This window comes from Pseudomonas sp. GM60 (assembly GCF_000282415.1).
Taxonomy (GTDB): Bacteria; Pseudomonadota; Gammaproteobacteria; order Pseudomonadales; family Pseudomonadaceae; genus Aquipseudomonas; species Aquipseudomonas migulae.
Genome location: NZ_AKJI01000036.1, coordinates 1 through 56,841 on the forward strand (window position 1 = coordinate 1; position 56,841 = coordinate 56,841).

Genomic DNA, 56,841 nt, shown 5'->3' on the forward strand with positions numbered 1-56,841 from the left:
CTTGCCGGCGATGGTCGTTAACGATTAAGCGTTTCTACAGAATAAACGCGGCGCCTGTGAGTCCATCGCCAGCAAGCCGGCTCCTACAGTGCAGCGGTGTACGCAAGACCGAGCCTCACCCAATCCCGTAAACGAGCCATTGTTGCTTCGCGCACTTCACTCCAGCAGCGAGACCAGGCGCGGTTCTAAAGCAATCTCGAATACCTCCAGCAACGCCAGCGTTACCGGCAGTTTGAAGCGTCTGCGCCCCGCACTGCCGGGATTGAGATAAAGCACTTCACCGCGCCATTCGATGCGCGGCTTGTGCGAATGGCCGGTGATCACCAGTTTGACCGTCGCATCAAGCACGGCCGGGACATCGGCGAGGTCATGCACCAGCAACGCCTCCCACCCGTTCAGGTCGAAACGCAGGCAATCTGCAATATCCATTGCCCAGGGAGCAGCAAGATCATTGTTCCCGCGCACGACGTGCAGTGGGGCGATTGCCCCAAGCTGCTCAAGGATTTCGGAGCTGCCGATGTCGCCCGCATGAATGATCCGTTCACACCCCTCCAAAGCCGCAAGGGCCTCAGGGCGGAGCAGTCCATGGGTATCGGAAATCACGCCAACCTTCATACAAAGCTCCCGACCAGGCTCTAGCAGTGGAGCATCGCAGACTAAACCAACGGCTGATGACTGGTCACACAATGAATACCGCCACCCCCAGCGGAAATTGCGTCGATGTTCAGCTGCACCACCTCTCGATCCGGATAGAGCCCGGACAACAGATCAAAGGCTTTGGCATCTGCCGCCTTGTCACCAAACTCCGGCGCAATCACCGCGTCGTTGATCACGAAGTAGTTGATATAGCCCGCTGCAAAGTCCGGGTTGCTGCGGTTGAACCTGCTCTTTCGTGGATTGAGCGGCGGCGACACCGTATGCACCTGCAGCTTGCGGCCATCTGCATCCGTGGCATTTTTCAGAATGTCCAGATGAGCCCGCGTGACCTTGTAATCGTATGACTCGGGGTCGTTGTCGAGGTTGGCGATCACCACGCCAGGCTTGACGAAACGGGCGTAGAAATCGACATGGGCATCGGTGATGTCCTTACCCTTGATGCCCGGCAGCCAGATGATTTTGCGCAGGCCGAGTCGATCCTTCAGTTCCTGCTCGACCTCGGCCTTGCTCCAGTCCGGATTGCGATTTTTATTGATCCAGCTGCTCTCGGTCATGATCCCGGTGCCGTGACCATCCACTTCGATACCGCCGCCCTCGCCCACCAGTTCGCTGCGCAGGTAACGCGCATCCGTGGCGTCGGCCACCTGTGCCGCCAGTTGCGCATCTTCGCTGTGCTGCTGTTTGTTGCCCCAGCCATTGAAGTTGAAATCCACGGCGCCAAGTACGCCCTTGTCATCAATGACGAAGTTGGCGCCGATGTCGCGCATCCAGATGTCGTCGAGTTCGGTGACGACATAGGTGATGTTGCTCTTGCCGCAATGCTCTTCGGCCAGGCTTCGCTCGTGTTCGCGACAGAAAACGGTGACCGGTTCATGGCGGGCGATGGTGCGCGCAATCAGGCCAATGGCCGCTTGCACGTCGGCGGTGAAATCCTCCCAGATCGCCTCTTGTGCACCAAAAGCAATGAAGGCTTGCTCGTGGCGATCGCCCTCATCCGGCATGCGCCAACCGACTTGGGTGGCTGCGTGCGCGGACAAAGGCGTCAGGCCGAAACCGATGGAGGCAACCGCCCCCATCCCCGCCACGACCGAAACCTGCTTGATGAACTCGCGACGCGTCGACATGTATTGATCCTTGGAAAGTGAACTCATTTCGCGGTGGCCGTCTTGAACTTGGTCCAGGTGCGCATCCGCGCGCGCATATCGGATTGGGGGATGTCCTTGCCCGGAATCAGCCGTGCATAGGTGGCTTCATCAAGATAGATGTCCGGGTTGTTGCGCATTGTCGCATCGACGCTCGGCCGCGCCTTGGCGTTGGAGGTCGGGTAGCCGGTGAAGTTACTGATGTCGGCCATGTTCTGTGGTTGCATGACGAAGTTGATGAACGCATAAGCGTACTCCGGATGTTTCGCATCGACCGGAATGGCCATGGTGTCCATCCACACGGTGGTGCCTTCACGGGGGATGCGGTACTCGAATCGGGTGCTTTTGCCGGCGCTGTCTGACGTCCGTTGCGCCTGAGTCATGTCGCCGCTGTAACCGAGCGACACGCACAGGTTGCCATTAACCAGATCGGTCACTGGCTGCGACTGGAACTTGCGAATGTGTGGCCGCAACTTCATCAGCAATTCACTCGCCGCCGCGAGGTCTTCGGGCTTGGCGCTGCGCGGTTCCCGACCGAGGTAATTGAGCACCACGGCGAGCACTTCGTCCGGTGAGTCGATCATCGAAATACCGCAGTCGGCAAATTTGCTGGCCAGCTCCGGCTTGAACAACATATCGAGGCTGTTGACCGGCGCATCGGGCAAGCGCTGTTTGATCTGCTCATCATTGTAGGTCAGGCCGATGGTGCCCCACGTGTAAGGCACGGTGGCCTGACTCGAGGTTTCATACTGCCGGCGCAGCTTCTGCAAACCGGGTTCGATGTCATCCAGCGCGGTGAGTTTGCTGCGGTCCAGCGGCAGCAGGCTGCCGGCGCGCATCAAGCGTTCGGCCACCGTGTCGCCGGGGAAGATCAGGTCATAACCGCTGCCACCGGCGAGCATCTTGGCTTCCAGCGTTTCGCTGCCATCCATGACGTCATAGATCACTTTGATCCCGGTTTCAGCGGTGAATTTCGCCAGCGTGTCCTCGGCGAAATAATCGGCCCAGTTGTACAGCCTGAGGGTTTTCTCTTCGGCGTGCAGCGACGACGAGGCCAGTGCCAACCCCAAGGTGCCGAGCAACAACGTGTGCGCAATGCCCATATCAAATTCCTTGAGTGTTCCAGCGAGCATGAAGGTGACGACCGTCCTGACTCAACAGCGCCCCGTACATCTCAGGGCGACGGTCGCGGTAGATGCCCCAGCTCAGGCGCTCTTCGCGCATGGCGCTCAAGTCCAGGCTGTGCACCAGCACGCCGGTGCTGTCACGGTCGGCCTCGGCGAGCAGTTTGCCCTTGTGATTGCAGATGAACGACGAGCCATAGAAGCCCATTTGCAAGGTCGGATCGGTGGTCGCCGCTTCTCGACCGACGCGATTGGCGGCCACCACCGGCAGGATGTTCGCGGCCGCATGGCCACGCATGGTCATCTGCCAGTGGTCACGGGAATCCAGCTCGGCGCAGCCAGGTTCAGAACCGATGGCGGTGGGAAACAGCAAGACTTCAGCGCCCATCAACGCCAGGCAACGCGCGGTCTCGGGGAACCACTGATCCCAGCAGATCCCCACGCCGAGGCGCCCGAACGCCGTGTCCCAGACCCGGAAACCGGTATCGCCGGGGCTGAAGTACTCCTTCTCCTGATAGCCAATGGCGTTGGGGATGTGAGTCTTGCGATACACGCCCAGCAAGCGCCCGTCGGCATCGGCCACGCTCAGAGAGTTGAAATAGGCATTGCCGGCCTTCTCGAACCAGCTCAGCGGCAGCACCACGCCCAACTCCTTGGCCAAGGCGGCAAAGCGTTTGAGTACACGGCTGTATTGATATTCTTCGGCCAGTGCCAAGTGTTTGTGGCTTTGCTCGATGCAGAAATACGGCGTGGCAAACAGCTCCTGCAACAGGATGACCTGAGCGCCCTTCGCCGCGGCCTCGCGAACCAACTGCTCGGCAAGGTCGAGGTTGTGCGGCAGGTCCCAGGTGCAGGGCATTTGGGTGGTGGCAATCGTCAATAGGGTCATGGCATCAACCCTTCACTGGCCAGGCAGGCTGCTGTTGGGTGATGCAATGCACCCCGCCGCCGCCATGGGCCAGATGGTTGATCCGCACCTGCACCACTTCACGTCCAGGGAACGCCTGAGCCAACACTTCGGCCGCTACGTGGTCGGCATCGATGCCGTAGGCCGGCATGATGATCGCGTCGTTGGCGATGTAGAAGTTGGTGTAGGAGGCACAGAACACTTCCGCTTCAGTGTCCACTGCGTCAGTGGCTTCATAGAGTTCGATCAGCTCGAACTTCCGGCCTTGGGCATCGGTGGCCAGTTCCAGCGCGCGGCGGTTTTCGCGGGCCACTTCTGCATACACCGACTGCTTGTCGTGAGTCGCGTCCACCAGCAACACGCCGGGGCGTGCGAATGCGCAGACACCATCGACATGGCCGTCAGTCATGTCGCCGGTCACGTAGTCCGGATCGCCTGGCAGCCAGATGGTTTTCTTCACGCCCAGCAGACGCGTGAAAATCTCCTCCATCTCAGCCTTGGTCATCCCGGGGTTGCGATTGGGATTGAGCAATACCGACTCGGTGGTGATCAGCGTGCCCTCGCCGTCGACATGGATCGCCCCGCCTTCGTTACTCAGCGGTGTGCCGAAGCACGGCAAGCCCAGGTGATTGAGTGCACGGCGCGCCAGGCCTTCATCGAGATCGTGCGCCGACTTGCCGCCCCACGCGTTGAAGCGCCAGCTCACACCGGCCAGCCCTTGTTGCGGGTGGCAAATGAAGCTTGGGCCGGAGTCGCGGCACCAACTGTCGTTCACCGCCAACTCGATCAGCTCGATGTTTGGCCCACAAAGCGCTTTGGCACTCGCGACAGCCGACGGATCAACGACCATTTTCACCGGTTCGAAACGGGCGATGGCATTGGCTACCCCGGCGAAGTCCTTTTGCACTTGTGCCAGGGTGACGCGCCAACCCGACTCCCAGAGTGCCTGATTGTGTGGCCAGACCATCCAGGTCGCTGCGTGCTTTACCCATTCTGCCGGCATCAACCAGCCGCTGTTCTGAAGTTCGTTCTGCTGCATGACAATCGCCCTTGAGTTAAGTCATTGTGTTCAATGAAAATGACCTTTGCGGTCTTGGCATGCATGCTACGGCTGTAAAAACGGGCGAACAAACGATGGATTTTGCAGAAAAGTGATTAGAGGAACTTATCAATATGCTCAAGCACTGGCCCCCGCTCAGCACCCTTCGCGGCTTTGAGGCTGCTGCCCGCCTGGGCAGTTTTCACAAGGCCGCCGACGAGCTGCACCTGACCCAATCGGCGATCAGCCAGCAGATTCGAACGCTTGAGGCGTACCTTGAACAGCCGCTGTTTTTTCGCAGTGGACGCAGCGTCAGCCTGACCGATGCCGGCCACGATTTGCTCAGCACCACGCAGGCGTTACTGCAGCAATTGTCGGTCGGTATTCGTCGTCTCGGGCAATACCAGAAACCCAATCAACTGGTGCTCAACACCACGCCGACGTTCGCTCGTCATTGGCTGCTGCCACGTCTGGGGGATTTTCGCCGGCAGCATCCGGAAGTCGATCTGTGGATTTTCAGCACCGATGAAGTCCCGGACATGACCACCCAGACCATCGACCTCGCGGTGCGCGATGACATCAGCTCCCAGGCCGAATGCAGCTTCAAGGTGCTGCACGCCGACCGCCTCTATCCGGCGTGTCACCCCGATGTATTGGCCGTGCCCATCGAACAGCGCACCACCCTGCACGGCGAGCGGGAAATGGACTGGAGCCATTGGGACGTCGAGGCCGGCATCGATGTGGGGCAGAAGGATCAGGGGTTGAATTTTTCCGACCCCGGATTGCTGCTGGACGCGGCGTGCGCGGGGTTAGGGATTGCGCTGGTCAGCCAGCTACTGAGTCGGCAGGCGCGTGACAACGGACTGCTGCAACCGTTGGTGGAGGAAACCATTCGTGGGCCGAATTGGGCGTTGTTAACGCACCGGGACAGTGAGAACAATCCGTTGGCGCGCAGTTTTATCGAATGGTTGCTGAACAACCTGACGTGACGCGGTCTTTTCGACATCCTGCAAAGCGCTTTCGCAGGCCTCAAGGTAAGCTCCTCGTTCCTCTTTGGAAACGTGACCCAGGGACGTACAAATGACCATTGAAAGCTACGACCAACTCGCGATCTTCTCGGCCGTGGCGCAGGAGCGCAGTTTCACCCGCGCCGCTGCCAGGCTGGGCATGTCACAGCCCGCATTGAGCCGGGCCATGCGCCAACTGGAGGAGCGACTGGGCGTCAGATTACTGTCTCGAACCACGCGCAGCGTATCCCCCACGGAAGCGGGCGAACATCTGCTGAAAGTGATCGCCCCAAGGTTCGAAGAGATCGACATCGAGCTGGCATTGCTCAGCGAATTCCGCGACAAGCCCGCAGGCAAGCTGCGTATTACGGCCGGCGAGCATTCCGCGATTACGGTCCTGCAACCGGTACTCGCGAAGCTGCTGCCCGACAATCCCGATCTCAATATCGAAATCATCGTCGACTACGGCCTGACTGACATTGTGGCGGAAGGCTTCGACGCTGGTGTTCGGCTGGGTGAACAGGTCGCCAAAGACATGATCGCCATGCGCATCGGTCCCGACATGCGCATGGCGGTTGTCGGCTCCCCAGCGTATTTCGCTCGATATTCGCAGCCAACCCTCCCAAGCGACCTCATGCAGCACAACTGCATTACGCTACGCATGCCCACCTACGGCGGCCTCTTTCTCTGGGAGTTCGAGAAGGATGGGCAAGAACTGAACGTACGCGTCGAAGGCCAAATGGTGTTCAACAACATCGCCATGCGCATGGAGGCCGCCCTTCAGGGGTTGGGGCTGGCTTATATGCCAGAAGACCTGGTGCAGGAGCATATTGCGCAAGGCCGGTTGATTCGCGTGCTCGCGGATTGGTGCGAGCCGTTCTCGGGGTACCACCTCTACTACCCGAGCCGACGCCAGAGCTCGCCCGCCTTCGCACTGCTGCGCGAAGCCCTGCGCTATTTGGACTGATTTGCCTGGGCAGCATTCAGCGCCGCGTCGGCACGTTTGGCCGCATCCGCATGACCATGCTCAGCCAGCAGTCGGACCAATTGACGCAATTGCGAAACGCCCAGGCCGACCCGCAGGCTCGCGGCCATGTGCGAACGTAGCTGCGACTCCACACCAGGAGTGACGGCCAATGCAGCGACCGTGGCCAACTCACGACTTTGCCAGTCCAGGTTGTCGCGCTCGAAAATATCACCGAACAAATGCGCCTGCAGGTACTGGTTGATGACAGGGGCGAAGTCGAACAGCGGGCCCTGAACAGGCGCACCGGCAATACGGGTCTGATTGGCCTTGCCCACCGACAGCAGTTCACCTCCGGTGGGAATGACACGACCGGGCCCACGCCCCGGATCGTCCTGGATGCCGTTTTTCTTGCGCGCTTCCACAACCCTCATCAGCTCGCCAAGTGCGTTGAGGCTGCGTGGAAAACCGGTGTAGGCGTAGAGCTGCACCAGTATTTCCTTCGCCTCGCTAACGGTCAGGCCGGCGTCCAGCCCCTGATTCAATGCAGCATTCAGCCCCGGCATATTGCTGCTGGCCATGTGGGCAGCAATCAGCGGGATGGCTTGCTGCCTCGCGGACAGCACCTCGGAAGCGAGATTTTCGGTGGACATTGATGTCGGCGTCACGGGTTCGTAGGCGCGGTATTGATCGTCGGTGACTTTCTCCAGCCAATCCACACTTTTGCCATTCACAGCACCGGTCACCGCCAGGTGGGTCATGGCACTTGACGGTGCGGCACCGTGCCAATGCTTGACGCCCGGCGGGCAGACGATCACGTCCCCGGGGAGGATTTCCTGCACGGGCTTACCCCACTCCTGGGTCAAGCCCACACCGGAAACCACCACCAATCGCTGGCCTGCGGGATGGGTGTGCCAGGCCGAACGCGCCCCCGGCTCGAAGGTCACGTAGGCGCTGGACGCATTGATTTCATTCGTGACGGGGAACAAGGGATCGACGCGCACTTGCCCGGTAAAGTAATCCGCCGGTCCCGCTGTGGAAGATTGGGAGCCTGCGCGACTGATCTGCTGAACGGACCGAGACTCACCGGAATTTTCAGCCCCCGCTGCGCTGGCAAAGGGCGCTGCGACGCAAACCGCGATCCCCAAAAGAGTGTTTTTCATAATGACCGATCCCTCAAGTCAGAGCGTTCTGGCGTAAAACGCGTTCAACTGCGCAATGGCGACGTCCACATACTCAGGCACCCAATAGGTTTCGATATGTGTTGCGCCATCAATCGTGAACAGCTTCTTGTCCTGAGTACCGGTGGCCTTGGCAAAGGCTTGCTCCGACATATACAGGCTGTCCGCCTTGCTGCCCGCGATCATCAGCAACGGCTTGTCGATCAGTTCGATCTGATCCGTCGCATCGAAGCTCATCAGGTCCAGCAGGCTGCTCAGGGTGTATCTGAAGGTCGAGTTGGAGTGAGCATGAGTCTTGCCGTAGTACTCAAAGCCCTGCCGATACAAATCAAATGGCAGCTTGGCGATCTGCTCGTCGGTGAGTTTGGCATCGCCGGTGTAGAGGATTTCTCCGCCCGCCGCTTCCTGGGCACGGGCAGCCGAAGCCTGCCGTAAACGCTCCTGAACGGTGGACAGCTGCGAATCCCTGTAGCCATTGCGCCGTACCAGTCCGGAATTGAACATGCTCACCGTTGCGATGGACTGGAAGCGCTTGTCGGTTTGCGCCGCCTTCAATGAATAGCCGCCACCGCCGCAGATACCGAGCAAGCCCAAACGCGAGTCGTCGGCGCCCGGATAGCCGGCGATAAAGTCCGCCATGCCATGGATGTCTTCGACGCGGTTCGTTGGTTTGTCGACGTTGCGCGGCTGACCGCCACTGCCTCCCTGATACGCCGCATCCGCAGTGATCGTGATATAGCCCTGATCTGCCAGGCGCTGGGCATACAGGCCTGCAACCTGCTCCTTCACCCCGCCATTGGGATGCGCCACGACAACAACCGGGTACTTCTTCGCCGAGTCATAGTTCGCGGGGGTGTAAACGTTGGCGGCAATGTCCAGGCCATTGAGTTTGTAGGTGACAGGATGGATGTTGACCTTGCCGGGCTCGTTCTTCGTCAGCGCGCCACCGTAGGTCAATGTGAATGGATTCTGCTTGTAGTCCCCTGCCTCGACTTCTGCTCCGGACATCCCGATCATGGCGGCCAGGAATGTGGCCTTTATCGTGGTTCGCGTCATATGAATATTCCTGCCAATTCCTGTTTCCAAGGTGCACGGCAGCCATGGCCGTGCGCGTAATCAATCAAGATTTTTTTCTGCGAGAAAGGTCGAAACCAGGTCCGCGATCTCGATGTTGTTCATGTCCGAAAACGGGAAGTGGCTATTGCCCTTGATCCCGATCTCCGGCAAGTGGACCAGCCTGACGTCACCGCCATGGCGATTCACCGCATCACGCCACAGGCGCGCCATCTCAAGTCGCGCGCGCCAGCTGTCCTGAGCAGGCAAACGAACCGGTTTGTCGGGGATGTTGTCGCCGTAGAAGATGAGGATGGGGATACGGGTCAACGCTTCGAACTGTTCCTTCGAGACGATCTGTGCCGAGACTGTGTCGAATGCGCTGGGGATCGGCGCGGGACCTTCCCCCTCGGGAAACACGAAGCTGCTGCCCGGTTCAAATGCGACGATAGCCCGCACATGGCGGCTCTTGATCGCCGTCAGCCAACCGGGCCCGCCACCTTGCGAGTGGGTAAACAGAATGGCCGGTCCCGCCTTTTCCAGCAGCGCGGAAACGCCATCGGATACGACCTCAATGTCATAAGGGCCGGTGTTGGGTGTCATCGAGCGGAAGAACTGCTCCAGCGCCTGCGGCCCACGAGGGAATTGGCTGCCCTCGAAAGCGTCGGGCCACAGGCCAATGCGGAACTGGTTGAACCACATCTGCTCGTCCGCCACCGGCTTGATCGTCGTTTCAACCAGACTGCGTCCGGCATCGCCACGGCGCGGCTGGTCGATCAACCAGGTGGAGAAGCCGCGACGCAAGAAGATGTTCTGAAACCCTTCGCGTCCGTCAGCCGTCGTTTCCCAGGATTTCGCAGACTGCCCCGCGCCATGCCACATGACAATCGGCAACGGGCGAGCGTCAACCGGGACCTGGTAGAACGCATACACATGGTCGCCATGGTAGCTTTGGCCATCAGACAGGGCAGGCTTGTACGGGTCAAAGATGCCCGGCTGAGTCTCAACCCTCCCGCCGGCAATCACGCTGCCCTGCTCCTTGATGACCAGCGGACTGCGCTCGTCCGCTTCGGCAACCGCAGAGGTGCACAGGGCAAAACACAGGGTGCCTGCCTTTGCCAGGGCTGAAACACGATAGAGAATAACGGGATGGGTCATGGGGTGCTCTCGGCGAGAAACGCAGAGAAGCAACTTACCCTCAGACTATTGATTGATAAACAGTACTAATCGGATAGCACTAATACCAAAATCACATAAATGTGATGAGAATGCCCAACACTTTCCCTGTAGGAGCGAGCCTGCTCGCGATGGAGGCCAACGATAACGCGCGCTTTCTGAGTAAACGCGTTGCGCCTGAGTTCATCGCGAGCAATCGAGCGTCGACCGGCTGCTCCTACAATTTTGCTCAGCCCTTGGCTGCCATCGCGGTCACTTCCACACGCATGCCTTCAACTGCCAGCGAGGCCACGCCAACAGCCGCACGCACCGGCCACGGTTTGGCGAAGAAGCGCTTGTACACCTCGTTGAACGCGGCGCGGTCGGCCATGTCGGTGAGGTAGATGGTCAGGTGCATGACGCGGTCCATGGAACTGCCGGCGCGCTCCAGCGCAACCTTCAATGCCTGCAACGTGCATTCGCTCTGCAGGGTGATGTCGCCCAGTTCCAGGCTGCCGTCGGCGCGGGTCGGGATCTGCGTGGAGACCAGGATGCCGTTGAAGCCGGCCACGTCGGAGGAGATGGAATCCGCGTCGGGATCAGGGGTGAAGGTGATGTCTTGGTTCGCCATGGGGTTCTCTTGTTCGGGGAAGTAAAAAGTGTGGGGAGTTTACAGCTTCACCGGGTGACTTGCGCCTCCCCTGCGGCGGGTGAATTGCTGTTCAGTCACCACGCTGCCCCACTGACTGCCTTGCTGTTCGTGGGTCAGCTCAAAACCTGCGGCTTCATAAAGTCGACGCGCGGCGTCCAGGCCCTTGAACGTTGCCAGCTCGATCGCCTCGAAGCCGAACCGGTCGCAGAACTCCACGGCCTCGCGCAGCAACTGGCGCCCCACCCCGCCACCACGGCAACCGTCATCAAGGATGAACCAGCGCAGGTGGGCCTGGTTATTGCCCAGATCCTGCCCGTCGATGGCGATCGAGCCGACGATGCGATCATTCACTGTCGCCACCCAGAGGTTGTTGCAAGGCTGGTCCAGACGCCCCACGAACTCAGCGATGCCGCTGGCGACCTTGCTCTCGAAGAACTGCCCGAACCCTGAGTGCCTGGCGTAGAAAGCGGCATGCATTTCAGTCACGCGCCCAACGACACCGGGACGGTAACCGACGCTGATCTCGACGGGGTTGCCCGGCGCTTTACCTTCGCCGGTACGGTGTGCATTCAGGGCATGGGCATACGCCGCCAGCCCTTGGGCGACCGCTTGTTGTTGTGATGGATTCAAGTGTTCCAGCGCCGTTTGGACCTGCGTTCGCCCATAAGCATGGATCGCAGTCACCGTGCGCCGGCCCTGCTTCGTCAATTGCAGACGCTTGACGCGACCATCGCTGTCGGCACTTTCCACCAGCTCGCCGGCCTTGATGAGCTTGGCCACCATGCGGCTGACACTGGACTTGTCCAGATCGAGCAATTGCACGAGTTGAGCGGCGGTCAGCGCCAGGTGTGCCTCGATCTCCAGCAGCGCGTGTACGGCTGAAGGTGAGTAGTCGGTCGCCGCCAGCGTGGCGCGCATGAAGCCCAACTCACGCACCATCGTGCGCGACGCAGAGCGGATTTCTTCAACCAGAGCGGGATGAGTGGTCACTTCAGGCCTCCCCTGAAAAATAGTTGCACCGTACAACCATATTTCAGCATGGAGGTTCAACAGGTGCTGAGTCAAACGCTCTGCATCAGTTATTTATACTCAAATGCCAGCTTAATAATATTTTACCGATAACAGGGTCATCCCTAGTCTTGAGCCCAAGAAATGGCAGGCCGTTCGCGACCTAAATCCAACTCGAAGGGTATAGAGATGACCACTGAAAAAATAAAAACAGATACGCTGATTGTTGGTGCCGGTCAGGCTGGCGTGGCCATGAGTGAACACCTGAGCAAACTCGGCGTGCCGCACCTGGTGCTGGAGCGCAACCGTATCGCCGAACGCTGGCGCACCGGGCGCTGGGATTCGCTGGTGGCGAATGGTCCGGCGTGGCACGACCGTTTTCCCGGCCTTGATTTTGACGACCTCAGCCCCGACGAATTTGCACCGAAAGAACGCGTGGCCGATTACTTCGAAGCCTACGCGAAGAAATTCAACGCGCCGATCCGCACCGGCGTGGACGTGCTGAAAGTTGAACGCAACGTTGGCCGCCCGGGTTTCACCATCGAAACTTCTGAAGGCGTGATCGAGGCCAACCGTGTGGTCGCCGCTACCGGGCCTTTCCAGCGGCCGGTGATTCCGCCGATTGCACCGCAGGATCAGCCCTTCCTGCAAATCCACTCCGCCGATTATCGCAACCCGCAGCAACTGCCTGAAGGCGCAGTGCTGGTGGTTGGCGCGGGCTCGTCCGGCGTGCAGATCGCCGATGAATTGCAACGGGCCGGCAAGCAGGTTTATCTCTCCGTCGGTGCCCACGACCGCCCGCCTCGCGCCTATCGCAACCGTGATTTCTGCTGGTGGCTGGGGGTGCTTGGCGAATGGGATCAAGCGGCGATGAAGCCCGGTCGCGAACACGTGACCATCGCGGTCAGCGGCGCACATGGCGGCCGTACGGTGGACTTCCGCGGCCTCGCTCATCGCGGCATGACGCTGGTCGGCCTGACCCAAGCGTTCAACGGCGGCGTGGCGACCTTCCAGCCGAACCTGGCCGAGAACCTGGCGCGCGGCGACGAAAATTATCTGGCGCTGCTCAACGCCGCCGACGCCTACATCGAACGCAATGGCCTGGACCTGCCCCAAGAACCGGAAGCGCGCATCACTTTCCCGGATCCGGAGTGCGTGACCCATCCGATTCTTGAGCTGGACCTGGCCAAGGCCGGCGTGACCTCGATCATCTGGGCCACCGGTTTTGCCACGGACTACAGCTGGCTGAAGGTGGATGCCTTCGACGACAAAGGCAAGCCGCAGCATCAACGCGGCGTGTCGAGCGAACCGGGAGTGTACTTCCTCGGTTTGCCTTGGCAGTCCCGTCGCGGCTCTTCGTTCATCTGGGGCGTTTGGCATGACGCCAAGTACGTGGCGGATCACATCGCCATTCAGCGCTCGTACCTCGACTACCACGATGCGGTGCAACGCGAGGCGGAAGTTGTTTCGCTCGTCCCTAAAAAAACTGTCAGCGCTTAAGCCATTTTCCAGGAGCTTCACATGTCCACGCCAACCCATACCCGTATTCGCATGTTCAACACCAAGGAAACCTACCCGAACCAGAGCCTGGACAATGACCTGTGCCAGGCGGTCCGCGCCGGCAATACGGTTTATGTCCGTGGCCAGGTCGGGACTGATTTCGAAGGCAATCTGGTAGGCCTTGGCGACCCGCGTGCGCAAACCGAGCAAGCCATGCGCAACGTCAAGCAGTTGCTGGAAGAGGCTGGCAGCGACCTCAGTCACATCGTCAAAACCACGACTTACCTGATCGATCCACGGTATCGCGAGCCGGTGTATCAGGAAGTCGGGAAGTGGTTGAAAGGCGTGTTTCCGATTTCGACCGGGCTGGTGGTATCGGCGCTGGGGCAGCCGCAGTGGTTGATGGAGATTGATGTGATTGCGGTGATTCCCGAGTAAGGAACCAGACCGAGTCGCGGCCATCGCGAGCAGGCTCGCTCCCACAGGGGATCTTCAGTGGTCACGGAATTGTGTACGACACAAATCCAATTGTGGGAGCGAGCCTGCTCGCGATGAGGCCCGCCCAGACACCTCATTTACCAAGGAGCAAACCCCATGACCTTCTCCATCGCCGCCCGTTGCCCCGAAACCGGTCAGTTCGGCATCGCCATCAGTTCCTCCAGCATCGCCGTCGGCGCCCGCTGTCCGTGGCTGCTGCCGGGCGTCGGCGCCGTCTCCACGCAAAACATCACCCTGCCCTCCCTCGGCCCGGACGTCCTCGCCCTGATGGAGCAAGGCCTCGCCCCTTTCGATGCGCTGGACAAGGTCCTCACGCGCAACGGCTACAGCCAATATCGGCAGATCACCGCCATCGACCACCTCGGCCAGACCGCCCATTTCAGCGGTGCGCAAACCCTGGGCAACCACAACGCCGTGTCCGGCGAACAATGTGTGGCCGCTGGCAACATGCTCGCGAACCGGGGCGTGATCGAGGCGATGGTCGAGGCCTTCGAACACGGCGAAGGTCAACTCGCCGACCGCCTGCTCGCCGCAATGAAAGCCGCCATCGCCGCTGGTGGCGAAGCCGGGCCGGTGCATTCGGCAGCGATGGTGGTGGTCGGCGAACTGACCTGGCCAATCATCAACCTGCGAGTCGACTGGGCAGATGAAGACCCTATCGGCGGGTTGGAAAAACTCTGGGATGCCTACCGCCCACAAGTCCAGGACTACATCGACCGCGCCCTCGCCCCGGACAAATCCCCCGGCTACGGCGTCGCCGGAGACGACCGATGAGCAGCAGCCGCGACGTGCTGCAAACCCTGGTGGCGTTCGATACCACGAGCCGCGAATCAAACCTGCAGCTCATCGAGTTTGTCCGCGACTATCTCGCGAGTCTCGATGTGCCTTGTGAACTGATCTACAACGAGCAGCGCAGCAAGGCCAATCTGTTTGCCACGATCGGCCCGGCGGACAAGCCGGGCATCGTGCTGTCGGGGCATACCGATGTGGTGCCCGTCGATGGCCAGCCGTGGACCGTTGCGCCATTCGAACTGACCGAGCGCGATGGCAAGTTGTACGGTCGCGGTACGGCGGACATGAAGGGCTACATTGCTTGCGTGCTTGCCCTCGTTCCATCCCTGGTAAACGCTTCGCTGAGACTGCCGGTTCACATTGCGCTTTCGTACGATGAAGAGGTCGGCTGCCTTGGTGTGCGTTCTTTACTGGCGGAGCTGGAACTACGCCCGGTCAAACCGATGCTGTGCATCATTGGCGAGCCGACTGAGCTGAAACCGGTGCTCGGGCACAAAGGCAAACTGGCGATGCGCTGCGATATTCATGGCGAAGCGTGCCATTCGGCGTATGCGCCGCTTGGGGTCAATGCCATTGAGTACGCCGCCGAATTGATCGGTGAGTTGGGACGAATCGGTAACCGCCTGAAAGCGCCCGAGCATCACGATGCGCGTTTCGATCCGCCATTTTCCACCGTACAAACCGGTGTGATTTCCGGTGGCAAAGCGTTGAACATTGTCCCGGCCGATTGCCGGTTCGACTTCGAAATCCGCGCGTTGCCCTCGCATGATCCGAGTGAAGTTGCCCAGGAATTGAAAGCCTACGCCGAGCAGCAAGTACTGCCGCGAATGCGTGCGGTCAGTGAACAGAGCGAGATTCGCTTCAGTGAGTTGTCGGCGTATCCCGGATTAGCAACCGATGCCCACAGCGAAGCAGCTGAGTTGATCGCTGCATTTTCCGGCTCCAGGGAATTTGGAACAGTGGCCTTTGGCACCGAGGGCGGCCTGTTTGATGCAGCAGGAGTCCCCACCGTTGTCTGCGGCCCCGGGAGCATGGATCAGGGCCATAAACCGGATGAGTTCGTCAGCCTCGAACAATTGAACCGTTGCGATGAAATGCTGCAACGAATGCTCGCGTTCATCAGCCAATAACGTCGCCCTTGTAGGAGCCAGCTTGCTGGCGATGGCGCCCCCAAAATCGCCATCGTCGGAACGCCGCCCGCAGCAAGCCGGCTCCTACAAGGTCATATGGCAAACTCACGACTCTGAACACCCCAAATAACCCTGTGGGAGTGAGCCTGCTCGCGATGGCGGCCTGACAGTCAACATTGATTTGTCTGCCAATCCGCCATCGCGAGCAGGCTCACTCCTACAGGTTTTTCGGCTGCCTGGCGACCTACTTTTTTTAACGTCTGTACCAACAAAACTACTAATTTATCTATCCCACCCCACCGCACATCATCAACTCCAACAAGAAAAGCGTCGCCCCACGCGGCGCTCACCGAAGTACGTCCACGTACTCAAAATTGCCTTGGAGTCCGTCATGGTTACCGCAGCAACAACCCCCGCCCCACTCATCGAAAAACACACCATCGGCTACGTGCCACCCGAAGATCGCCACGGCAAAACCCGTGACTTGTTCACCCTCTGGTTCGGCGGCAACATCGCCCCGCTGCCCATCGTCACCGGTGCCCTCGGCGTGCAGATGTTTCACCTCAACCTGGTGTGGGGGATTGTCGCCATCCTCGTCGGCCACCTGGTCGGCGGCGTGCTGATGGCACTGCACTCGGCGCAAGGCCCGCAGATGGGCATCCCGCAAATGATCCAGAGCCGCGCCCAGTTCGGCTCCCTCGGCGCGCTGCTGGTGGTGCTGATCGCCGGCATCATGTACATCGGCTTCTTCGCCTCCAATATCGTCCTCGCCGGCAAGTCCCTGCATGGCGTGGTCGACAGCGTGCCGGTGCCGGTCGGCATCGTCATCGGCGCCCTCGGTTCCGGCATCATCGGCATCATTGGCTATCGCTTCATCCATGTGCTCAACCGCATCGGCACCTGGGTGCTCGGCGCGGGTATCGTGCTCGGCTTCGGCTACATCTTCACCCACGTGCAGACCGCCGATTTCCTCACACGCGGCAGCTTCAATATTTCCGGCTGGCTCGCCACCGTGTCCCTTGCCGCACTCTGGCAGATCGCTTTCGCGCCCTACGTCTCCGACTACTCGCGCTACCTGCCGGCCAACGTGCCCGTCGCCGCAACCTTCTGGACGACGTATCTGGGCACCGTGCTCGGCTCCAGCCTCTCGTTCATCTTCGGCGCCGTCGCCGTCCTCGCCACGCCCGTCGGCATGGACACCATGGACGCCGTCAAACTCGCCACCGGCTCCATCGGCCCGTTGATGCTCGTGCTGTTCCTGCTCAGCGTCATCAGCCACAACGCCCTCAACCTCTATGGCGCGGTGCTGTCGTTGATCACCCTGGTGCAAACCTTCGCCTACCGCTGGATCCCCACCGCCAAAAGCCGCGCCATCCTGTCGATCATCCTCCTCGCCGCCTGCTGCTTTGCCGCCGTCGGCGCCTCCGCCAACTTCATCGGCCACTTCGTCGACATGGTGCTGGTGTTGCTCGTGGTGTTGGTGCCATGGACCGCGATCAACCTGATCGACTTCTACGCCATCCACAAAGGCCAGTACGACATCAATTCGATCTTCAAGGTCGATGGCGGCATCTACGGCCGATACAACCCGCAGGCACTGTTGGCGTATGCGATCGGGATCGTGGTGCAGATTCCGTTCATGAACACGCCGCTGTACGTCGGGCCGATTTCGGAGCACATCAATGGGGCTGACCTGTCCTGGCTGGTGGGCCTGATCATCACCTCGCCGCTCTACTACTGGCTGGCCAATCGCGACACCGCGTACAAGCGCCGACTGTCCACCGGAAAACTGGCCAATAGCCTCTAACTCCCTCACATTTCAACCGCAATAAAAAACCGCATTAATGCGGTTTTTTATTGCTTGATCATATTATGCAGCTCCAAGATATTGACTATCACGCATAATAAAAACGCCAATAAAACCGTTATTGAAAATTTGACATGTCTCAGCAACTTTACACTCTAATAAAAAATTGATCTGGCTGATTGCAAAATTGTAACGCTGGCGTTGCACCGCGCCAGTGCCGCTTCAAAAAAACGATATAGCCACCTGCCTGATTTTGGTGCAAAAACACATATTCTACTCATATGACCAAACGAAATAAGTTAGATATCTATCTGTTTTTATTGTCATTTTTTATTATAAATTCACATATTGTCTTTTGGCACTCTCCTTGTAACCCCCACTCTCTATATTGCTGGCGCAAACTGTTCGAAATTCCTGTTAAAAAAAATGACAGTGCCAGGAAGATGTTTGTCTACACTCTTGGTTCTGCGATTGCTGGCCCGAAAAACAAGTTGAACCAAACTGCCGCTTAGTTAGCCAAATAGAGCAACTGTCGGCCTGTGTGGCATGCCGACGGCCATCCGAAATCCGGGTATATGGGGAACTTACCAATGCGTATCAGCATATTTGGTCTGGGGTATGTGGGCGCTGTATGCGCGGGCTGTCTCTCTGCTCGCGGTCATGACGTAATCGGCGTGGATGTCTCGCAAGTCAAGATTGACCTGATCAACCAGGGCAAATCGCCTATCGTCGAGCCCGGCCTGGAACCGCTGCTCGAACAGGGGGTGAATTCGGGGCGGCTGCGCGGCAGCAGTGATGTAAAGGCGGCCGTGATGGACACGCAGATGTCATTCCTCTGCGTCGGTACACCCTGCAAGAAGAATGGCGATCTGGATCTGGTCTACATAGAGTCGGTCTGCCGCGAGATCGGCGAAGCCCTGCACACCAAGGACAGTTGGCATACGGTGGTGGTGCGCAGCACCGTGCTGCCGGGCACCGTGAAAAATGTGGTGATCCCGATACTGGAAGACTGTTCCGGCAAGAAGGCCGGGGTCGACTTCGGTGTGGCGATCAACCCGGAGTTCCTGCGTGAAAGCACGGCGATCAAGGACTACAACTGTCCGCCCATGACAGTGATCGGTGAACTCGACCAACGCAGCGGTGACCTGCTCGCCTCGCTCTTTCAAGAGCTGGACGCACCGCTCCTGCGCCGCAGTATCGAAGTGGCCGAGATGATCAAGTACACCTGCAATGTCTGGCACGCGACCAAAGTCACCTTCGCCAATGAGATCGGCAATATCGCGAAGGCCGCCGGCGTGGACGGTCGCGATGTGATGGACGTGGTCTGCCAGGACACCAAGCTCAACCTGTCGCGTTATTACATGCGCCCAGGTTTCGCATTCGGCGGTTCCTGCCTGCCCAAGGATGTGCGTGCGCTGAACTACCGCGCCGGGCAACTGGATGTCGAGCACCCGCTGCTGGCGTCGATCATGCGCAGCAATGCGGCGCAGGTTCAGCGAGCCTTCGACATCATCACCAGTTACGGCAAGCGGCGTATCGCCCTGCTCGGTCTGAGCTTCAAGGCCGGCACCGATGACCTGCGCGAAAGCCCGCTGGTGGAGTTGGCCGAGATGTTGATCGGCAAGGGCTACGACCTGCATATCTTCGACCGCAACGTTGAATACGCGCGCATCTATGGCGCCAACAAGGACTACATCGAATCGAAGATTCCGCACCTGGCTTCGCTGCTACGCGCAGACCTTGTGAAGGTGATCGACGAGGCGGAGGTGATTGTGCTTGGCAACGGTGACGAGTCCTTCAGAGCCCTCGCGCTAGAGGTGCCCGAAGGCAAGCAGGTGGTTGACCTGGTGGGTTTCATGCCACACACCAGTGACGATCAGCTCGAAGGCATCTGCTGGTAAGAGAGTCACCGAACTGCAACCCGGGCAATACGGGTTTATCGAACAGGAGTCACAAGTATGGCTGGTGCCAGGGATTACTTGCGCGAAGCGGCGGGCTGGCTGTTTTACGTCACCGCGTTGCTGGGGCTTGCACTGCTGCTGCCGCGCTCAGTGTTCGATCCCCAATCCAGGGACTTCCTCCTGTTGCTGGGGGCGGTCGGCATCTGGCGCTACTCGATGGGGGCTGTCCATTACATACGAGGGTTACTGTTCCTTTATGTGGTGTTCCCCTACTACAGACGCAAAGTCACCCGGCTCGGCAGCATTGCCGACCCGTCGCACGTGTTTTTGCTGGTCACCAGTTTTCGGATCGAGGCGCTGACCACGGCGCAGGTGTACCGCTCGGTGATCGAAGAAGCCATCGGTTGTGGTTACCCGACCACGGTGGTCTGTTCCATCGTCGAGCTCGCCGATGAATTGCTGATCAAGGCACTCTGGGACAGCTATACCCCGCCGGAGCAGGTCAAGCTGAGCATCGTGCGGATTCCCGGCACCGGCAAGCGCGACGGCCTGGCCCATGGTTTCCGGGCGATCTCCCGGCACGTGCCGGACGCCGATGCAGTGGTGGCCGTGGTCGATGGCGACACCGTGCTCTCCGCCGGGCTGGTACGTCAGACCGTGCCCTGGTTCAAGCTGTTTCCGAACGTCGGCGGGCTGACCACCAATGAGTTCTGCGAGGTGCGCGGCAGCTATCTGATGAGCGAATGGCACAAGCTGCGGTTCGCCCAGCGGCACATCAATATGTGCTCGATGGCACTGGGCAAGCGCGTGCTGACAATGACCGGGCGGATGTCGGTGTTCCGCGCCCAGGTGGTGACCGATCCCGGATTCATTCAAGACGTTGAGCGCGATTATCTGCAGCACTGGCGCCTGGGGCGTTTCCGCTTTTTGACCGGCGATGACAAGTCCAGTTGGTACAGCCTGATGCGGCTGGGCTACGACACCTTTTATGTGCCCGACGCGGCGATCAACACCGTCGAGCATCCACCGGAAAAGAACTTCATCAAGGCCAGCCGCAAGCTGATGTTCCGCTGGTATGGCAATAACCTGCGGCAGAACTCACGGGCCCTGCACCTGGGCGTGCGGCGGCTGGGCTGGTTCACCTCGCTGGTGCTGCTCGACCAGCGCGTATCGATGTGGGCCAGCCTGCTCGGGCCGTCGGTGGCGATCATTGCCAGCCTCAAATACAGCATCGCCTACTTGCTGATTTATGTGCTCTGGATCGGCGTGACGCGCCTGATCCTGAGTCTTCTGTTGCTGGCGTCGGGGCACCCGGTCGGCCCGGCTTATCCCCTGATTCTCTATTACAACCAGCTGGTCGGCGCCATGGTGAAGATCTATGTGTTCTTTCGTCTCGACCAGCAATCGTGGACGCGCCAGAAAACCAAACTCGACCGTGGACTGGCGAGCTATCAGCGCTGGTTCAATACCTGGTCGTCGCGGGCCATGACGTTTTCGGCGGGCAGCGTGTTTTGCGCGCTGCTGATGTGGATTGTGTAGTGCAGGTGTCAGGGCCGTGGCAGGCCGTGCCGGATCGGACTCAATCGATGGGAAGGAACGCGTTATGAACACAGCTTTTGTTGCTGTTGATGACAATGTCGTGCACGAGTCGGAGGTGCAGCGCCAGCATGCGCGGCTCACGCTACCGGCGAGGATCAAGTTTCACGGGCCGGACCGGGAGCCGTTCGATTGCGAACTGATCGACTTGTCAGCCGGAGGATTCAGCCTGAGTCAGCCGGGTACAACGCTGATCGTGGGCCGGCAACACAAAGGCAAACTGGTGTTCCAGGTCGATGCGCTGGGGTTTGCCATCGACGTGGAGTTTGTCGTGCGCTCGATTAACGACGAGGGGCAGCGCATAGGTTGCGAGTTTCAAAACCTGCGCCCTCGTGCGATTTCCGCCTTGCGTTACGTGATCACCTCTTACCTCTCAGGCGGGGTGATCAGCCTGGGTGACATGCTCTCGACCCAGCAGCGCGACAACTTCACCAAGCCGCGAAAGCACGAAAGCGGCCACGGCATGGGCATTCTCGCTCGCGTGCGGGCCACCGCGGTAAGCCTGCTGATGTTCCTCCTGGGGCTGTTTGCCTTTGGTTATGTGGTGCACCAGTTGTATGGCATTTATTTCGTCACCCATGCCGAATCGGCGCGGGTCAATGTGCCCGGCCAGTTGATCGGCCTGCCGCGCGACGGCAGCGTCAATTCGTTGGTCAAAGTCGGGTCGGTGGTGGCCAAGGGCGCCCCGCTGGCGACCTTTTCCGCCTCGCTGCTGGATGTGATGAAAGGCAACCTGCCGCCCGGACAGGCGACCCCGGAAAACCTTGAGCGCCTGTTCAGCCGAACCCTGCAAGGTTCGTTGACCAGCCCTTGCGATTGCCGGGTGGTGTCGCAGTTGGTGCCGGACGGCCAGGTCGTCGGTAAGGGCACCACGGTGTACGAGTTGATGCCGATCGACGGTGTGGCGACCATCGAGGCGCGCTTCCCCTACAAGAATTTTGCCAAGATCCAGCCTGGCAAAGCGGTGAGCTTCCAACTGATCGGCGAAGAACAGCCACGCGCGGGCAAAATCACTGCGGTGGCGCTGGACAACGGCGGCCTGGCCTCGGACCTGCGGGTCACCATTGAGCCTGACAGCCCGTTGCAAACCGATCAGGCCGGGCGGCCGGTGGAGGTCAGTATCGAAGACCTGCAAGGCAATGTCTGGGTGCAGAGTGCCTCGGCGGCCAATGCCTGGGTGAAAAACACCTGGGCGAATAAAGTCATGGCGGCCGGAAAATGAACGGCGCATGGCGATCGGGGCTGCGGTTTTCCGCGCTGGCCGCGGCCCTGACAATGATTCATGGGTGCGGCACCCTCCCCGATCAAGGCTTGGCGCGCGAGGCCATGGCGCGCGGCGATTATGAAACGGCTCGCAAGAACTTCGCGCCGCTGGCCGAGGACGGCTATGCCGACGCCCAGGCCGGAATGGGCGACTTGACGGCCTCGGCGGGCGACCCCGCGAGCCTGAAAGAGGCTGAGGGATTGTACCGGCAGGCCGCGCCGGAATCGGTCAAGGCGCAGTCACGTCTGGGCCGCGTGTTGCTGCGTCAGGGACCGACGGATCCCAAGCAAGTGCAAGAGGCCCGGCAATTGCTGGAAGGTGCGCTGGACAAAGGCGAGTTCAGTGCAGTGGTGCCGCTGACCTTGTTGTACCTGGGCTACCCGCAACTGACACCGGGGGTGGATCCGCAGCAGAAGGTCAACGGTTGGCGCGCCCAGGGCATTGTCGAGGCCGACCTGGCGCAGATTCTGATTTACCGCAATCAGGGCACTTATAACGCTCATCTGCCGCAGATCGAGCAGATGTGCCGGGCGCGACTGGCATTACTCGATGCCTGTTATGTGGAGCTGGCCACCATCAATCGGATGCGCGCCCAGTCCAAGGCGCAAACCGACTTGCTGGCGCAGTTGCGCCAGGGTTGGCGCGAGGGACGAGTAGCGCCCTTGCGGGTCGAGTCGGTGGCGCGCGTTCTGTCGACGCCGACACTCGAAGGCCCGGCCGATCCGCAAAGCGCCCAGCGCCTGCTTGAGGAACTGGCACCCGACTATCCACCGGCCTGGACCAGCCTGGCGCGGCTGATCGACGACTACCCCGCCCAAGGCGATGCGCCGCAATTGCTCTCGGCCTTGCAGCGCGGGCGCGAAGCGGGCGATCCACGGGCGGAACTGCTGACCGGGCGCCTGTATTACCTCGGCAAATGGCTGCCGCAGGATCCGCGCCTGGCGCAAGAGCACCTGCTCAAGGCGGCCGCCGCCGGTGAAGTCGGGGCGCATTACTACCTCGGCCAGTTGTACCGGCGCGGTTATCTGGGCCAGGTCGAACCACAGAAAGCGCTGCAACACTTGCTGCTGGCAGCGCGCAACGGTTCGCCCAATGCCGACCTGGCGCTGGCACACATGTTTTCCGATTCACGCGGGGTCAAGGTCAATCGAATCAATGCCTTTGTCTTTGCGCAACTCGCGCAACGCCAGGGCGTGGTAAATGCGGGGCCAGTGCTGTCGGCCGTGCAGTCGGGGATGACCCCGGCAGAGAGGAAAATCGCGCAGCCCTTACTTGAGGAAGAAGCTCAGGCCCGTCTGACGGGCGCGGCTCTCGCCAGGCTGCAAACTCCGGAAAATGGACAGGACTTACTATGAAACAAGCACTGTTGGCAGGTTATGGTCTGGGAGTTTCGCTGATGTGCAGCGCCGGTCTGGTGCTGGCGGCGGAAGTGGCGCCGAAGAATTTCGGCCTGGATGTGAAGATTACCGGCGAGTCGCAGGACGACCGGGACCTGGGCACTGCACCCGGTGGCACCCTCAACGATATCGGCCTCGACCTGCGCCCCTGGGCCTTTGGCCAATGGGGCAACTGGAGCGCCTATGTGATGGGCCAGGCGGTAGCGGCGACCGACACCATCGACACCGACACCGTGAACAACGGCGTCGACGACAGCAACACCCGTGAAGCGGATGACAGCTACCTGGCGCTTCGCGAATTCTGGGTCGACTATTCGGGCATCACGGCCTATCCGGGTGAGCATCTACGCCTGGGGCGCCAGCGTCTGCGCGAGGACAGCGGCGAGTGGATGGACACCAACATCGAAGCGCTCAACTGGACCTTCGAAACCACGCTGCTGCGCAGCCACGTCGGCGCCGCTCAACGCTTTTCCGACTACCGCACCGACCTGGACGACCTGGCGCCGGAAGACAAAGACCGCTCCCATGCCTTCGCCGACATCTCTACGCAATGGACGCCCAACAATTGGGTCGGCCTGCGCGTACATCACTCGGAAGACAGCGGCAATCTGCCGGACCCCGGTGACCGGCTCGACACACTCGACAAGACCACCACCGGCAGCCTGACCTGGGTCGGCCTTGAAGCGAACGGTGACGGCTACAACTATCGCTCGACGATGCCGCTCAATTACTGGGTCAACGCAACCTGGCTGACCGGCGATCGCGACAACCTCAACAGCGTGATCGTCCCTTCCGGCGATCGAATCGCGACGGGCCACACCAGCGGCGACGTCAATGCCTGGGCCGCCGACCTGGGTTTGCGCTGGAACATCGATGACGCCTGGCGCCTCGGTGCTGCCGCCGCCCGTGGCGATGGTGGCGGCAACGACCAGGAGAACCAGTTCCAGCAAACCGGCCTGCAAAGCAACCGCTCGAACTACACCGGCACGCGCTCACGGGTACACCGCTTCGGCGAAGCCTTTCGCGGTGAACTGAGCAACCTCCAGACCGCGACCCTGTTCGGCGCCTGGTCGTATCGCGAGGACTACGACGCCAGCCTCGTCTACCACCGCTTCTGGCGGGTCGACGACCAGACGGAAACCGGCGACGACGGGATCATCAATGCGGCGCTGGTGGACGGCGAGAAGGACCTCGGTCAGGAAGTCGATCTGGTCATGACCAAGTACTTCAAGCAAGGCCTGTTGCCCGCGAGCATGGTGGATTGGGTCGACGAACCCTCGGCACTGATCCGCCTGCGCCTCGGTGTGTTCTTCCCCGGTGACGCCTACGCCAACGACACCGATTCGAGCATGCACCGGGCGTTCATCGATTTCATCTGGAAAATCTAGGACCCGGTGGCTGCCCGCGCTGAAGCCATCGCGGGCAACGGCACATTGATCACAACCGGCTGCCTTTTGGATGAGTGAGACTTATGGACCGTGTCGTCAAGATAGGACTGATGCTCGCCGCAATGCTGTTGGTGCAGACGGCAGGTGCCAGTGCGGCAGGTGACCTCCTGATACCGCGCTACAGCATCAGCGAGGCTCCGGGAAAACCGTTGCTGATCAAGGAACCGAAAATGCCCGACCTGTCCGGCTATACCGCCGAGGCAGTCGCCGCGAAGATTGCCTACAAGCCCGCCGGCCGTGCCTTGATCCAGCCGATGCTCAAGGAGAACGCGCTCGACGAGTTCATCGGCGGCCAGGACCGCTTCAAGGAATGGGTGGTGCGCCAGAAGCAAATGCCCGTGGCGATCTTCATCGACCGTGGCTACATGAGCCTGACGCAACTGGCACGCAGCCTGCCGCAGACAGCCCTGCGCGAGACCGCACCGGGGGTGTTTCTGGCGCGCTTGCCGATCGTCATTCGTCCCGGCGGGACGCTGCATATCGACAAATCGGTCAAGGAATTGCGCTTGTCCCAGGACGGCGGTTCGTTCCTGGTCAACGACGGCAAACTGTTCATTACCGATACCAAGGTCAGCGCCTGGAGCGAGAAAGACGACAGCCCGGCCTGGTTCAAAAAAGAGGAAACGTTTCGCCCGTTCCTGATTTCCTGGGGCGGCACCGAAACCTACATCGTCAACAGCACCATCACCAGCTTCGGCTACACCGAGAGCAAGAGTTATGGGGTGAGTATTTCCCAGTACAGCCCGAGCATGGCGCCGAAGATGAAGCGCAAGAAACCGACCGGCTGGCTGATCAATTCGCAGTTCATCGACAACTATTTCGGTTTCTATTGCTACGAGGCCGACGACGTGGTGATTCTGCGCAACACCTATCGCGCAAACATCGTATATGGCATCGACCCGCACGACCGTTCGCGCCGGCTGATCATTGCCCATAACGATGTCTTCGACACCCACAAGAAGCACGGCATCATCCTCTCGCGCGAGGTCAACGACAGCTGGATCATCTACAACCGCACCTACAACAATCATCTGTCAGGCATCGTCCTCGACCGTTCCAGCGTCAATAACCTGCTGGCCTACAACGAAACCTACAAAAACCGCTCCGACGGCATCACCTTGTACGAGAGCGGCAATAACCTGATCTGGCGCAACCGCGCGGCGGACAATGACCGACACGGGATCCGCGTGCGCAACAGCACCGGCGTGCGCCTGTATGAAAACGAGCTGATGGCCAATGCCCTGACCGGAATCTATGGCCACACCAAGGATTTGCGTGGCACCGACCGCGATCTCAAGGAAGACCCCTACGAAGCCAAACTGTCGCTCACCGTGGTCGGCGGCAAGCTGATCGGTAACGGTTCCAGCCCCATCGCCGTGTTTTCACCCTCGCGCCTGGAACTCTATGACTTGACCTTTCTCGCGCCGCAGAAACAGGACGGCCTGGCCTTTACCGGTTTGCTGGGGGACGTCCAGGGCGACTTGATGGACATCCTCCTGCGCCGCCACGCCGCCGCGTTGATTCTGCCCGAGACACTGTGAGGAGCCTGCCGATGAACACCTTTCATGGATTTGCCGCGCTTGGCCTGCTGTCCATGTCGATGGGGGCACAGGCGCAGCCGCAGTACACGGCCGAGGCCTGCTGTCAGCTGTGCCCGCAAGCGGCGCAGGCGACATATTACGAGCCACCGGAGCTGAAAAACTACGCGACGCTGGTGGAGGCCAAGGACCAATGGCTGTTTCGCACCCGTAGCGATTTGCGCACCGACTTCGGCCTTGATGAAAGCGGTTACAAAGCCCTCAAGCGCCTGCGCGACGGGCTCGCCCAGCGCGGGGTCGAACTGGTGTTGGTGATGCCACCCAGTCGCGGCCTGCTGCACGCCGACCGCCTGACGCCGCTGGAACTGGCCAGCTTCGATCAGGCCAGGGCCCGGCAAAACTACCTGCAAACCCTGGACCGGGTGCGTGGCCTGGGCATTCTGGCGCCCGACTTTACCAACCTGCTGAGTTCGCCACAGCCCGCCGGGCAGCCCTTCTACTTCAAGGGCGATCACAACTGGACGCCCTATGGCGCCGACCGCAGTGCCCAATTGGTGGCCCAGACGCTCAAGGGCAACGATGTGCTGAAGGCGTTGCCGCATCAGGTCTTCGCCAGCCAACCGGCCGGCCTGTTGGGGCGCTCGGGCACGCTGCAAAAAGCCGCCGCACAGATCTGCGGCAACGGCTACGCGGCGCAGTATGTGACCCGTTATCAAACCCGCGCCCAAGGCGACTCCAAGGGCCCGGCCAAGGTCGCACTGATCGGCACCAGCGCAAGCAGCGAGCTGTTCAACTTTCCCGGTTTCCTTGAACAATACCTGGAGACACCGGTCCGCAACTTCAGCGTACCGGGCGGCGGCTACGATGATTCGTTGATCGCCTACCTGCTCGGCGACGACTTCCAGAACGCCCCGCCGGCGGTGTTGGTGTGGGAAACCGACAACCTCGACAGCCTTGGCAAACCCAGCTTCTACCGCCAGGCAATGGCGGCGCTGAGCGATGGCTGCGACAACCAGTCCCCGCTGCTCAAAAGCCAGGCGACCCTGCACAGCGGCCGCAATCAGGTGTTGTTCAACGGCAGTGGCGGCAACGTGTATCCGATCAAGGGCAATCGTTATCAGGTCGACCTCAAGTTCGCGGATCCCGGCGTGCGTCTGTTGAATGCGACCCTGACCTACCTGAACGGTCGCCAGGAAAACCTCAGCTTGAGCCGTTCGCCGACGGTCAATACCCAGGGCCGCTTCGCCTTCGAGCTGCGCGGCGACGGGGACTGGGGCGAACAGACACTTCTTTCCATGGACGTGCAACCGCCGCCGGGAATGACCACCACAGGGCTTTCAACCCGACTGTGCGTCAAACCCGCCATCACGGCAGCACCGGCCCTGCGCACCGCGCAGACGGAGGAAAACTGATGCGCCCGGCACACTGGGCCGCCATTGGCGTGGCCTTCATTCTGATGGGGCCGATCATGCAGGCGGCCGCACAACTTCGCCCGCCGCAGGGCTATTACGCGCCGGCCACAGAGAAAAAGGGCGACGCGCAAAGCTGTCCGGCGACGCCCAAACCCTATACCGGCGACCTGTTGATCCCCAGCAAATACGAAGGCTCGGGCAAGGCTCGGGATCAGCTCAACGCAGAATCCAACAAACGCTACAAAGAAATGTCCGGCGATATCAACGAACTGGAAAAAGGCGTCAACAAACAAGTCGCCGCCTACTTGCGGCTCGGCCGCACCGGTCATGTGGACTGCACGTTGAGCTGGCTGGGCGATTGGGCCAAGGCGCAGGCGCTGCTGAGCACCACCTACACCCACACCGGCAAGTCGATGCGCAAATGGGCGCTGGGCAGTATTTCTTCGGCGTACCTGCGGCTCAAGTTTTCGCGTTCACAGCCATTGAAGGGCCGTGAAGCGCAGACCCGGCCCATCGAAGCCTGGATCGGCAAGCTCGCCGAACAGGTGGTGCGGGACTGGCGCGACCAACCGCTGGACCGCCTCAACAATCACCAGTATTGGGCGGCATGGTCCGTCATGGCGGCCTCGGTGGTGGTCGACCGGCGCGACCTGTTCGACTGGTCCGTCGCACAGTTTCGCATCGGCGCATCCCAGGTCGATGCCGACGGGTACCTGCCCAACGAATTGGGCCGCGACACCCGCGCTCTGGCTTACCATAACTACGCGATGGGGCCGCTGATGATGATCGCCTCCTTCGCCCAAGCCAACGGCGTCGACCTGCGCGAAGAAAACCACGGCGCCATGCGGCGTCTGGCGACGCGCGTGGAAGAAGGCATCAAGAATCCAGGTTTGTTTGAACGCAAGACCGGCCACAAGCAAGCACTCGAAGACCTCAACGAGGATGGCAAGTTTGCCTGGCTGGAACCGTACTGCGCGCTATACGACTGCTCGGCGCAAACCAACCGCTGGCGCCAATCGGTCGAACCGATGAAAAACTACCGCCTGGGCGGCGACATCACCCAGCTGTTTGCAGACCAGAAAGACCAGGTGCAACAGCCGGCACGCCCCTGATTGCGGCCACTTTGAATTGAGCTTGTGTTTCAAATAATGGAAGGCAGTCCTTCGCTGTTCGAAGCGCCTTCATATCGAACGATGAAGGTGTGGGAGGAAAGAAAAATGATTCCAGTCATTCTGTCCGGGGGCAGTGGTTCCCGGTTGTGGCCATTGTCACGCAAGTTGTATCCCAAACAATTCCTGAGCCTGGCCGGTGAAGGATCACTCTTTCAACAAACCCTGCAGCGCCTGGCGTTCAACGGCATCGGCAAACCGATCGTGGTGTGTAATCAGGAGCATCGCTTTCTCGTCAACGAACAACTTGCCGCCATCGGCTGCACGCCGCAGGCGATCCTGCTCGAACCCTTCGGTCGCAACACCGCACCGGCGGTGGCGCTGGCAGCCCTCAAGCTGATTGCCGAGGGCCGCGATGAGCTCATGTTGGTCCTTCCGGCCGACCATGTGATCAGCGACGTCCCCGCCTTGCGCGCCACACTGGAACACGCAGAGCAAGAGGCGCTGAAAGGCAATCTGGTGCTGTTCGGCATTCCGGCGACACGTCCGGAAACCGGCTTCGGCTACATCAAGGCCGACTGCAGCGATGCGGACGCCCATGCCTTCAAGGTCGAGCAATTTATCGAAAAACCCGACCAGCAAACTGCCGCCGAATTTGTCCGCTCCGGCGAATATTTCTGGAACAGCGGCATGTTCCTGTTCCGTGCCAGCCGCTACCTCGAAGAGCTGCGCACTCACGAACCGGACATGTACGACACCTGCGTGATGGCCCTGGAGCGCAGCCCCAGCAACGAAGGCGTGACCAGCATCGATCGCGTCACCTTCGAATGCTGCCCGGACAACTCCATCGACTACGCGGTGATGGAACGCACCCACCGCGCCTGGGTCGTCCCGCTCAGCGCCGGCTGGAGTGACGTCGGTTGCTGGTCGTCGCTGTGGGATGTGCACGAAAAGGACACCGACGGCAATGTGCTCAAGGGCGATGTCGTCAGCTACAACAGCCGCAATTGCTTCGTCCATGGCAGCAGCAAACTGGTGACCCTGCTCGGGGTGGAAGACCTCGTCGTGATAGAAACCGAAGACGCACTGATGGTCGCGCACCGCGACACCGTGCAAGACGTGAAAAAACTGGTGAACGCGCTCGACGCCCAAAATCGCTCGGAAACCCAGAACAACTGCGCGGTGTATCGCCCCTGGGGCAGTTACCACTCGGTGGACAACGGCATCCGCCACCAGGTCAAGCACATCACCGTCAAACCGGGCGCACAACTGTCCCTGCAAATGCACCACCACCGCGCCGAGCACTGGATCGTGGTCTCCGGCACGGCCCAGGTGACGTGCAATGAAAAGGTCTTCCTGCTGACGGAAAACCAGTCCACCTACATTCCGATTGCTTCGGTGCATCGGCTGGCCAATCCCGGGAAAATTCCACTGGAGGTGATTGAAGTACAGTCCGGGAGCTATTTGGGTGAGGACGATATTGAGCGGTTGGAGGATGTTTATGGGAGGAATCAGCAGGTCAAGAATTGAGCCCGCTCAGTAACCCCACCGAATACAACGAAGAGGTTACAAATAATATAGTAACTTGTCGAATGCACTTTGAGTGGTTACGCTGAACCTTATCAATCCAGGCTTTAGCGGACATCCTCATGAACAGCACTCCCCGTGGACCGGCCCTCTTCGTCGCCGACGCCGCCGCTCTCGATTTCCTGAACTCGATAGCAACGCCGGTCGATGAACCCGTCGACTGGATCGACGACGGCAACGGCTGGCTTGAATGGCTGAAACAATCGGGCTGGGTGGAAGACGAGATACTGCAACGGCTTCAGGCACAAGCGATGCCTGGCGAGCTGGAAACCGTCGCAGCGCAGGCACGGTCATTGCGCGAATGGTTTCGCGGCTTTGTCCTGAAATACAAAGGCCAACCGCTTGAAGCCTCGGCCCTGACAGAGCTAGAGGCCTTGAATCGCCTGCTCGAACGGGACGAGAAGTACACGCAGATCACGCTGCAGGACGGCGAAACACCGAAGCTCGCCTGGGAACTGAAACGCCGCTGGCGCAGCCCGGATTCCCTGCTGCTGCCACTGGGCGAAGTGCTCGCGCAGTTCGTCAGCGAGGAAGATTTCACCAACGTCAAATGTTGCGAAGGACCGAGCTGCACCCTGATGTTCGTCGACCACACCCGTGGCAGAAAACGCCGCTGGTGCAGCATGGCGGTCTGCGGCAACAGAGCGAAAGCAGCGGCCCACCGCGAGCGGCAAAAGAAAGTCATCGATGCTTGAGGGTGAAAAACAATAACCTATCAAAATCATTTTGACAGGTTACTTTGTTCGTGCCAGATTTAGTCTCGAAAACCGGCTTGATCTCATCCATGCGGTTACGAGGCCAATCATCATGACCACCACCACTGCACCCATCCGCTACACATTTGCCGACGTCGACGGCGTTCGCGTCTTCTACCGGGAAGCAGGAGAACCGGCCAAGCCGACCCTCCTTCTGCTCCACGGGTTTCCCAGCTCGTCCCACCAGTTCCGCCAACTCATCCCGTTGCTGTCGGCACACTTCCACATCATCGCCCCGGACCTGCCCGGCTTTGGATTCACCGAAGTGCCTGCCGAGCGCAAATACGCGTACACCTTCGACGCACTGGCAGAAACGCTGGGGCATTTCGTCGAGACCCTGGGACTGAAACGCTACGCGATGTACGTCTTCGATTACGGCGCACCGACCGGCCTGAGACTGGCAGTCAAATACCCCGACAGAATGACCGCACTGATCTCGCAAAACGGCAACGCGTATCTGGAAGGATTGGGCGATGCCTGGGCACCGATCAGAACCTACTGGGCAGAACCGTCGGCCGAAAATCGCCAGGTCATCGCCGACGCAGTCCTGCACCTGGAAGGCACGCGCTGGCAGTACGAACATGGCGTCAGCACGCCAGAACTCATCGCTCCCGAGTCCTACACCCTCGACGCGCTGCTATTGGAGCGGCCGGGCAACAAAGACATCCAGCTCGACCTGTTCCTGGACTACGCGAACAACCTCAAACGCTACCCGGACTTTCAGCGCTTCTTCCGTGAGACGCAACTGCCAACCCTGGCCATCTGGGGCCAGAACGACCCCTTCTTCATCCCGCCGGGCGCAGAGGCGTTCAAACGCGACAACCCCAATGCCGTAGTCGAACTACTCGACACCGGACACTTCGCCCTGGAAACCCACGTCGACTACATCGCAAAGCGCATCATCGAAGTGATCGGTCACGCCGCATAAAGGAATCACAGGCGGACGCAACAACGCGCCCGCCTACCCCCCCCCTGTAGGAGTGAGCCTGCTCGCGATGAGGCCTGGACATCCAACATCTACATCAACTGTCACACCTTCCAGCCCACCCGATTTCACAAACCTGACATCCGAAAAACGTGTAGGAATTCACCTTTTGTAACGAGGGGATTTATTCCCAATAAGCAGCGAATCGCCCCCAAAACCTGCCCCCGATTTCCCACGGCACTCCACACCCCTCGTAATGCCGTGAAAACCCCGTAAACAGTGGCATTGAGCCTTGCTCCAAAGACCGCCAAAGCGTCCTACAGCCCGGTTGTGAGCGCCAAAATGGGCGCCTATAGTTTCGGCCAGTCGCAGATACAAGTCAGCGATGAGGGGTTTCGCAGCCTTTAAGATACGTGTAGAACGCAGCACCATAAATGGAATGACGGCCGCAACAGTGCCCGAACCCCGTTTTATGGTGGCTGTGTGTGGGAGGCCTTCGGGTCTGCCGGGCTCCTCGTATCCTTGGTCTGCGAACCCGCACACAGCTGCCACCCAATTCGTTTCGCAGCGAATGGCGGCAGCTCTTCTTTTAAATACGAGGAAGATTTACTTATGCCAATGAACAATCCGCCCCACCGCTTCACCCCCATGTCCCAATTCGCCACCGACTACCCCGTACTAGTCATCGACAGCCACGCCCCAATCCGCGAACTGCACAACGTCGTCAGCGAACGCCTCAACGCGGTCCTCCCCTACCTCCAGCTCATGGGCTGCACCAGCCTCCCCGACTACGCCGAAAACGACATCAACACCGTCGCCAACATCGCCCGGATTTTGCTTCAGGACGTGAGTGATGTTTTTCGGGTGATTGAGCAGCGGGGGTTTGATACCTCCAATGGTCAGTGACTGAATTTCATCCCAAAAAACCCGCGTTGACGCGGGTTTTTGTTATCTCGTAACTCCTTATCTGCGGCTGTCCGGGACTTAACCCTGGCCTGTACTCAGTTAGCATCTACAAGGAGTGGCCAGTAAAAAAGGTGGCCGACCTATTCCTTTTTAGTCACCTTCTTACGCACGCTGTACAGCATGAATAGAGCACTTTCCTGGTTTTTTGACAGCCTCCTCAAAAAGTTTTCCATCACGGAACTTTTGTGCAGGGTGATGTCGATATGATGGCGCGCAAATGAAAAAAATTCGGGATCAATCAGCGTCAGGCTGCTTCCTGACAAATCATGGATGCCAATGATGAGAGCCATTCTTTTGATTTTGTTGATGTTCAGTGGGTACACCTATGCCAACTGCGAAAACATCAAAGATAATGACGAGCGTGCCTATTGCAGGGCCCAGCAAAGTGGTAGTGGTTGCGACAACATCAAAAACGACGACATGAGAAATGCTTGCAAAGGGGAAACAACCGGTAGCGGGTGCAACAACATCCGCGACAATGATAAACGTAACTTGTGCGAAGCCAAACAGAGCGGCAGTGGTTGCGATAACATCAAAAACGACGACATGAGAAATGCTTGCAAAGGGGAAACAACCGGTAGCGGTTGCAATAACATCCGCGACGATGATCAACGTAACTTGTGCGAAGCCAAACAGAGTGGCCATGGTTGCGAAAACATCCATAATGACGATATGCGCAATCAGTGCAGAACCCTTACGCAATGACATAGTGGCTTTAAACCAGCCAACCAAATTCCATTACGAGCCTTTAAGCGAATGATAAAAATCCGATGCCTGAATGGGCATCGGATTTTTACAACGAAAAAGGTGGCCGACGAAAAAGGTGACAGATCTATTTAAAAAAAATAGATCTGTCACCTTTTTCAGGCCTCACCCTCAGTGTTTCATAGCTTCGCATTGAACCCGCAGATCATTGCTGTTAATGCCATAACAGCTACCGCCCTTCCGAGCTTCACACATTACGCGCTGATCGTTATCGTTAATTCCATAGCAACTTCCATTACTGGTTTGCGCCTCACAACTTCTGCGAAGATCATTGTCATTAATACCGTAACAGCTCCCGCCACCCTTCTTGGCTTCACACAATATGCGCCGATCATTATCGTTAATACCATAACAACTCCCGCCACTGGTCTCTGCCTCACAACTTCTGCGAAGGTCATTGTCGTTGATACCGCCGCAACTGCCACCGCTATTCCTGGCTTCGCACAATATGCGCTGATCGTTGTTATCGATGCCGTAGCAACTGGCAAATGCCTGACCACCAAAACCAAGCATTAATAGCAACACTAAAACTCTCATCATTCATCCCCATGACTTATCAAGAAACAGCCTGATGCTGATTGATCCAAAGTTATCCGGTAACGGGTGTCAGTCCAAAAGCTCGACTTTCTTCAGCAGCTCGTATAGCCCATCAGGCACCAACGGCTGTTCGTCAGTAAAGCTCGCACAAGGAAGCCACTTCGCAACGAAGGCCGCACCATCGCTTTCTTGAGCATCCAAGTGCGACAACTCGTAGACACTGGCATCCACAAACTTCGCGTCGTACACCTGCACGATTTCGTGCCCTGGTGTGCCGTTATACGTAAATAGGCTTTCAAGCGTACCGAGCAAGCGAACATCGGTGATGGGTAAACCGAGTTCTTCCTGTACTTCTCGTACAACGGCTTGGGCACTGGTTTCACCGAATTCGATACCGCCACCGATTGGGCGGAAGAATGGCTTTTCAGTGATGGGGTCGCGAGCTTCGTTGACCAGTATCTTGCTATCGTGATGGAAGATGCAAAGTGCGAGGGGGCGGATGCGGGGTGTGGTCATGATGTGAAGTCCATTTACTTTGAAAATTCCTGAAGCAGCTGCTTCCATTCGGTATGGGTGTTGGTCGCGGACGCAACCTTGGCAGCTGCTACAGGTTGGCGTCCGTTTTTGAGATCAGAAGTTAGCCGGGGTGTTGGCGCTGATGATTTCAGCTTCGTCCTGGCCGATGTTGCGGAACTTGTGCGGCAACGTTGTCGGGAAGTAGTAGCCATCCCCAGCGTTAAGCACACTAATCTGCCCATCAACAGTCAACTCAACCGTCCCCCGCGTAACCAACCCACACTCCTCTCCTTCCGAGTGCACAATCGGCTCTTCCCCCGAACTCGCCCCAGGCGCGTATTGCTCGCGCAGCAAACGCATCTGCCGGCTCGGCACCGAAGCGCCGATCAGCAGCAACCGCAGCCCATGACGCCCGAGGTCCGGTTGTTCGTTAGCGCGGAACACGTATTGATGTTCACGCGGCGGTTGATCGAAGGTAAAGAAGTCCGCCAAAGACATCGGGATGCCTTCGAGCAGTTTTTTCAGGGAGCTGACGGAGGGACTGACGCGATTCTGTTCGATCAGGGAGATGGTGGCATTGGTGACGCCGCTACGCCGGGCCAGCTCGCGCTGGGAGAGTTTGTAGCTTTCGCGTACTAATTTGAGTCGTGAGCCCGTGTCCATGACAGCCTTATGCAAGGAAAACTTAAGGGTTATGGGGGTGGATGGCGGGCGACTTTTGGCCGCGAAAGTACCGCTTCCCTGTCCCGTAATTGTGAAAGGCGGGTATTAAATCACGTTTGGGGGTGTTGCTGTAGGCGCATGGTTATTGGTGATGGTGGTGGGTCAGTTGGCATTGATGGGGAACCGGATGGCGTCATCGCGAGCAGGCTCGCTCCCACAGTTTTTGACCTCTGCTGCACGTACATTTTGTGCCTGCCATGGATCCAATGTAGGAGCAGAGCTTGCTCGCGAAGGCGGTGTGTCAGGCGGCACCGATGTCGGATGTGCCGCCGTCTTCGCGAGCAAGCTCTGCTCCTACAGGGTTGTGTTGGGTTAGATGCCGAAACGGTCGCGCAGCGCGTAGTACGCGGCGCCCATGGCGGTGAGCGGGGCCTGGAAGGTGCGGCCGCCGATCATTGGCATGTGCGGCAAGGATGCGAAAGCATCGAAGCGTTCGGCGTCGCCGCGGATCATTTCCGAGATCAGTTTGCCGGCCAGGTGCGAGCAAGTGACGCCGTGGCCGCTGTAGCCCTGCATGTAGTAGGCGTTTTTCTCGATGCGGCCAAATTGTGGCATGCGTGACATGGTCAGCAGGAAGTTGCCGGTCCAGCGGTAGTCGATCTTCACGTCCTTCAGTTGCGGGAAGGTCTTGAGGATTTTTGGCTTGATCAGCTGTTCGATGTCATCCGGTTCGCGCGCGCCGTAGACCACGCCGCCGCCGTACAGCAGGCGGTTGTCAGCGGTGAGGCGGTAGTAGTCAAGCAGGTAGTTGCAGTCTTCGACGCAGTAGTTGTTTTTGATCAGGCTGCGCGCAACCTTTTCCGACAACGGTTCGGTGACGACGATTTGCGAACCGCACGGCATGCTTTTGGCGGTCACGCGATTGTCGAGGCCCTGCGGCAGGTAGGCGTTGCCGGCGATCAACAGGTATTTGGCGCGGACCACACCTTTGGCGGTGCGCACGGTGATCGGTTCGCCGTAGGTGATTTCCACCGCCGCCGATTGTTCGTAGATTTTGCCGCCCAGGCCGATGATGGCCGAGGCTTCGCCGAGAGCCAGGTTCAGCGGGTGGATGTGGCCGCCCTGCATGTCGAGCAGGCCGCCGACGTAGTTGTCGCTGCCGACTTCGCGCTTGATGTCCGCGGCGTCGAGCATTTTCAGGTTCTTGTTGCCGTAGCGTTCCCAGCTGCTTTTCTGCTCGGCCAGGCCTTTGAGCTGCTTTTTGTTCAGCGCAGCGAAGATGCCGCCCGGCTTGTAATCGCACTGGATGTCGTAGTGTTGTATGCGCTGACGGATGATGTCGGCGCCTTCGAAGATCATGCTGCCGAGGACTTCAGCGGTTCTGTCGCCGTAGCGCTCTTCGATGACATCGACGTCGCGGCTGTAGGAGTTGACCAGTTGGCCGCCGTTGCGACCGCTGGCGCCGAAACCGACTTTGGCGGCTTCGAGCACAGTCACGCTGTAGCCCGCTTCGGCAAGGAACAGCGCCGAGGACAAACCGGTGTAACCGGCGCCGATGATGCAGACGTCGCAATCCACCGCTTGTTCCAGCACCGGGAAGTCGCCGGTGAAGTTGCGGGTTGCGGCGTAGTAGCTGTTTACATGAGTCTGTTTCATAGGTTTCTCCGATGGCCGCTGGCATGTGCCGGCGGCCGCCGTTGTAGAAGTATTAGAGCTTGATCCAGGTCGCTTTGAGCTCGGTGTATTTGTCGAACGCGTGCAGCGATTTGTCCCGACCGTTACCCGACTGCTTGTACCCGCCGAACGGCGCGGTCATGTCGCCGCCGTCGTACTGGTTGACCCAGACGCTGCCGGCGCGCAAGCCGCGAGCGAAGGTGTGGGCCTTGCTCAGGTTGCTGGTCCAGACACCGGCGGCCAGACCGAAGATGCTGTCATTGGCGATGGCCAAGGCTTCTTCAGCGGTATCGAAGGTGATCAGCGACAGCACCGGGCCGAAAATTTCTTCCCGGGCGATGGTCATGGCGTTGGTCACGCCGTCGAAAATCGCCGGTTCCACGTACAGGCCGCCGGTGGCTTCGAGGGTGCGGCTGCCGCCTGCGATCAGTTGCGCGCCCTGGTCTTTGCCGACCTGGATGTAGCGCAGCACGTTGTCCAGTTGACGCTGATCGACGACCGCGCCGACGGTGGTTTGCGGGTCCAAAGCATGCCCCGGTTTCCAGGCTTGCAGCGCTTCCACCAGCAGCGGAATGAACTGCTCGCGGATCGAACGCTCGACCAGCAAACGCGAACCGGCGGTGCAAACTTCGCCCTGATTGAAAGCGATGCCGCTGGCCGCTGCCTGTGCTGCCGCGCGCAGATCCGGCGCATCGGCGAACACCACGTTCGGGCTCTTCCCCCCTGCTTCGAGCCAGACGCGTTTCATGTTGCTTTGACCGGCGTAGATCAGCAGTTGCTTGGCAATCGCAGTCGAGCCGGTAAAGGCCAGCACGTCGACGTCCATGTGCAACGCCAGCGCCTTGCCGACGGTGTGGCCGAAGCCCGGCAGGACGTTGAACACGCCTTTCGGAATGCCGGCGTCCAGCGCTAATTGCGCGATGCGGATCGCGGTCAGTGGCGACTTTTCCGAAGGCTTGAGGATGAACGAGTTACCCGCCGCGAGGGCCGGGGCGAACTTCCAGCTGGCCATGATCAACGGGAAGTTCCACGGCACGATGGCGGCAACGACACCGGCAGGTTCGCGGGTGATGAGGCCGAGTTGATCGTGCGGTGTGGCGGCGACTTCGTCGTAGATCTTGTCGATGGCTTCGGCGCTCCAGCGGATCGCGTTGGCGGTCGCCGGAATGTCGATGTTCATCGAATCGTTGATCGGCTTGCCCATGTCGAGGGTTTCGAGCAGGGCGAGTTCTTCCCGGTTGGCCAGGATCAGGTCGGCGAAGCGGATCAAAGTGCGCTTGCGCTCGGCCGGGGCGAGATTGGCCCAGACGCCGGATTCGAAGGTGCGGCGTGCGACGGCGACGGCTTCGTTCGCGTCGGCTTCATCGGTGCTGGCTACGTTGGCCAGGAAGCGACCGTCGACCGGGCTGATGCATTCGAAAGTTTCACCGCTGAGTGCAGCGCGGTATTGGCCGTCGATGAAGGCGCGGCTTTCGATGGTTAGGGACTGGAAGCGTTGTTCCCAGTCGCTGCGAGTGTTTGTCATGGTTGTGACTCGACGCAGAGGAATGTTGGGTGGGCCGTGGGCGTTGGTGGTGGCTGAGCTGTCGCCATCGCCGGCAAGCCGGCTCCTACAGGGTTTGGTGACGTACACGAAAGCTGTGCACGACGAAGATCAACTGTAGGAGCCGGCTTGCCGGCGATCACGGTGTATCAGGCGACATCAATGTTGATTGACCCACCGCTATCGCCAGCAAGCCGGCTCCTACAAGGTTTTGTGTCGTCGACGCAGATCTCGTCAAACCGTGTGCAGGTACCAGTTGTACTCAAGGTCCGAAATGGAGTTTTCGAACTCGGCCAGCTCGCTTTCCTTGCACGCCACGAACACGTCGATGTACAGCGGGTCAATGTATTTGGCCATGACTTCGCTATCGTCCAGCTCGCGCAATGCATCGCGCAGGTTGTTCGGCAGGCTTTGCTCGTTTTGCTCGTAGCTGTTGCCTTCAACCGGGGCGCCCGGCTCGATCTCATTGGTCAGGCCATGGTGAATACCGGCCAGCACCGAAGCCATCAACAAGTACGGGTTGGCATCGGCACCGGCAACGCGGTGTTCGATGCGCACGGCATCGGAGGAACCGGTCGGCACACGTACCGCAACAGTACGGTTGTCGATGCCCCAGCTCGGCGAGTTCGGCACGTAGAACTGCGCGCCGAAACGACGGTACGAGTTGACGTTTGGGCAGAGGAAAGCCATCTGCGCCGGCAGGGTCTCGAGCACACCGCCGATCGCGTGTCGCAGCGCGGCGTTCTGCTCGGGATCCTCGCTGGCAAAGATGTTGTTGCCTTCTTTGTCGAGAATCGAAATGTGCACGTGCAAACCGTTGCCCGCCTGGCCCGGATACGGCTTGGCCATAAACGTGGTGTCCATCTCGTGGTCGTAGGCGATGTTTTTCACCAGACGCTTGAGCAACACCGCGTAGTCGCAGGCCTTGATCGGGTCGTTGACGTGATGCAGGTTCACTTCGAACTGCGCCGGGGCGCTTTCCTTGACGATGGCGTCGGCAGGAATGCCCTGCTCTTTCGCGCCTTCGAGGATGTCTTGCAGGCAATCGACGTATTCGTCGAGGTCGTCGATCAGGTACACCTGGGTCGACACCGGACGCTTGCCCGATACCGGCGAACGCGGCGACTGCGGACGACCGTTCACGTTGTCCTGGTCGATCAAATAGAACTCGAGTTCGAACGCGGCGCAGATGGTCAGGCCAAGTTCGTCGAACTTGCGCACCACATTGGCCAGCACTTCACGTGGATCAGCGAAGAACGGCTCACCTTCGAGTTCGTGCATGGTCATCAGCAACTGAGCGGTTGGGCGCTTCTGCCACGGCTCGATGCTCAGGGTGCCAGGGATGGGGAAGCAGATCCGGTCAGAGTCGCCGATATCCAGACCCAGGCCGGTGCTTTCCACCGTGGAGCCATTGATGTCCAGGGCAAACAGGGACGCCGGCAGGTTGATGCCTTTTTCGTAGACCTTATGAAGACTGGTGCGCTCGATGCGCTTGCCGCGCACCACACCGTTCATATCCGCAATCAGAAGGTCGACGTACAAAACCTCAGGATATTTCTTAAGGAATGCGTTTGCTTCGTTGAGTTGAACGGCACGCAGAGGGACCGACATGATGCACCTATTAGCTGTTAATTATTATGTTCACCGCACTTTCTGGAGCCCAGTCAACCCGAACGGCAAAGTGAAGTCAATAGCGAACACTTGGCCTTTCATCCTTTATTTTTGGGACTTTTCTGGGCACGAGAGTGCCATATAGGCCCTCAACACCGCGCAAAGACTAGGAATCGGACGTGCGGCGTTTAGAATTTTTTACATGAGAGTTGTTAATTAAAATCAACAAAGCTAAGCTCCTGAAAAACTCGTTCAAGGTCGAGGTGATAAAAATGGCATTCAAGCCATTGATCGGCGTTACAGCGTGCGTCAAACAGATTGGCCTGCACCCCTACCACATCAGCGGCGACAAGTACTTGCGTGCTGTCAGCGTCGCGGCTCTGGGGCTGCCCGTGGTCATTCCTTCCTTAGGCGAACTGACTGAAATCGAGGATGTGCTCGCGCATCTCGACGGTCTGTTGCTGACCGGTTCGCCATCGAATGTGGAGCCCTTCCACTATCAAGGCCCGGCCAGCGCTCCCGGCACGGATCACGATCCGGCGCGGGACGCCACCACTCTTCCTTTATTGCGTGCAGCCATTGCGGCGGGCGTTCCGGTACTCGGCATCTGCCGTGGCTTCCAGGAAATGAACGTGGCGTTCGGCGGCAGCCTGCATCAGAAGGTGCATGAACTGCCGGGCATGCTCGATCATCGCGAAGCGGACAGCCCTGAGCTGGCAGTGCAATACGCCCCGGCGCATGCGGTGACGGTGCAACCGGGTGGCGTGTTCGAAGCGCTGGAGTTGCCGACCGAGTTCATGGTCAATTCGATTCACAGCCAGGGCATCGACCGCCTCGCTCCCGGCCTGCGTGCCGAGGCGATTGCGCCGGACGGTTTGATCGAAGCGATTTCGGTGGACCACAGCCCGACCTTCGCTGTCGGTGTGCAATGGCACCCGGAATGGCAGGTGCTTTCGAATCCTCCTTATTTGAGTATTTTCCAGGCGTTCGGCGATGCGTGCCGACGACGGGCCGCGCAGCGTAAAACCCGCTGACCCAAAACACCCATTTACTGCCCCCGCGAGTTTGGCGGGCGTGCCTTTGCGCGTCCGTGGCTCGCGAAAACAACACACTGCAATAACAACAAGTACGACCCAGGCAGCCAGGACGGCGGCGCCGAATAAGCCCGAGCGGATCGGCAACGCAATTCCCTGTAGGAGCGAGCTTGCTCGCGATGGACGCCAACGATAACGCGGGCTGTCTGAATGCCCGCGTTGTCCGGACGTTCATCGCGAGCAAGCTCGCTCCTACAGGGGCGTTACCCGCCCCGGGCTTGCAATCCACTCTTAAGTCAGGCCGCGTTGGCCCGACGACTGAAACCTGTTGGGAGTTTCACATGGCAAACGCCTCCAGCATTTACAGGAAGGCTCTTGAAGGTCACCAGGCACCGAAAAAGGTCTTGGTGAAAGTCGACCGCGTCACCAAGAAATTCGACGAAACCACCGCAGTGGACGATGTTTCGCTTGAGATTCATCAAGGGGAAATCTTCGCCTTGCTCGGCGGTTCCGGTTCCGGCAAATCGACGCTGCTACGCATGCTCGCCGGCTTCGAGCGCCCGACCGAAGGGCGGATCCTGCTCGATGGCGTGGACATCACCGACATGCCGCCGTACGAACGGCCGATCAACATGATGTTCCAGTCGTACGCCCTGTTCCCGCACATGACCGTCGCACAGAACATTGCCTTCGGCCTCAAGCAGGACCGTTTGCCCGCCAGTGAAATCGACGCCCGCGTGGAAGAGATGCTGCGCCTGGTGCACATGACCCAATACGCCAAACGCAAACCCCATCAACTCTCCGGCGGTCAGCGTCAACGTGTCGCCCTCGCCCGCTCCCTGGCGAAACGTCCAAAGCTGTTGTTGCTCGACGAACCGATGGGCGCGCTGGATAAAAAACTGCGTTCGCAGATGCAGCTTGAGCTGGTTGAAATCATCGAACGCGTCGGCGTGACCTGCGTAATGGTGACCCACGACCAGGAAGAGGCCATGACCATGGCCCAGCGCATCGCGATCATGCACCTGGGCTGGATCGCCCAGATCGGCAGCCCGGTGGACATTTACGAAGCCCCGGTCAGCCGCATGGTCTGTGAATTCATCGGCAACGTGAACGCCTTCGAAGGCACCGTTGTCGAGGACCTTGAAGGTCACGCGATCATTCACAGCAAGGATCTGGAGCAGAAGATCTACGTCGGCCACGGCGTCAGCACTTCGGTGGAGGACAAGTCCATCACCTACGCGATCCGTCCGGAAAAACTGCTGGTCAGCACCACCCAACCCGAGTCCCGCTACAACTGGTCCCAGGGCAAGGTGCATGACATCGCCTACCTCGGCGGCCACTCGGTGTTCTACGTCGAATTGCCTGGCGGCAAAGTCGTGCAGTCGTTCATGGCCAACGCCGAACGCCGTGGCGCGCGTCCGACCTGGGACGACAAGGTCTACGTGTGGTGGGAAGACGACAGCGGCGTGGTACTGCGCTCATGAAAACACTCAATCAGCGGTTCATGCGGCTGATGCCGAGTGGTCGAAAGCTCGTCATCGGGATTCCATTCCTGTGGCTGTGCCTGTTTTTCCTGTTGCCGTTCTTCCTGGTGATGAAGATCAGCTTCTCGGAAGCGGCGCTGGCCATTCCTCCTTACTCCGAGATCTACACCTTCGCCGAACAGAAACTCCAGCTGTTCCTCAACGTCGGCAACTACCTGATGCTGACCGAGGATGAGTTGTACATCTCGGCTTACTTCGGCTCGTTGAAGGTCGCGTTTTTCAGCACGCTGATGTGCCTGGTGATCGGTTTCCCGATGGCCTACGCGATCACCAAGGCAAGCAAGGAAGCGCAAAACGTCTTGCTGCTGTTGATCATGATGCCGACCTGGACTGCGATCCTGATCCGCGTGTATGCATGGATGGGCATCCTCAGCAACAACGGTTTGCTCAACGCGTTTTTGATGTGGACCGGGCTCACCGATCACCCGATCGAGATCCTCAACACCAACACGGCCGTGTACATCGGCGTGGTTTACGCCTACCTGCCGTTCATGGTCTTGCCGCTGTACGCCAACCTGGTCAAGCACGATCAAAGCTTGCTGGAAGCGGGTTCGGACCTGGGGTCGAGCAACTTCAACAACTTCTGGAAAATCACCGTGCCACTGGCCAAGAACGGGATCATCGCCGGCTGCATGCTGGTGTTCATTCCGGTGGTCGGTGAGTTCGTGATTCCGGAACTGCTGGGCGGCCCGGAAACCCTGATGATCGGCCGTGTGCTGTGGCAAGAGTTCTTCAACAACCGCGACTGGCCGGTGGCGTCTGCCCTGGCGGTGGTGATGCTGTTGATCCTGATTGTGCCGATCCTGTTGTTCAACCGTAGCCAGGCCAAAGAGATGGAGGGTCGGGGATGAAACGCTTCGGATTTTCAAAGTTCATGTTGATTTTCGGCCTGTCGTTTATCTACCTGCCGATGCTGATTCTGGTGATCTACTCGTTCAACGCCTCGAAACTGGTGACGGTGTGGGGCGGCTGGTCGGTGAAGTGGTACGTCGGCTTGCTCGACAACTCGCAACTGATGGGCTCGGTGGTGCGCTCGCTGGAAATCGCCTGCTACACGGCGATTGCAGCGGTGGCGCTGGGGACTTTGGCGGCGTTCGTGCTGACTCGTGTCACGCGCTTCAAGGGTCGTACGCTGTTTGGTGGCCTAGTCACCGCGCCGTTGGTGATGCCTGAAGTGATCACCGGTCTGTCGCTGTTGCTGCTGTTCGTGGCCATGGCGCAGCTGATCGGCTGGCCGATGGAGCGTGGCATCGTCACCATCTGGATCGCCCACACCACGTTTTGTGCGGCCTATGTGGCGGTGGTCGTCTCTGCCCGCCTTCGTGAGCTGGACCTGTCCATCGAAGAAGCGGCCATGGACCTCGGGGCGAAACCGTTCAAGGTGTTTTTCCTGATCACCATCCCGATGATCGCGCCGTCACTGGCGGCCGGCGGCATGATGTCGTTTGCGCTGTCGCTGGATGACCTGGTGTTGGCGAGTTTCGTGTCCGGCCCAGGCTCGACGACCTTGCCAATGGAAGTGTTCTCGGCGGTGCGTCTGGGCGTGAAGCCTGAGATCAACGCCGTGGCCAGCCTGATTCTGCTCGCTGTTTCGATTGTGACCTTCATGGTCTGGTACTTCAGCCGCCGCGCTGAAGCCAGCCGCAAACGGGCGATCCAGGAAGCGATGGACCAGACCGCCAGCGAATCCTGGCAGCAACCTGAAAAGCAAATGGCAGGAGCGACGGCCTGATACCCGTCCCTGTAGGAGCGAGCCTGCTCGCGATGGACGTTAACGATGACGCGGGCTACCTGAATTAACGCGGCGTCCTTGAGTTTTTCGCGAGCGAGCTCGCTCCTACAAGGAGCGTGCAAGCGCTTGCTGTGTGATTTTGAATAAAAAGAGAAATGGAGTTGTACCGATGAAAATGTTTGGCAGGACTCTGCTGACACTGTCCTTATTGGGCGCGATGGCTACCGGCGCCCAGGCCAATGACAAGGTACTGCGCGTCTACAACTGGTCGGATTACATCGCCCCGGACACCGTCAAGAAGTTCGAAGACGAGACCGGTATCCGCGTGACCTACGATGTGTTCGACAGCAACGAAACCCTTGAGGCACGCCTGCTCGCAGGCAAATCCGGCTACGACATTGTCGTGCCGTCCAACAGCTTCCTGGCCAAGCAGATCAAGGCTGGCGTCTATCAGGAACTGGACAAGTCGAAGCTGCCGAACTGGAAAAACCTCAACCCGGTGTTGCTGAAAAACGCTTCAGCCAGCGACCCGGAAAACGGTCACGCCTTCCCGTATATGTGGGGCTCGATCGGCATCGGGTTCAACCCGGCCAAGGTCAAGGAAGTGCTCGGTGCCAATGCGCCGACCAACTCTTGGGACTTGCTGTTCAAACCGGAAAACGCCGAGAAACTGAAAGCCTGCGGCATCAGCTTCCTCGACTCACCGACCGAAATGCTGCCCGCCGCCCTGCACTACCTGGGCTACCCGGTGAACTCGCAGGACAAGGCGCAGATCGCCGAAGCTGAAGCGCTGTTCATGAAGATCCGGCCGTCGGTGGCGTACTTCCATTCGTCGAAGTACATCTCCGATCTGGCCAACGGCAACATCTGCGTCGCTGTCGGTTATTCCGGCGACGTGCTTCAAGCCAAGGCCCGCGCACAGGAAGCGGGCGACAAGGTGAAAATCGAATACAGCATTCCGAAAGAAGGCGCCGGCAGTTTCTACGACATGGTCGCAATCCCACGGGATGCGGCGAACGTCGACAACGCCTACCTGTTCATGAACTTCCTGATGCGCCCGGACATCATCGCCGAGATCACCAACAACATCGGCTACAGCAACGCCAACGCGGCGGCGACGCCGTTGGTGGATGAAGCGATTCGCGATGATCCGGGCTCGTATCCGCCCTTGGCCGTGATGGCGACGTTGTATGCGATTCCGGACATGCCGATCGGCGTTCAGCGGGTGATGACGCGCGGCTGGACGCGGGTGAAGCTCGGGAAATAACTGAGCCCCTTTGTAGGAGCGAGGCTTGCCCGCGAAGGGTCCGTCACATTCAACATTGATAGCGACTGACACACCGTCTTCGCGGGCAAGCCTCGCTCCTACAGGGGCATTGGGTTTCTACTGTTTACCGTTCACGCAGCGCCTTACCACCGCTGCACTCCTCTCTGACGAACGGCCTCACCTGGCTTCCTCGGTTAAGGTGAATTTGGCGCCCTCCTCGGGCGCCTTTTTTTATGCCGGAACCAGCGGCCATTCGGCCAGCGCCCGATAGCGGCCCTTGTGGGATTCAAACAACACAAATCGATCCGCCCGCAGAAAAAACTCCGGCGGCGTCGTCGACTCAGGCACCGGCGCCCGATAGTCACGCATCAACGTCAGATGCGGCCTGAATTCCTTGTGTACCTCTTCAAACCCGAACGGCAACATCGCCTGCTCCAGCGCATACACCAGCCGCAGCAACTCCGGCGGCGCCTGTTCCGGCGCGAGCACCAACACCCCGGCCCTGCGCCACACATCCAGGCGATCCAGCGCCAGCCGCAACGTCGCAACCGGCACGCGCACCTTTGCTGCTGCCGCGCAGATTTCGGCAATCTGCGCCACCTCCACAGCGCCCAAAAACAGCAACGTCAGATGGAAGTTTTCCACCGGCACCGGACGCCCGATGCGCAATTGCAGCGCGCTGCGCCATTGGGCAATCGCCTTGCGCTGTTCGGATGGGCAATCCAATGCAAAAAACAGCCGTTTGACCGGCTCCGGGGTTTCGTCGCTCACGCCTGGCACCTCCTGACATGCACGTTATAGTTGAACCAACCGAATAAACGGGACGGGGCCATGCGAGAGATCATCAGCAAAGAGCCATGGTGGGCCGTGCCACCGAAACCGGGTCAGGATGAGTCAGAACTGGAATGGGGCTGGCTGGTTCACTATAGCGAAGGTGAACCGCGTTTCGAGTTTGTCAAAGAACGACCGACGGACAGCGAGATCCGCAATCGCAAGAGTTGCAGGATCACCCCGACGCCGGAGTGATCCTGACACACGCTCAGACCTGCAAGAGGATGTTGAAGCCGCCGAAAATCATCCGCTGGCCATCGAACGGCATCGGGTTGACGTCCTGCTGCATACGCGGGTCGGCCATCAATTTCTGCATGCCGGCATCGCGGGTGGGCTTGTCCGGCCAGACGATCCAGGAAAACACCACGGTTTCGTCATCCTTGAGTTTCACGGCCAGCGGAAACGAAGTCACTTTGCCATCGGGCACGTCATCGCCCCAGCATTCGACAATGCTCAGGGCGCCGTTTTCCTTGAAAATCACAGCGGCGGATTCCGCGTGTTTCTTGAATTTTTCGCGGTTGGCACTGGGCACCGCAAAGACACAGCCATCGACGTAAGACATGGTCATTCTCCTGCCGGGGGTTAAGGGTCGATCTGCGGTTTAGTCGGTTCGGACGGGCTCCAATCGACAGCGCCGCTGCCCGAACTGACCGACGGTACGTCGGCACTCCCCGCCAGGTTGCCCTCGATCTGCCCTGCCATGTACAACGTCCCCGCCATCACACCGAAGGTCGGGTTCTGCACCATTTTTATCCAGGCCTTATCGAACGTGTTGCCCAGGCTGCTGCGAATCAGCGCCTCGCTGTCCGGTCGGTCGCTGGCCTGAATCAGTGCGCGAATCCCCGCCACGCCCAAGGTAATCAAGCCTCCGGCGATTTTTCCCGCCGCTGCGGACACCGCGCTGGCGGCACCGCGCGGGGCCATTTCGGCTTCCATCCGCTGGCTGGCGCGCTTGGCCACCGGCGCCATGGCTTGGTCGGTGGAATCAACGCCCTTGCTACCGCCGGCCTTGTGGATTTTGTCGATCAGCGCCGCGTACGCCGGCAGGGTGTTGAGCGGTTGGGTGTGCACGACCTGGTACAGCGAAGCGTCTCGCGCGGGTGGCGGTCCGAGGGCGATGGCCGGGATTTTCTGGATACGGCCATTGAGCTGCGCCATAGGCACGCCGTGGCGTTGGGAGATTTTTTGCAGTTCTTCCTGAAGAATATCCACGTAGAACGCCGTGGCCAGACCGAGGATCTGGTCGGGATCAATCTCGACCGCGACCGGGGCCAGCACGCGCTTCTGGTATTGCTCCAGCAGATAGGCCGCCAGGCGTTTCGACGAGGCGTCCTGCTCACCCTGGGCGCTGAGGCTGTACCAGCTGACTTTCATCGACAGCCATTCCTGGGTCCAGTAACTGCTGAACCAGGGAATGAATTTTTCTTCGGTCAGTTGATAGACCCGGGTTCGCCAGTAATCCATGGCGCCGCGCGAATAGATTTTTGCCTGTTCGGTGGCGGACTGGGATGCCGCGACGATGTCCCGATCCACCTGCTGCCAGGTGCTCTGGGAAATGACCACGGGCGGCGTAGGCGCCGGGGCACGCACAGGCGTGACGCATCCCGCCAACACCAGCAGCACGGCGACGATCAGCGAACGCAGGTTCAAGATCGTGGTTCTCTAGGGTTGAAATCAGATTAAGGGTTTCTACCTGAGTATAGGTGTTTGCCCGCAAGAGCATCGCGAGCAGGCTCGCTCCCACAAGGGATCAGCGTCGTTCACAAAATAACATCTCAATACCGGCCCCTGTAGGAGCGAGGCTTGCCCGCGAAGGGTCCCTCAAGAACACCACAAAAACCCGACCATCACTGACATCGATATTCACCATCGCCGCGAATGCCTTCCGCTCATGAATCGTCAGCGTAGGATCAACTTCAACCCGACACACAACCCCGAACCGGAGGGGCAAATCATGTTGATCCATCTGCTGACCTGCCTGGCCCTGACAGCCTTCACGCTGACCGTTTTTTCGTGGTACGTCCTGACCGAGGAGCGCACATCATGATCCACACCGTCACCCTCGCCGTGAGCTTTCCGGTGTTCGGCAACAACTACTACTCGCAGCAGGCCGTCTCGCGCAAAGTGCTGTCGCTGGTGTTCGACAAGAACTTCGAAGCGCTGCTGATGCCCGCCGCTGGCAACCACTTCAGCAACGAAGTGGTCGGCCTCAACGATCAGTTCCGCTTTTTGAATGATGTGCTGGCCGAACATCTGCTGGATGCCGAACTGGCCCAACACACCTCGCGGTCGTTCAGTTTTTGATTTTGCCCGTCACTGGCTATCTGGCTATTGCGCACAGACCTCACGAACACACCCGCGTAACCAGCGATGCACCGGATCGGCGTCCAGACGCGGATGCCAGAGCATCGCGACGGTGAATTCCGGCAAGGTAACCGGCAGCGCAAAACTGTGCATGCCCGCCCGCAGGTTTTCGGTGTGGCGTTCAGGAACGGCAGCGATCAAATCGGTGGCTCGGGCAAGCGCCAACGCGGTCGAGAAACCGGCAACAATGGTCACGACCTGCCGTTCCAGTTGCAGCGCCGCCAGCGCTTCATCGACAGGCCCCTTGTCGAGCCCGCGCCGCGAGACGCTGATGTGACCACCCGCCGCATAACGTTCCGGAGTGATCTCGCCCTGGCTCAACGGATGACCCACACGCACTACGCCGATGAATCGGTCACGAAACAAACCCTGCGTCCTTAACTCAGGCCCGGCGGCCTTCCCCACCACACCGGTTTCCAGATCAACGGTCCCGTCCCGCAGCGACGTGCTGTCCTTGTCAGGTTTGTGCATGAAGCGCAGCAGCACGCCCGGCGCTTGCTCGGCGACCCGGGCGATGAGCGGCGCGCCAAAGGTCTCCACAAAGCCCTCGCTGGTACGCAACGTGAACGTGCGGACCAATTGTTTCAGGTCAGGCTGTTGCGCCGGGCGCAGCACCGCTTCGGCGTCCTGCACCAACTGGCTGACCCGCTCGCGCAATTCCAGCGCCCGAGGCGTGGCGACCAGTCCGCGCCCGGCCCGGACCAGCAACGGGTCACCGGTGGTTTCGCGCAACCGCGCCAACGCCCGGCTCATCGCCGACGGGCTCAGCCGCAAGCGTTTGGCGGCACGCGCCACGCTGCCTTCAGCGAGCAGCACATCAAGGGTGATCAGCAAATTGAAATCGGGAGTCGACATGCGTTGCCCCACGGCCGGGTGAGATGGCGTTTGACGCACGAGTAGAGTGCAACCCGTGCGCCTTCCGCCATGTTAGGCGTCAGCGTAGATTTCTGATAGCTCCACTTCGGGAGTGGCCAGATCCAGAGGGACAGCATGAAGCCGACTATCGCCATCGTGGACAACGCAACACAGACACCCGCCGTGCGCTGGGCATTGGTCAGCCTTTCGCTGTCGATGCTGCTGTCGTCACTCGGCACCAGCGTCGCCAACGTCGGTTTGCCGACGCTGGCCCAGGTGTTCGGTGCAACCTTTCAGGACGTGCAGTGGGTCGTCATCGCGTATCTGCTGGCGATCACCACGCTGATCGTCAGCGTCGGAAGGCTCGGTGACCTGATCGGCCGCCGCCGGTTGCTGCTCGGCGGCATTGGCCTGTTCACCCTCGCCTCGGCGCTGTGCGCGTGGGCACCGACATTGGGCATGTTGATCGGCGCCCGAGCCCTGCAAGGGCTCGGTGCGGCGATCATGATGGCGCTAACCATGGCCTTCGTCGGTGAGACGGTGGCGAAAGCCAAAACCGGCAGCGCCATGGGGTTGCTCGGGACGATGTCGGCAATTGGCACCGCACTGGGGCCATCGCTGGGCGGCCTGTTGATCAGTGGATTCGGTTGGCAGGCGATGTTCCTGGTCACCGTGCCATTGGGCCTGATGACGCTGCTGCTTGCGCATCGATACCTGCCGGCGGATCGGCAGAAGGCAACCACCGGGAGCGTCCGTTTCGACGTATGGGGCACGCTGGTGTTGGCACTGACGCTGGCGGCGTATGCGCTGGCCATGACGCTGGGCCGTGGCCATTTCGGGCTGCTTAATATCGGTTTGCTGTTGGCGGCGGGGTTCGGCGTGGGGCTCTTCGTTTTGGTTGAAATGAAAGTCGCCTCCCCGTTGATACGCCTGGCGATGTTTCGCAACCCGATGCTGAGCGCGAGCCTGGCCATGAGCACACTGGTCGCGACGGTGATGATGGCAACGCTGGTGGTCGGGCCGTTTTATCTGGCCCACGGCCTGGGGCTGAAGGCGGTTGTGGTGGGCATAGTGCTCGCGGTCGGGCCCTGTGTCGCGGCCCTGACAGGTGTGCCCGCCGGCCGGATCGCCGACCGATTCGGCGCCCAACGGATGACTGTCGCCGGGCTGCTCGCCATGGCCGTCGGTTGCCTGGTGTTATCGGTGTTGCCGCTGACCGTTGGCATTGGCGGGTACGTTGCGCCGATGGTGGTGATCACGCTCGGCTATGCCGTGTTCCAGACGGCCAACAACACCACGGTCATGAGCGATGTACAGCCCGATCAGCGCGGCGTTGTCTCGGGCATGCTCAACCTGTCGCGAAACCTGGGATTGATCACTGGCGCCTCGGCGTTGGGCGCTGTATTCGCCCTCGCCTCGCAGGCGGCCGACATCACCCTGACGCCACCCGAAGCCGTGGCCCACGGCATGCGGATCACCTTCGCGGTAGCGTTGGGGCTGATCGTTGTTGCACTAGGCGTCGCACTAGCCCGCCGAGCGCTGAAACCTTTGTAGGAGCCGGCTTGCTGCGGGCGGCGTTCCGACGATGACGGCGTATCAATCACCATTGATGTCGGCTCAGACACCGCTATCGCCGGCAAGCCGGCTCCTACATGTGCGTGAGTGTTCCGGGAATGTCCGGTTGACATAAATCCTGTAGGAGCCGGCTTGCTGGCGATTGTGGCGTATCAATCACCATTGATGTTGGCTGACACACCGCTATCGCCAGCAAGCCGGCTCCTACAAGTGCGTGTATGAATGGGGAATGTTCGGTTGACGTAAATCCTGTAGGAGCCAGCTTGCTGGCGATGGTGGGTCAGCTGAATCGATGTCGACTGACACTCCATCGCCAGCAAGCCGGCTCCTACAGGGTTTTGCGTGCCTTTGGCTTACTGTTTGATCACAACCAGCGGTTCGCCTTTCTTGACGATGTACGTCGCCAGTTCGGAGCCGGTTTTGGTTCCGATGTTCTTCGCGACGTGCGCAACGCCGGCCGGGATGTACAGCGAATCACCGGTTTTCAACGTGACCGGTGGCTGCCCTTCCAGTTGATATTCGAACGTGCCGTCGATGACATAAGCCACTTCCACGCCCGGATGGGAATGGTTGGGCGACGAAATGCCCGGATCGATATCAACCCGTACCTGGATCACTTCACGACCTTCGACATCGAGGTCCTTTTTCAGGAGATCGGTGCGATGAATCCCCGTCTGCCAGCTTTTTGCAGGGGCCTTCACTTCCTCGGCCTGAGACATCCCGGAGAACGCCGCGAGTGCGGCAGTGGTGACAACAGCGACGCCAAGCATTCTGGCGGTGTGACGAGCGTTGATACGGAACATGGCATTTCTCCGGGTGATACCGTTGTGGTGCCCCATTAAGCGGCCGTCGTGTATCGGGCACGTGTCGCGGATGCCATGGTTTTGTAAGCCAAGATAGCTGCGGCCCCGAGGGATACACGGGGATACAAACCGGCCGACTCATTTGGAGGTGTTGAGCACCACCGCCGCCCTAATCAGCGCCTTCAATGCTTTTTCATCAAGCGTCTTGCCCTCATGCACATCAATCGCCCGGCGGGTATTGCCTTCCAGGCTGGCGTTGAAGAGATGGGCAGGATCGTCCAGCGCAGCACCTTTCGCGAAGGTCATTTTCACCGCCGTTTTGTACGTCTCGCCCGTGCAGATGATCCCGGCATGCGACCACACCGGCACGCCCCTCCACTTCCACTCCTCGACCACGTCGGGGTCTGCCTGTTGGATGATCGCCCTGACGCGCGCGAGCGTCTCGCCCCGCCAGTCATTCAATTCCCTGATTCGTGCGTCGATCAGCGCAGAGGCCGTTTCGCCCCCGCTGCTTTCCTTCGTCATGGTGCTCGCCCTCGGCCGATGGTGGTCGCTTGAGTATTGTCGACTCGGGGATTCTCTCCAGCAATCAGGTGACCGGCTGGTCGCACAAAGTTGCGAGAGGCGCATTCGCGGCCTATGGTCCAAACGATGCATTGCTGGCGACTGGCGTGCGATGGCTCGCCGCCGGTTGCTGTCCTTCCCGTGCGAATTTTCGCAAAGAGGTGACAACATGCCGAATGACTCCCGCCCTGCCGTGCTTGAACTGATCGGCAATACGCCGCTGGTGCGCGTCAGCCGCTTTGACACGGGCCTGTGCACCCTGTTTCTGAAGCTCGAATCACAGAACCCCGGCGGCTCGATCAAGGACCGCATCGGCCTGGCGATGATCGACGAAGCCGAGCGCGACGGCCGGTTGAAATCTGGCGGCACCATCGTCGAGGCCACGGCCGGCAACACCGGCCTCGGTCTGGCCCTGGTTGGCCGTGCCAAGGGCTATCGGGTGGTGCTGGTGGTGCCGGACAAAATGTCCACCGAGAAAGTCTTGCACCTCAAGGCCATGGGCGCCGAGGTGCACATCACCCGCTCCGATGTCGGCAAGGGCCATCCCGATTATTACCAGGACGTCGCGGCACGGCTGGCGCTGGAAATTCCCGACGCATTCTTCGCCGATCAGTTCAACAACCCGGCCAACCCGCTCGCCCACGAGTGCAGCACCGCACCGGAGATCTGGGCGCAAACCCAGCATGACGTGGATGCGATTGTCGTCGGCGTCGGCTCGGCCGGCACGCTGACCGGGCTGACCCGTTTCTTCAAGCGCGTACAGCCCAATCTGGAAATGGTGCTGGCCGACCCCATCGGTTCGGTGATGGCCGAATACAGCCGCAGCGGCACCATGCAGACACCCGGCTCATGGGCGGTGGAAGGCATCGGTGAAGACTTCATCCCCTCGATTGCCGACCTGTCCAGCGTGCGCCACGCCTATTCGATCAGCGACGAGGAGAGCTTCGATCACGCCCGCCAACTGCTGCGCGCCGAAGGCATCCTTGGCGGTTCTTCGACCGGCACCCTGCTGGCGGCGGCGCTGCGTTACTGCCGCGAACAAACCACGCCCAAACGCGTGGTCAGCTTCGTCTGCGACACTGGCACCCGCTACCTGTCGAAGGTCTACAACGACCAGTGGATGAACGATCAGGGCTTGCTCAAGCGCAAACCTTATGGCGACCTGCGCGATGTGATCGCACGGCGATTCGAGGATGGCCGGGTGATCAGCGTCGGCCCGGACGACACGCTGCTGACGGCGTTCCAGCGCATGCGCCTGGCGGATGTGTCGCAACTGCCGGTGCTGGCGGACGGCAAGCAACTGGTCGGCGTGATTGACGAATCCGACATTCTGCTGGGCATGCAGGAAGATCCTTCACACTTCCGCTTGACCGTGGCCAGCGCAATGACCGACAAAGTAGAAACCCTGCCGCCCAGCGCCAGTCTGGAAAAGCTGCAGGCAGAACTCGATCGCGGGTTGGTCGCGATCATCGCCGACGCCTCGGGCTTCCACGGCCTGATTACTCGCGTCGACCTGCTCAATCATTTGCGGAGATCCCTTGCATGAGTCAACACGATGAAAACGCCGCGGCACGCGCCTTTGCCACTCGGGTGATCCACGCCGGGCAAACGCCGGACCCGACCACCGGCGCATTGATGCCACCGATTTATGCCAACTCCACCTATTTGCAACAAAGCCCCGGCGTGCACAAGGGTTTCGATTACGGGCGCTCGCACAACCCGACGCGCTTCGCCCTGGAGCGTTGCGTCGCCGACCTGGAAAGCGGCACCCAGGCCTTCGCGTTCGCCTCCGGGCTGGCGGCGATTTCCACGGTGCTGGAACTGCTCGACGCCGGTTCGCACATCGTGTCCGGCAATGACCTGTACGGCGGGACGTTCCGACTGTTCGACAAGGTGCGTAAACGCAGCGCCGGGCATCGTTTCAGCTTCGTCGACCTGACCGACCTCGGGGCGTTCGAAGCGTCGTTGCAGGACGACACCAAAATGGTCTGGGTCGAGACGCCGAGCAATCCGTTGCTGAGCCTGACTGACCTCGCTGCCGTCGCACGTATCTGCCGCGACCGCGACATCATCTGCGTCGCCGACAACACCTTTGCCAGCCCATGGATCCAGCGCCCGCTGGAGCTGGGTTTCGACATCGTGCTGCACTCGACCACCAAATACCTGAACGGCCACTCCGACGTGATCGGCGGCATCGCCGTGGTCGGGCAGAACCCGGAACTGGCGCAACGCCTGGGTTTCCTGCAGAACTCGGTGGGCGCGATCGCCGGACCGTTCGACGCGTTTCTGACCCTGCGCGGCGTGAAAACCCTGGCGCTGCGCATGGAGCGTCACTGCAGCAACGCGCTTGAGTTGGCGCAATGGCTGGAGCGCCAGCCGCAAGTGGCACGCGTCTACTACCCGGGCCTGCCATCGCACCCGCAGCATGAATTGGCGAAGCGGCAGATGCGCGGTTTCGGCGGGATGATTTCTGTCGATCTGAAGAGCGATCTGGCGGGCGCCACGCGTTTCCTTGAGAGCGTTCGGATATTCGCCCTGGCCGAGAGTCTGGGCGGCGTGGAAAGCCTGATCGAGCACCCGGCGATCATGACCCACGCCACCATCCCCGCAGAAACCCGCGCACAGCTGGGCATCGGCGACGGGCTGGTGCGGTTGTCCGTGGGGGTTGAGGATGTCGAGGATCTGCGTGCCGATTTGGCGCAGGCGCTGACGCGGATCTAAGCATGTAGGAGCGAGCTTGCTCGCGATGGACGTTAACGATAACGCGTGCTGCCTGAATGCCCGCGTTGTCTGGACGTCCATCGCGAGCAAGCTCGCTCCTACAAAGTGTTATTCGCCGGACTTGATGCTCGTCCAGACCCGCGTGCGCACCCGCTCAAGCTTTTGCGGCAGCGGTTGCACCACATACAGGGTTTTCAACGCTTCGCTGGTCGGCGTCAGGTTCGGGTTGCCGGTGATCTCTTTGTTGATCAGCGCAAGCGAGTCCTTGTTGGCGTTGGGGTAGCCAAGGAAATCACTGATCGGGGCGATAACTTTCGGGTCCAGCAAGGTGTTGAGAAACTCGTGGGCTTCCTCCACGTTCTTCGCGCTTTTTGGAATCGCAAAGGTATCAAACCAGATCGGCGCGCCCTCCTTCGGCAAGCGCCAATCGACCACTACGCCGTTACCCGCTTCCTTGGCGCGATTGCCGAACTGGTAGAAGCTGCCGGAGTAGCCGATGGCGACGCAGATATCGCCGTTGGCGATGTCGGTCATGTACTTGGCGGAGTTGAAGTAGGTGACGTAAGGGCGAATCTTCAGCATCAATGCCTTGGCTTTTTCGTAGTCGTCCGGGTTCTGGCTGTTCGGGTCCAGCCCCAGATAGTGCAGCGCCAGCGGCAGGATTTCCGAAGGTGAGTCGAGCATGGCGACGCCACAGGATTTCAGCTTCTGCATGTTCTGCGGGTTGA

55 protein-coding genes (1 of these 55 only partly in view) are annotated in these 56,841 nt (G+C 59.8%); 31 read left to right on the forward strand and 24 right to left on the reverse strand.

All coding sequences use genetic code 11. The features are described from left to right. Positions 1–156: 156 nt before the first annotated feature. From PMI32_RS20210 to PMI32_RS20190, 5 genes are read right to left on the reverse strand one after another with little or no spacing between them, the layout of a single operon-like run. Entirely contained in the window at positions 157–615 is a 459-nt protein-coding gene (locus tag PMI32_RS20210; protein ID WP_008027136.1) for a metallophosphoesterase family protein, read from the reverse strand. Positions 616–656: 41 nt separating this feature from the next. Continuing rightward, positions 657–1,781 carry an agmatine deiminase family protein gene (locus tag PMI32_RS20205; RefSeq protein ID WP_008027139.1) on the reverse strand — a complete coding sequence of 375 codons (1,125 nt, stop codon included), beginning with the start codon at positions 1,779–1,781 and terminating at the stop codon, positions 657–659. A gap of 23 nt (positions 1,782–1,804) precedes the next feature. After that, entirely contained in the window at positions 1,805–2,902 is a 1,098-nt protein-coding gene (locus tag PMI32_RS20200) for an extracellular solute-binding protein (RefSeq protein WP_008027140.1), read from the reverse strand. Between the two features lies 1 nt (position 2,903). Next, entirely contained in the window at positions 2,904–3,812 is a 909-nt protein-coding gene (aguB, locus tag PMI32_RS20195) for an N-carbamoylputrescine amidase (protein WP_008027142.1), read from the reverse strand. A gap of 4 nt (positions 3,813–3,816) precedes the next feature. Further along, positions 3,817–4,869 carry an agmatine deiminase family protein gene (locus tag PMI32_RS20190; RefSeq protein WP_008027144.1) on the reverse strand — a complete coding sequence of 351 codons (1,053 nt, stop codon included), beginning with the start codon at positions 4,867–4,869 and terminating at the stop codon, positions 3,817–3,819. Between the two features lie 134 nt (positions 4,870–5,003). On the opposite strand from PMI32_RS20190, the gene PMI32_RS20185 reads away from it, so the two are divergent. Next, a complete protein-coding gene (locus PMI32_RS20185; protein WP_008027147.1) occupies positions 5,004–5,858 on the forward strand; it encodes a LysR substrate-binding domain-containing protein in 855 nt (284 codons plus the stop codon). Between the two features lie 91 nt (positions 5,859–5,949). Next, complete coding sequence (locus tag PMI32_RS20180) at positions 5,950–6,843, forward strand: LysR family transcriptional regulator (RefSeq protein WP_008027150.1); 894 nt, start codon at positions 5,950–5,952, stop codon at positions 6,841–6,843. Here PMI32_RS20180 and PMI32_RS20175 read toward each other — a convergent pair. The 5 genes from PMI32_RS20175 to PMI32_RS20155 form a co-directional block, all read right to left on the reverse strand. Next, a complete protein-coding gene (locus PMI32_RS20175) occupies positions 6,831–8,003 on the reverse strand; it encodes a (R)-mandelonitrile lyase (RefSeq protein ID WP_008027152.1) in 1,173 nt (390 codons plus the stop codon). The two genes, PMI32_RS20180 and PMI32_RS20175, sit on opposite strands and share 13 nt — an antisense overlap. A gap of 18 nt (positions 8,004–8,021) precedes the next feature. Beyond that, on the reverse strand, positions 8,022–9,077 hold the full coding sequence (locus PMI32_RS20170; protein ID WP_008027155.1) for an alpha/beta hydrolase: 1,056 nt from the start codon (positions 9,075–9,077) through the stop codon (positions 8,022–8,024). 60 nt (positions 9,078–9,137) lie between these two features. Beyond that, complete coding sequence (locus tag PMI32_RS20165) at positions 9,138–10,232, reverse strand: alpha/beta hydrolase (protein ID WP_008027158.1); 1,095 nt, start codon at positions 10,230–10,232, stop codon at positions 9,138–9,140. Between the two features lie 247 nt (positions 10,233–10,479). Continuing rightward, the gene (locus PMI32_RS20160; RefSeq protein WP_008027160.1) at positions 10,480–10,860 is read right to left on the reverse strand and encodes a RidA family protein; all 381 of its coding nucleotides are present in this window, start codon (positions 10,858–10,860) and stop codon (positions 10,480–10,482) included. A gap of 39 nt (positions 10,861–10,899) precedes the next feature. Next, entirely contained in the window at positions 10,900–11,871 is a 972-nt protein-coding gene (locus PMI32_RS20155) for a bifunctional helix-turn-helix transcriptional regulator/GNAT family N-acetyltransferase (protein WP_008027162.1), read from the reverse strand. A gap of 207 nt (positions 11,872–12,078) precedes the next feature. Here PMI32_RS20155 and PMI32_RS20150 point away from each other — a divergent pair, with 207 nt between their 5' ends. From PMI32_RS20150 to PMI32_RS20070, 17 genes are all read left to right on the forward strand, one after another. Continuing rightward, positions 12,079–13,389 (forward strand): flavin-containing monooxygenase, encoded by a 1,311-nt coding sequence (locus tag PMI32_RS20150; protein WP_032828659.1) that lies wholly within the window; start codon positions 12,079–12,081, stop codon positions 13,387–13,389. A gap of 21 nt (positions 13,390–13,410) precedes the next feature. Next, on the forward strand, positions 13,411–13,827 hold the full coding sequence (locus PMI32_RS20145) for a RidA family protein (RefSeq protein WP_008027166.1): 417 nt from the start codon (positions 13,411–13,413) through the stop codon (positions 13,825–13,827). Positions 13,828–13,983: 156 nt separating this feature from the next. Then, positions 13,984–14,661: a DUF1028 domain-containing protein gene (locus PMI32_RS20140; protein WP_008027169.1), complete on the forward strand. Its 678-nt coding sequence runs from the start codon at positions 13,984–13,986 to the stop codon at positions 14,659–14,661. Then, entirely contained in the window at positions 14,658–15,809 is a 1,152-nt protein-coding gene (argE, locus tag PMI32_RS20135) for an acetylornithine deacetylase (protein WP_008027171.1), read from the forward strand. Before PMI32_RS20140 ends, argE begins: the two co-directional genes overlap by 4 nt. 391 nt (positions 15,810–16,200) lie before the next feature. Next, complete coding sequence (locus PMI32_RS20130) at positions 16,201–17,616, forward strand: purine-cytosine permease family protein (RefSeq protein ID WP_008027173.1); 1,416 nt, start codon at positions 16,201–16,203, stop codon at positions 17,614–17,616. A gap of 590 nt (positions 17,617–18,206) precedes the next feature. After that, a complete protein-coding gene (locus PMI32_RS20125; protein WP_008027175.1) occupies positions 18,207–19,517 on the forward strand; it encodes a nucleotide sugar dehydrogenase in 1,311 nt (436 codons plus the stop codon). A gap of 57 nt (positions 19,518–19,574) precedes the next feature. Next, positions 19,575–21,056 carry a glycosyltransferase family 2 protein gene (locus tag PMI32_RS20120; RefSeq protein WP_008027177.1) on the forward strand — a complete coding sequence of 494 codons (1,482 nt, stop codon included), beginning with the start codon at positions 19,575–19,577 and terminating at the stop codon, positions 21,054–21,056. Between the two features lie 64 nt (positions 21,057–21,120). After that, positions 21,121–22,335 carry an alginate biosynthesis protein Alg44 gene (locus tag PMI32_RS20115; protein WP_008027179.1) on the forward strand — a complete coding sequence of 405 codons (1,215 nt, stop codon included), beginning with the start codon at positions 21,121–21,123 and terminating at the stop codon, positions 22,333–22,335. Between the two features lie 104 nt (positions 22,336–22,439). After that, entirely contained in the window at positions 22,440–23,732 is a 1,293-nt protein-coding gene (locus tag PMI32_RS20110; protein WP_238541021.1) for an alginate biosynthesis protein AlgK, read from the forward strand. A gap of 41 nt (positions 23,733–23,773) precedes the next feature. Further along, on the forward strand, positions 23,774–25,162 hold the full coding sequence (locus tag PMI32_RS20105; RefSeq protein WP_238541022.1) for an alginate export family protein: 1,389 nt from the start codon (positions 23,774–23,776) through the stop codon (positions 25,160–25,162). Positions 25,163–25,245: 83 nt separating this feature from the next. Then, entirely contained in the window at positions 25,246–26,763 is a 1,518-nt protein-coding gene (algG, locus tag PMI32_RS20100; protein WP_008027184.1) for a mannuronan 5-epimerase AlgG, read from the forward strand. An 11-nt stretch (positions 26,764–26,774) separates the two neighbouring features. After that, a complete protein-coding gene (locus tag PMI32_RS20095; RefSeq protein ID WP_008027186.1) occupies positions 26,775–28,172 on the forward strand; it encodes an alginate O-acetyltransferase AlgX-related protein in 1,398 nt (465 codons plus the stop codon). Next, the gene (locus PMI32_RS20090; RefSeq protein WP_008027188.1) at positions 28,172–29,284 is read left to right on the forward strand and encodes a mannuronate-specific alginate lyase; all 1,113 of its coding nucleotides are present in this window, start codon (positions 28,172–28,174) and stop codon (positions 29,282–29,284) included. Before PMI32_RS20095 ends, PMI32_RS20090 begins: the two co-directional genes overlap by 1 nt. A gap of 105 nt (positions 29,285–29,389) precedes the next feature. Beyond that, complete coding sequence (locus PMI32_RS20085) at positions 29,390–30,811, forward strand: mannose-1-phosphate guanylyltransferase/mannose-6-phosphate isomerase (RefSeq protein ID WP_008027191.1); 1,422 nt, start codon at positions 29,390–29,392, stop codon at positions 30,809–30,811. 119 nt (positions 30,812–30,930) lie between these two features. Next, on the forward strand, positions 30,931–31,563 hold the full coding sequence (locus PMI32_RS20080; protein WP_008027193.1) for a CGNR zinc finger domain-containing protein: 633 nt from the start codon (positions 30,931–30,933) through the stop codon (positions 31,561–31,563). Positions 31,564–31,675: 112 nt separating this feature from the next. Beyond that, positions 31,676–32,551 (forward strand): alpha/beta fold hydrolase, encoded by an 876-nt coding sequence (locus PMI32_RS20075; protein WP_008027195.1) that lies wholly within the window; start codon positions 31,676–31,678, stop codon positions 32,549–32,551. Between the two features lie 609 nt (positions 32,552–33,160). After that, entirely contained in the window at positions 33,161–33,454 is a 294-nt protein-coding gene (locus PMI32_RS20070) for a hypothetical protein (protein WP_008027197.1), read from the forward strand. A gap of 140 nt (positions 33,455–33,594) precedes the next feature. Here PMI32_RS20070 and PMI32_RS30245 read toward each other — a convergent pair whose 3' ends face one another. Together PMI32_RS30245 and PMI32_RS31055 are read right to left on the reverse strand one after the other, a co-directional pair. After that, a complete protein-coding gene (locus PMI32_RS30245; protein WP_157214353.1) occupies positions 33,595–33,804 on the reverse strand; it encodes a hypothetical protein in 210 nt (69 codons plus the stop codon). Further along, on the reverse strand, positions 33,779–34,222 hold the full coding sequence (locus tag PMI32_RS31055) for a hypothetical protein (protein WP_157214354.1): 444 nt from the start codon (positions 34,220–34,222) through the stop codon (positions 33,779–33,781). Before PMI32_RS31055 ends, PMI32_RS30245 begins: the two co-directional genes overlap by 26 nt. 189 nt (positions 34,223–34,411) lie before the next feature. On the opposite strand from PMI32_RS31055, the gene PMI32_RS30940 reads away from it, so the two are divergent. Beyond that, the gene (locus tag PMI32_RS30940) at positions 34,412–34,795 is read left to right on the forward strand and encodes a hypothetical protein (protein ID WP_157214355.1); all 384 of its coding nucleotides are present in this window, start codon (positions 34,412–34,414) and stop codon (positions 34,793–34,795) included. A gap of 90 nt (positions 34,796–34,885) precedes the next feature. Here the strand turns inward: PMI32_RS30940 and PMI32_RS20060 are convergent, their stop codons facing one another. From PMI32_RS20060 to PMI32_RS20040, 5 genes are all read right to left on the reverse strand, one after another. Beyond that, complete coding sequence (locus PMI32_RS20060; RefSeq protein ID WP_008027202.1) at positions 34,886–35,332, reverse strand: NUDIX hydrolase; 447 nt, start codon at positions 35,330–35,332, stop codon at positions 34,886–34,888. 114 nt (positions 35,333–35,446) lie between these two features. Next, entirely contained in the window at positions 35,447–35,995 is a 549-nt protein-coding gene (locus PMI32_RS20055; RefSeq protein WP_007946335.1) for a cupin domain-containing protein, read from the reverse strand. 372 nt (positions 35,996–36,367) lie between these two features. After that, on the reverse strand, positions 36,368–37,651 hold the full coding sequence (locus PMI32_RS20050; protein ID WP_008027204.1) for an NAD(P)/FAD-dependent oxidoreductase: 1,284 nt from the start codon (positions 37,649–37,651) through the stop codon (positions 36,368–36,370). 52 nt (positions 37,652–37,703) lie between these two features. Continuing rightward, positions 37,704–39,194, reverse strand: a complete 1,491-nt coding sequence (locus PMI32_RS20045; protein ID WP_008027206.1) for an aldehyde dehydrogenase — start codon at positions 39,192–39,194, stop codon at positions 37,704–37,706. A 252-nt stretch (positions 39,195–39,446) separates the two neighbouring features. Continuing rightward, entirely contained in the window at positions 39,447–40,823 is a 1,377-nt protein-coding gene (locus tag PMI32_RS20040) for a glutamine synthetase family protein (protein ID WP_008027208.1), read from the reverse strand. Positions 40,824–41,095: 272 nt separating this feature from the next. Between PMI32_RS20040 and PMI32_RS20035 the strand changes: the two genes are divergently transcribed. The 5 genes from PMI32_RS20035 (at position 41,096) to PMI32_RS20015 (ending at position 46,400) form a co-directional block, all read left to right on the forward strand. Further along, positions 41,096–41,857, forward strand: coding sequence for a gamma-glutamyl-gamma-aminobutyrate hydrolase family protein (locus tag PMI32_RS20035; protein ID WP_008027209.1), 762 nt, complete (start codon positions 41,096–41,098; stop codon positions 41,855–41,857). Positions 41,858–42,198: 341 nt separating this feature from the next. After that, positions 42,199–43,341, forward strand: a complete 1,143-nt coding sequence (gene potA / locus PMI32_RS20030) for a polyamine ABC transporter ATP-binding protein (RefSeq protein WP_008027211.1) — start codon at positions 42,199–42,201, stop codon at positions 43,339–43,341. A 29-nt stretch (positions 43,342–43,370) separates the two neighbouring features. Beyond that, positions 43,371–44,252, forward strand: coding sequence for an ABC transporter permease subunit (locus tag PMI32_RS20025; protein WP_162130729.1), 882 nt, complete (start codon positions 43,371–43,373; stop codon positions 44,250–44,252). Further along, positions 44,249–45,133, forward strand: coding sequence for an ABC transporter permease subunit (locus tag PMI32_RS20020; RefSeq protein WP_008027215.1), 885 nt, complete (start codon positions 44,249–44,251; stop codon positions 45,131–45,133). The genes PMI32_RS20025 and PMI32_RS20020 overlap by 4 nt, the downstream gene beginning before the upstream one ends. A gap of 169 nt (positions 45,134–45,302) precedes the next feature. Then, positions 45,303–46,400 carry a polyamine ABC transporter substrate-binding protein gene (locus tag PMI32_RS20015; protein ID WP_008027216.1) on the forward strand — a complete coding sequence of 366 codons (1,098 nt, stop codon included), beginning with the start codon at positions 45,303–45,305 and terminating at the stop codon, positions 46,398–46,400. A gap of 231 nt (positions 46,401–46,631) precedes the next feature. Here the strand turns inward: PMI32_RS20015 and thpR are convergent, their stop codons facing one another. Then, positions 46,632–47,171 (reverse strand): RNA 2',3'-cyclic phosphodiesterase, encoded by a 540-nt coding sequence (thpR, locus tag PMI32_RS20010; protein WP_008027219.1) that lies wholly within the window; start codon positions 47,169–47,171, stop codon positions 46,632–46,634. 60 nt (positions 47,172–47,231) lie between these two features. On the opposite strand from thpR, the gene PMI32_RS20005 reads away from it, so the two are divergent. Further along, positions 47,232–47,426 carry a hypothetical protein gene (locus PMI32_RS20005; RefSeq protein ID WP_008027221.1) on the forward strand — a complete coding sequence of 65 codons (195 nt, stop codon included), beginning with the start codon at positions 47,232–47,234 and terminating at the stop codon, positions 47,424–47,426. A 13-nt stretch (positions 47,427–47,439) separates the two neighbouring features. On the opposite strand, the gene PMI32_RS20000 is transcribed toward PMI32_RS20005, so the two are convergent. Both PMI32_RS20000 and PMI32_RS19995 read right to left on the reverse strand, forming a co-directional pair. After that, a complete protein-coding gene (locus PMI32_RS20000; RefSeq protein WP_008027222.1) occupies positions 47,440–47,793 on the reverse strand; it encodes a DUF1428 domain-containing protein in 354 nt (117 codons plus the stop codon). A 20-nt stretch (positions 47,794–47,813) separates the two neighbouring features. Then, positions 47,814–48,881 (reverse strand): hypothetical protein, encoded by a 1,068-nt coding sequence (locus PMI32_RS19995; protein WP_008027224.1) that lies wholly within the window; start codon positions 48,879–48,881, stop codon positions 47,814–47,816. Between the two features lie 241 nt (positions 48,882–49,122). Between PMI32_RS19995 and PMI32_RS30390 the strand changes: the two genes are divergently transcribed. Both PMI32_RS30390 and PMI32_RS19990 read left to right on the forward strand, forming a co-directional pair. Then, positions 49,123–49,278 carry a hypothetical protein gene (locus tag PMI32_RS30390; RefSeq protein ID WP_162130728.1) on the forward strand — a complete coding sequence of 52 codons (156 nt, stop codon included), beginning with the start codon at positions 49,123–49,125 and terminating at the stop codon, positions 49,276–49,278. Then, a complete protein-coding gene (locus PMI32_RS19990) occupies positions 49,275–49,535 on the forward strand; it encodes a hypothetical protein (RefSeq protein WP_008027230.1) in 261 nt (86 codons plus the stop codon). The genes PMI32_RS30390 and PMI32_RS19990 overlap by 4 nt, the downstream gene beginning before the upstream one ends. Positions 49,536–49,559: 24 nt before the next feature. Here the strand turns inward: PMI32_RS19990 and PMI32_RS19985 are convergent, their stop codons facing one another. Next, positions 49,560–50,450, reverse strand: coding sequence for a LysR family transcriptional regulator (locus tag PMI32_RS19985; RefSeq protein ID WP_008027232.1), 891 nt, complete (start codon positions 50,448–50,450; stop codon positions 49,560–49,562). Positions 50,451–50,585: 135 nt separating this feature from the next. On the opposite strand from PMI32_RS19985, the gene PMI32_RS19980 reads away from it, so the two are divergent. Continuing rightward, on the forward strand, positions 50,586–52,004 hold the full coding sequence (locus PMI32_RS19980) for an MFS transporter (RefSeq protein ID WP_008027234.1): 1,419 nt from the start codon (positions 50,586–50,588) through the stop codon (positions 52,002–52,004). Positions 52,005–52,378: 374 nt separating this feature from the next. On the opposite strand, the gene PMI32_RS19975 is transcribed toward PMI32_RS19980, so the two are convergent. Beyond that, positions 52,379–52,828, reverse strand: a complete 450-nt coding sequence (locus PMI32_RS19975; protein WP_008027236.1) for a cupin domain-containing protein — start codon at positions 52,826–52,828, stop codon at positions 52,379–52,381. Between the two features lie 138 nt (positions 52,829–52,966). Continuing rightward, positions 52,967–53,353, reverse strand: coding sequence for a DUF1801 domain-containing protein (locus PMI32_RS19970; protein ID WP_008027239.1), 387 nt, complete (start codon positions 53,351–53,353; stop codon positions 52,967–52,969). 208 nt (positions 53,354–53,561) lie between these two features. On the opposite strand from PMI32_RS19970, the gene PMI32_RS19965 reads away from it, so the two are divergent. Next, positions 53,562–54,938 (forward strand): pyridoxal-phosphate dependent enzyme, encoded by a 1,377-nt coding sequence (locus tag PMI32_RS19965; protein WP_008027241.1) that lies wholly within the window; start codon positions 53,562–53,564, stop codon positions 54,936–54,938. Beyond that, positions 54,935–56,113, forward strand: coding sequence for a cystathionine gamma-synthase (locus PMI32_RS19960; protein ID WP_008027244.1), 1,179 nt, complete (start codon positions 54,935–54,937; stop codon positions 56,111–56,113). The genes PMI32_RS19965 and PMI32_RS19960 overlap by 4 nt, the downstream gene beginning before the upstream one ends. 108 nt (positions 56,114–56,221) lie before the next feature. Here the strand turns inward: PMI32_RS19960 and PMI32_RS19955 are convergent, their stop codons facing one another. Further along, positions 56,222–56,841, reverse strand: partial view of a polyamine ABC transporter substrate-binding protein gene (locus tag PMI32_RS19955; protein WP_008027246.1) — the 3' portion only. Its footprint extends 481 nt past the window's final position; the window shows 620 of its 1,101 coding nt (coding positions 482–1,101); the start codon falls outside the window, past its right edge; its stop codon occupies positions 56,222–56,224.

What these genes read in the sequence shown, in the direction of transcription:
- PMI32_RS20110 (WP_238541021.1), top strand. Translation starts at nt 22,440, where the DNA reads ATGGCGCGCGGCGATTATGAAACGGCTCGCAAGAACTTCGCGCCGCTG.
- PMI32_RS20190 (WP_008027144.1), bottom strand. Translation starts at nt 4,869, where the DNA reads ATGCAGCAGAACGAACTTCAGAACAGCGGCTGGTTGATGCCGGCAGAA.
- PMI32_RS20025 (WP_162130729.1), top strand. Translation starts at nt 43,371, where the DNA reads ATGCCGAGTGGTCGAAAGCTCGTCATCGGGATTCCATTCCTGTGGCTG.
- PMI32_RS20170 (WP_008027155.1), bottom strand. Translation starts at nt 9,077, where the DNA reads ATGACGCGAACCACGATAAAGGCCACATTCCTGGCCGCCATGATCGGG.
- PMI32_RS20185 (WP_008027147.1), top strand. Translation starts at nt 5,004, where the DNA reads ATGCTCAAGCACTGGCCCCCGCTCAGCACCCTTCGCGGCTTTGAGGCT.
- PMI32_RS20210 (WP_008027136.1), bottom strand. Translation starts at nt 615, where the DNA reads ATGAAGGTTGGCGTGATTTCCGATACCCATGGACTGCTCCGCCCTGAG.
- PMI32_RS20140 (WP_008027169.1), top strand. Translation starts at nt 13,984, where the DNA reads ATGACCTTCTCCATCGCCGCCCGTTGCCCCGAAACCGGTCAGTTCGGC.
- PMI32_RS19985 (WP_008027232.1), bottom strand. Translation starts at nt 50,450, where the DNA reads ATGTCGACTCCCGATTTCAATTTGCTGATCACCCTTGATGTGCTGCTC.
- PMI32_RS20095 (WP_008027186.1), top strand. Translation starts at nt 26,775, where the DNA reads ATGAACACCTTTCATGGATTTGCCGCGCTTGGCCTGCTGTCCATGTCG.
- PMI32_RS19980 (WP_008027234.1), top strand. Translation starts at nt 50,586, where the DNA reads ATGAAGCCGACTATCGCCATCGTGGACAACGCAACACAGACACCCGCC.
- PMI32_RS31055 (WP_157214354.1), bottom strand. Translation starts at nt 34,222, where the DNA reads ATGTCATTGCGTAAGGGTTCTGCACTGATTGCGCATATCGTCATTATG.
- PMI32_RS19965 (WP_008027241.1), top strand. Translation starts at nt 53,562, where the DNA reads ATGCCGAATGACTCCCGCCCTGCCGTGCTTGAACTGATCGGCAATACG.
- potA (WP_008027211.1), top strand. Translation starts at nt 42,199, where the DNA reads ATGGCAAACGCCTCCAGCATTTACAGGAAGGCTCTTGAAGGTCACCAG.
- PMI32_RS20205 (WP_008027139.1), bottom strand. Translation starts at nt 1,781, where the DNA reads ATGTCGACGCGTCGCGAGTTCATCAAGCAGGTTTCGGTCGTGGCGGGG.
- algG (WP_008027184.1), top strand. Translation starts at nt 25,246, where the DNA reads ATGGACCGTGTCGTCAAGATAGGACTGATGCTCGCCGCAATGCTGTTG.
- PMI32_RS20165 (WP_008027158.1), bottom strand. Translation starts at nt 10,232, where the DNA reads ATGACCCATCCCGTTATTCTCTATCGTGTTTCAGCCCTGGCAAAGGCA.
- argE (WP_008027171.1), top strand. Translation starts at nt 14,658, where the DNA reads ATGAGCAGCAGCCGCGACGTGCTGCAAACCCTGGTGGCGTTCGATACC.
- PMI32_RS20160 (WP_008027160.1), bottom strand. Translation starts at nt 10,860, where the DNA reads ATGGCGAACCAAGACATCACCTTCACCCCTGATCCCGACGCGGATTCC.
- PMI32_RS19960 (WP_008027244.1), top strand. Translation starts at nt 54,935, where the DNA reads ATGAGTCAACACGATGAAAACGCCGCGGCACGCGCCTTTGCCACTCGG.
- PMI32_RS20075 (WP_008027195.1), top strand. Translation starts at nt 31,676, where the DNA reads ATGACCACCACCACTGCACCCATCCGCTACACATTTGCCGACGTCGAC.
- PMI32_RS20020 (WP_008027215.1), top strand. Translation starts at nt 44,249, where the DNA reads ATGAAACGCTTCGGATTTTCAAAGTTCATGTTGATTTTCGGCCTGTCG.
- PMI32_RS20070 (WP_008027197.1), top strand. Translation starts at nt 33,161, where the DNA reads ATGCCAATGAACAATCCGCCCCACCGCTTCACCCCCATGTCCCAATTC.
- PMI32_RS20175 (WP_008027152.1), bottom strand. Translation starts at nt 8,003, where the DNA reads ATGAAAAACACTCTTTTGGGGATCGCGGTTTGCGTCGCAGCGCCCTTT.
- PMI32_RS20180 (WP_008027150.1), top strand. Translation starts at nt 5,950, where the DNA reads ATGACCATTGAAAGCTACGACCAACTCGCGATCTTCTCGGCCGTGGCG.
- PMI32_RS30245 (WP_157214353.1), bottom strand. Translation starts at nt 33,804, where the DNA reads ATGGCTCTCATCATTGGCATCCATGATTTGTCAGGAAGCAGCCTGACG.
- PMI32_RS20040 (WP_008027208.1), bottom strand. Translation starts at nt 40,823, where the DNA reads ATGTCGGTCCCTCTGCGTGCCGTTCAACTCAACGAAGCAAACGCATTC.
- PMI32_RS20150 (WP_032828659.1), top strand. Translation starts at nt 12,079, where the DNA reads ATGACCACTGAAAAAATAAAAACAGATACGCTGATTGTTGGTGCCGGT.
- PMI32_RS19990 (WP_008027230.1), top strand. Translation starts at nt 49,275, where the DNA reads ATGATCCACACCGTCACCCTCGCCGTGAGCTTTCCGGTGTTCGGCAAC.
- PMI32_RS20145 (WP_008027166.1), top strand. Translation starts at nt 13,411, where the DNA reads ATGTCCACGCCAACCCATACCCGTATTCGCATGTTCAACACCAAGGAA.
- PMI32_RS30390 (WP_162130728.1), top strand. Translation starts at nt 49,123, where the DNA reads ATGAATCGTCAGCGTAGGATCAACTTCAACCCGACACACAACCCCGAA.
- PMI32_RS20005 (WP_008027221.1), top strand. Translation starts at nt 47,232, where the DNA reads ATGCGAGAGATCATCAGCAAAGAGCCATGGTGGGCCGTGCCACCGAAA.
- PMI32_RS20130 (WP_008027173.1), top strand. Translation starts at nt 16,201, where the DNA reads ATGGTTACCGCAGCAACAACCCCCGCCCCACTCATCGAAAAACACACC.
- PMI32_RS19970 (WP_008027239.1), bottom strand. Translation starts at nt 53,353, where the DNA reads ATGACGAAGGAAAGCAGCGGGGGCGAAACGGCCTCTGCGCTGATCGAC.
- PMI32_RS20085 (WP_008027191.1), top strand. Translation starts at nt 29,390, where the DNA reads ATGATTCCAGTCATTCTGTCCGGGGGCAGTGGTTCCCGGTTGTGGCCA.
- PMI32_RS20035 (WP_008027209.1), top strand. Translation starts at nt 41,096, where the DNA reads ATGGCATTCAAGCCATTGATCGGCGTTACAGCGTGCGTCAAACAGATT.
- PMI32_RS20120 (WP_008027177.1), top strand. Translation starts at nt 19,575, where the DNA reads ATGGCTGGTGCCAGGGATTACTTGCGCGAAGCGGCGGGCTGGCTGTTT.
- PMI32_RS20045 (WP_008027206.1), bottom strand. Translation starts at nt 39,194, where the DNA reads ATGACAAACACTCGCAGCGACTGGGAACAACGCTTCCAGTCCCTAACC.
- PMI32_RS20080 (WP_008027193.1), top strand. Translation starts at nt 30,931, where the DNA reads ATGAACAGCACTCCCCGTGGACCGGCCCTCTTCGTCGCCGACGCCGCC.
- PMI32_RS19975 (WP_008027236.1), bottom strand. Translation starts at nt 52,828, where the DNA reads ATGTTCCGTATCAACGCTCGTCACACCGCCAGAATGCTTGGCGTCGCT.
- PMI32_RS20105 (WP_238541022.1), top strand. Translation starts at nt 23,774, where the DNA reads ATGTGCAGCGCCGGTCTGGTGCTGGCGGCGGAAGTGGCGCCGAAGAAT.
- PMI32_RS20015 (WP_008027216.1), top strand. Translation starts at nt 45,303, where the DNA reads ATGAAAATGTTTGGCAGGACTCTGCTGACACTGTCCTTATTGGGCGCG.
- PMI32_RS20115 (WP_008027179.1), top strand. Translation starts at nt 21,121, where the DNA reads ATGAACACAGCTTTTGTTGCTGTTGATGACAATGTCGTGCACGAGTCG.
- PMI32_RS20050 (WP_008027204.1), bottom strand. Translation starts at nt 37,651, where the DNA reads ATGAAACAGACTCATGTAAACAGCTACTACGCCGCAACCCGCAACTTC.
- PMI32_RS20090 (WP_008027188.1), top strand. Translation starts at nt 28,172, where the DNA reads ATGCGCCCGGCACACTGGGCCGCCATTGGCGTGGCCTTCATTCTGATG.
- PMI32_RS20200 (WP_008027140.1), bottom strand. Translation starts at nt 2,902, where the DNA reads ATGGGCATTGCGCACACGTTGTTGCTCGGCACCTTGGGGTTGGCACTG.
- aguB (WP_008027142.1), bottom strand. Translation starts at nt 3,812, where the DNA reads ATGACCCTATTGACGATTGCCACCACCCAAATGCCCTGCACCTGGGAC.
- PMI32_RS20060 (WP_008027202.1), bottom strand. Translation starts at nt 35,332, where the DNA reads ATGACCACACCCCGCATCCGCCCCCTCGCACTTTGCATCTTCCATCAC.
- PMI32_RS20125 (WP_008027175.1), top strand. Translation starts at nt 18,207, where the DNA reads ATGCGTATCAGCATATTTGGTCTGGGGTATGTGGGCGCTGTATGCGCG.
- PMI32_RS20000 (WP_008027222.1), bottom strand. Translation starts at nt 47,793, where the DNA reads ATGTCTTACGTCGATGGCTGTGTCTTTGCGGTGCCCAGTGCCAACCGC.
- PMI32_RS20055 (WP_007946335.1), bottom strand. Translation starts at nt 35,995, where the DNA reads ATGGACACGGGCTCACGACTCAAATTAGTACGCGAAAGCTACAAACTC.